This is a genomic window from Kribbella qitaiheensis, from assembly GCF_042657745.1.
Classification (GTDB): domain Bacteria; phylum Actinomycetota; class Actinomycetes; order Propionibacteriales; family Kribbellaceae; genus Kribbella; species Kribbella qitaiheensis.
This window is the reverse complement of the sequence record NZ_JBHSKE010000010.1, coordinates 1-55809: the sequence shown is the minus strand read 5'-3', so window position 1 is coordinate 55809 and position 55809 is coordinate 1. Positions and strand designations below refer to the sequence as shown.

At 68.6% G+C, this 55809-nt stretch carries 54 protein-coding genes and 1 pseudogene (1 of these 55 only partly in view); 34 read left to right on the top strand and 21 right to left on the bottom strand.

Annotated features, from left to right (window positions below; genetic code table 11):
• Window positions 1–584, top strand: the 3' portion of a protein-coding gene (locus ACFPJ1_RS11325; protein ID WP_380103492.1) for a DUF2252 domain-containing protein. It extends 916 nt beyond the left edge of the window; the window shows 584 of its 1500 coding nt (coding positions 917–1500); the start codon falls outside the window, past its left edge; the stop codon is at window positions 582–584.
• Between the two features lie 52 nt (window positions 585–636).
• On the opposite strand, the gene ACFPJ1_RS11320 is transcribed toward ACFPJ1_RS11325, so the two are convergent.
• From ACFPJ1_RS11320 to ACFPJ1_RS11300, 5 genes are all read right to left on the bottom strand, one after another.
• Window positions 637–1992 carry a hypothetical protein gene (locus tag ACFPJ1_RS11320; protein ID WP_380103490.1) on the bottom strand — a complete coding sequence of 452 codons (1356 nt, stop codon included), beginning with the start codon at window positions 1990–1992 and terminating at the stop codon, window positions 637–639.
• 27 nt (window positions 1993–2019) lie between these two features.
• Complete coding sequence (locus ACFPJ1_RS11315; RefSeq protein ID WP_380103489.1) at window positions 2020–2400, bottom strand: SHOCT domain-containing protein; 381 nt, start codon at window positions 2398–2400, stop codon at window positions 2020–2022.
• 96 nt (window positions 2401–2496) lie between these two features.
• The gene (locus ACFPJ1_RS11310; protein WP_380103488.1) at window positions 2497–3060 is read right to left on the bottom strand and encodes an HdeD family acid-resistance protein; all 564 of its coding nucleotides are present in this window, start codon (window positions 3058–3060) and stop codon (window positions 2497–2499) included.
• A gap of 184 nt (window positions 3061–3244) precedes the next feature.
• Window positions 3245–4522: a vanadium-dependent haloperoxidase gene (locus ACFPJ1_RS11305; protein WP_380103487.1), complete on the bottom strand. Its 1278-nt coding sequence runs from the start codon at window positions 4520–4522 to the stop codon at window positions 3245–3247.
• A gap of 225 nt (window positions 4523–4747) precedes the next feature.
• The gene (locus ACFPJ1_RS11300; RefSeq protein ID WP_380103486.1) at window positions 4748–5425 is read right to left on the bottom strand and encodes a TetR/AcrR family transcriptional regulator; all 678 of its coding nucleotides are present in this window, start codon (window positions 5423–5425) and stop codon (window positions 4748–4750) included.
• A 108-nt stretch (window positions 5426–5533) separates the two neighbouring features.
• On the opposite strand from ACFPJ1_RS11300, the gene ACFPJ1_RS11295 reads away from it, so the two are divergent.
• Complete coding sequence (locus ACFPJ1_RS11295; RefSeq protein ID WP_380103484.1) at window positions 5534–6304, top strand: DUF4386 domain-containing protein; 771 nt, start codon at window positions 5534–5536, stop codon at window positions 6302–6304.
• On the opposite strand, the gene ACFPJ1_RS11290 is transcribed toward ACFPJ1_RS11295, so the two are convergent.
• Entirely contained in the window at window positions 6272–6958 is a 687-nt protein-coding gene (locus ACFPJ1_RS11290) for a methyltransferase domain-containing protein (RefSeq protein WP_380103483.1), read from the bottom strand. The two genes, ACFPJ1_RS11295 and ACFPJ1_RS11290, sit on opposite strands and share 33 nt — an antisense overlap.
• 328 nt (window positions 6959–7286) lie before the next feature.
• Here ACFPJ1_RS11290 and ACFPJ1_RS11285 point away from each other — a divergent pair, with 328 nt between their 5' ends.
• From ACFPJ1_RS11285 to ACFPJ1_RS11275, 3 genes are read left to right on the top strand one after another with little or no spacing between them, the layout of a single operon-like run.
• Complete coding sequence (locus ACFPJ1_RS11285; RefSeq protein ID WP_380103482.1) at window positions 7287–8426, top strand: helix-turn-helix domain-containing protein; 1140 nt, start codon at window positions 7287–7289, stop codon at window positions 8424–8426.
• A gap of 54 nt (window positions 8427–8480) precedes the next feature.
• Entirely contained in the window at window positions 8481–8648 is a 168-nt protein-coding gene (locus tag ACFPJ1_RS11280; protein ID WP_380103481.1) for a hypothetical protein, read from the top strand.
• A 21-nt stretch (window positions 8649–8669) separates the two neighbouring features.
• Window positions 8670–9452, top strand: a complete 783-nt coding sequence (locus tag ACFPJ1_RS11275) for an aminoglycoside 6-adenylyltransferase (protein ID WP_380103480.1) — start codon at window positions 8670–8672, stop codon at window positions 9450–9452.
• On the opposite strand, the gene ACFPJ1_RS11270 is transcribed toward ACFPJ1_RS11275, so the two are convergent.
• Together ACFPJ1_RS11270 and ACFPJ1_RS11265 are read right to left on the bottom strand one after the other, a co-directional pair.
• A complete protein-coding gene (locus tag ACFPJ1_RS11270) occupies window positions 9431–9577 on the bottom strand; it encodes a hypothetical protein (RefSeq protein ID WP_380103571.1) in 147 nt (48 codons plus the stop codon). The genes ACFPJ1_RS11275 and ACFPJ1_RS11270 overlap by 22 nt on opposite strands.
• Window positions 9578–9651: 74 nt before the next feature.
• A pseudogene (locus tag ACFPJ1_RS11265) lies at window positions 9652–9786 on the bottom strand (cupin domain-containing protein); the annotation flags it as partial.
• 231 nt (window positions 9787–10017) lie between these two features.
• On the opposite strand from ACFPJ1_RS11265, the gene ACFPJ1_RS11260 reads away from it, so the two are divergent.
• From ACFPJ1_RS11260 to ACFPJ1_RS11230, 7 genes are all read left to right on the top strand, one after another.
• Window positions 10018–10461, top strand: a complete 444-nt coding sequence (locus ACFPJ1_RS11260) for a VOC family protein (protein ID WP_380103478.1) — start codon at window positions 10018–10020, stop codon at window positions 10459–10461.
• Between the two features lie 46 nt (window positions 10462–10507).
• The gene (locus ACFPJ1_RS11255; RefSeq protein WP_380103477.1) at window positions 10508–11926 is read left to right on the top strand and encodes a dihydrolipoyl dehydrogenase family protein; all 1419 of its coding nucleotides are present in this window, start codon (window positions 10508–10510) and stop codon (window positions 11924–11926) included.
• A gap of 198 nt (window positions 11927–12124) precedes the next feature.
• Window positions 12125–13075 carry a universal stress protein gene (locus tag ACFPJ1_RS11250; RefSeq protein WP_380103476.1) on the top strand — a complete coding sequence of 317 codons (951 nt, stop codon included), beginning with the start codon at window positions 12125–12127 and terminating at the stop codon, window positions 13073–13075.
• Window positions 13072–13908: a universal stress protein gene (locus ACFPJ1_RS11245; RefSeq protein ID WP_380103475.1), complete on the top strand. Its 837-nt coding sequence runs from the start codon at window positions 13072–13074 to the stop codon at window positions 13906–13908. Before ACFPJ1_RS11250 ends, ACFPJ1_RS11245 begins: the two co-directional genes overlap by 4 nt.
• A gap of 53 nt (window positions 13909–13961) precedes the next feature.
• On the top strand, window positions 13962–14276 hold the full coding sequence (locus ACFPJ1_RS11240; protein WP_380103473.1) for a hypothetical protein: 315 nt from the start codon (window positions 13962–13964) through the stop codon (window positions 14274–14276).
• Window positions 14277–14386: 110 nt separating this feature from the next.
• Window positions 14387–14527 (top strand): hypothetical protein, encoded by a 141-nt coding sequence (locus tag ACFPJ1_RS11235; protein WP_380103472.1) that lies wholly within the window; start codon window positions 14387–14389, stop codon window positions 14525–14527.
• 154 nt (window positions 14528–14681) lie between these two features.
• Entirely contained in the window at window positions 14682–15242 is a 561-nt protein-coding gene (locus tag ACFPJ1_RS11230) for a hypothetical protein (protein WP_380103471.1), read from the top strand.
• Window positions 15243–15339: 97 nt separating this feature from the next.
• Here the strand turns inward: ACFPJ1_RS11230 and ACFPJ1_RS11225 are convergent, their stop codons facing one another.
• Window positions 15340–15777, bottom strand: a complete 438-nt coding sequence (locus ACFPJ1_RS11225) for an SRPBCC family protein (RefSeq protein WP_380103470.1) — start codon at window positions 15775–15777, stop codon at window positions 15340–15342.
• Window positions 15778–15917: 140 nt separating this feature from the next.
• On the bottom strand, window positions 15918–16403 hold the full coding sequence (locus tag ACFPJ1_RS11220; RefSeq protein WP_380103469.1) for a carboxymuconolactone decarboxylase family protein: 486 nt from the start codon (window positions 16401–16403) through the stop codon (window positions 15918–15920).
• Between the two features lie 227 nt (window positions 16404–16630).
• On the opposite strand from ACFPJ1_RS11220, the gene ACFPJ1_RS11215 reads away from it, so the two are divergent.
• A complete protein-coding gene (locus ACFPJ1_RS11215; protein ID WP_380103468.1) occupies window positions 16631–17524 on the top strand; it encodes an RNA polymerase sigma-70 factor in 894 nt (297 codons plus the stop codon).
• Between the two features lie 10 nt (window positions 17525–17534).
• Here the strand turns inward: ACFPJ1_RS11215 and ACFPJ1_RS11210 are convergent, their stop codons facing one another.
• The 3 genes from ACFPJ1_RS11210 to ACFPJ1_RS11200 all read right to left on the bottom strand — a co-directional run bounded on the left by ACFPJ1_RS11210 (window position 17535) and on the right by ACFPJ1_RS11200 (window position 23720).
• On the bottom strand, window positions 17535–18845 hold the full coding sequence (locus ACFPJ1_RS11210; RefSeq protein ID WP_380103467.1) for an SWIM zinc finger family protein: 1311 nt from the start codon (window positions 18843–18845) through the stop codon (window positions 17535–17537).
• The gene (locus ACFPJ1_RS11205) at window positions 18842–21676 is read right to left on the bottom strand and encodes a DEAD/DEAH box helicase (protein WP_380103466.1); all 2835 of its coding nucleotides are present in this window, start codon (window positions 21674–21676) and stop codon (window positions 18842–18844) included. Before ACFPJ1_RS11205 ends, ACFPJ1_RS11210 begins: the two co-directional genes overlap by 4 nt.
• A 163-nt stretch (window positions 21677–21839) precedes the next feature.
• The gene (locus ACFPJ1_RS11200) at window positions 21840–23720 is read right to left on the bottom strand and encodes an ABC transporter ATP-binding protein (RefSeq protein WP_380103570.1); all 1881 of its coding nucleotides are present in this window, start codon (window positions 23718–23720) and stop codon (window positions 21840–21842) included.
• 178 nt (window positions 23721–23898) lie between these two features.
• Here ACFPJ1_RS11200 and ACFPJ1_RS11195 point away from each other — a divergent pair, with 178 nt between their 5' ends.
• Genes ACFPJ1_RS11195 through ACFPJ1_RS11180 form a run of 4 tightly spaced genes read left to right on the top strand, consistent with a single transcriptional unit; the run spans window position 23899 to window position 29089 of the window.
• Window positions 23899–24654 (top strand): TetR/AcrR family transcriptional regulator, encoded by a 756-nt coding sequence (locus tag ACFPJ1_RS11195; protein ID WP_380103465.1) that lies wholly within the window; start codon window positions 23899–23901, stop codon window positions 24652–24654.
• A 42-nt stretch (window positions 24655–24696) separates the two neighbouring features.
• Complete coding sequence (locus ACFPJ1_RS11190; RefSeq protein WP_380103464.1) at window positions 24697–25299, top strand: TetR/AcrR family transcriptional regulator; 603 nt, start codon at window positions 24697–24699, stop codon at window positions 25297–25299.
• Window positions 25299–27032: an ABC transporter ATP-binding protein gene (locus ACFPJ1_RS11185; protein WP_380103463.1), complete on the top strand. Its 1734-nt coding sequence runs from the start codon at window positions 25299–25301 to the stop codon at window positions 27030–27032. The genes ACFPJ1_RS11190 and ACFPJ1_RS11185 overlap by 1 nt, the downstream gene beginning before the upstream one ends.
• Window positions 27029–29089 carry an ABC transporter ATP-binding protein gene (locus ACFPJ1_RS11180; protein ID WP_380103462.1) on the top strand — a complete coding sequence of 687 codons (2061 nt, stop codon included), beginning with the start codon at window positions 27029–27031 and terminating at the stop codon, window positions 29087–29089. The genes ACFPJ1_RS11185 and ACFPJ1_RS11180 overlap by 4 nt, the downstream gene beginning before the upstream one ends.
• 78 nt (window positions 29090–29167) lie before the next feature.
• On the opposite strand, the gene ACFPJ1_RS11175 is transcribed toward ACFPJ1_RS11180, so the two are convergent.
• Entirely contained in the window at window positions 29168–29866 is a 699-nt protein-coding gene (locus ACFPJ1_RS11175; RefSeq protein WP_380103461.1) for a hypothetical protein, read from the bottom strand.
• Window positions 29867–30040: 174 nt separating this feature from the next.
• Here ACFPJ1_RS11175 and ACFPJ1_RS11170 point away from each other — a divergent pair, with 174 nt between their 5' ends.
• The 4 genes from ACFPJ1_RS11170 to ACFPJ1_RS11155 all read left to right on the top strand — a co-directional run bounded on the left by ACFPJ1_RS11170 (window position 30041) and on the right by ACFPJ1_RS11155 (window position 33999).
• A complete protein-coding gene (locus ACFPJ1_RS11170; protein ID WP_380103460.1) occupies window positions 30041–32113 on the top strand; it encodes a sensor histidine kinase in 2073 nt (690 codons plus the stop codon).
• On the top strand, window positions 32106–32756 hold the full coding sequence (locus tag ACFPJ1_RS11165) for a response regulator transcription factor (RefSeq protein WP_380103459.1): 651 nt from the start codon (window positions 32106–32108) through the stop codon (window positions 32754–32756). Before ACFPJ1_RS11170 ends, ACFPJ1_RS11165 begins: the two co-directional genes overlap by 8 nt.
• Entirely contained in the window at window positions 32698–33192 is a 495-nt protein-coding gene (locus ACFPJ1_RS11160) for a TetR family transcriptional regulator C-terminal domain-containing protein (RefSeq protein ID WP_380103457.1), read from the top strand. Before ACFPJ1_RS11165 ends, ACFPJ1_RS11160 begins: the two co-directional genes overlap by 59 nt.
• Before the next feature lie 75 nt (window positions 33193–33267).
• A complete protein-coding gene (locus ACFPJ1_RS11155) occupies window positions 33268–33999 on the top strand; it encodes an MFS transporter (protein ID WP_380103456.1) in 732 nt (243 codons plus the stop codon).
• 13 nt (window positions 34000–34012) lie between these two features.
• Here ACFPJ1_RS11155 and ACFPJ1_RS11150 read toward each other — a convergent pair whose 3' ends face one another.
• The 3 genes from ACFPJ1_RS11150 to ACFPJ1_RS11140 all read right to left on the bottom strand — a co-directional run bounded on the left by ACFPJ1_RS11150 (window position 34013) and on the right by ACFPJ1_RS11140 (window position 38196).
• Complete coding sequence (locus ACFPJ1_RS11150; protein WP_380103455.1) at window positions 34013–35995, bottom strand: hypothetical protein; 1983 nt, start codon at window positions 35993–35995, stop codon at window positions 34013–34015.
• Between the two features lie 72 nt (window positions 35996–36067).
• Window positions 36068–37264: a M20 metallopeptidase family protein gene (locus ACFPJ1_RS11145; protein WP_380103453.1), complete on the bottom strand. Its 1197-nt coding sequence runs from the start codon at window positions 37262–37264 to the stop codon at window positions 36068–36070.
• Window positions 37261–38196 (bottom strand): 5'-3' exonuclease, encoded by a 936-nt coding sequence (locus ACFPJ1_RS11140; RefSeq protein WP_380103569.1) that lies wholly within the window; start codon window positions 38194–38196, stop codon window positions 37261–37263. The genes ACFPJ1_RS11145 and ACFPJ1_RS11140 overlap by 4 nt, the downstream gene beginning before the upstream one ends.
• Before the next feature lie 173 nt (window positions 38197–38369).
• Here ACFPJ1_RS11140 and ACFPJ1_RS11135 point away from each other — a divergent pair, with 173 nt between their 5' ends.
• Entirely contained in the window at window positions 38370–38810 is a 441-nt protein-coding gene (locus ACFPJ1_RS11135; protein WP_132192114.1) for an Lrp/AsnC family transcriptional regulator, read from the top strand.
• Between the two features lie 130 nt (window positions 38811–38940).
• Here ACFPJ1_RS11135 and ACFPJ1_RS11130 read toward each other — a convergent pair whose 3' ends face one another.
• From ACFPJ1_RS11130 to ACFPJ1_RS11120, 3 genes are all read right to left on the bottom strand, one after another.
• Window positions 38941–39129 (bottom strand): hypothetical protein, encoded by a 189-nt coding sequence (locus tag ACFPJ1_RS11130; protein WP_380103452.1) that lies wholly within the window; start codon window positions 39127–39129, stop codon window positions 38941–38943.
• A 10-nt stretch (window positions 39130–39139) separates the two neighbouring features.
• Window positions 39140–39475 (bottom strand): DUF4288 domain-containing protein, encoded by a 336-nt coding sequence (locus tag ACFPJ1_RS11125; RefSeq protein ID WP_380103451.1) that lies wholly within the window; start codon window positions 39473–39475, stop codon window positions 39140–39142.
• A gap of 260 nt (window positions 39476–39735) precedes the next feature.
• A complete protein-coding gene (locus ACFPJ1_RS11120; RefSeq protein ID WP_380103450.1) occupies window positions 39736–41202 on the bottom strand; it encodes a KamA family radical SAM protein in 1467 nt (488 codons plus the stop codon).
• Between the two features lie 165 nt (window positions 41203–41367).
• On the opposite strand from ACFPJ1_RS11120, the gene kdd reads away from it, so the two are divergent.
• The 8 genes from kdd to ACFPJ1_RS11080 all read left to right on the top strand — a co-directional run bounded on the left by kdd (window position 41368) and on the right by ACFPJ1_RS11080 (window position 50391).
• Window positions 41368–42429, top strand: a complete 1062-nt coding sequence (kdd, locus tag ACFPJ1_RS11115) for an L-erythro-3,5-diaminohexanoate dehydrogenase (protein WP_380103449.1) — start codon at window positions 41368–41370, stop codon at window positions 42427–42429.
• Between the two features lie 4 nt (window positions 42430–42433).
• Window positions 42434–44035 carry an amidohydrolase gene (locus ACFPJ1_RS11110; protein ID WP_380103448.1) on the top strand — a complete coding sequence of 534 codons (1602 nt, stop codon included), beginning with the start codon at window positions 42434–42436 and terminating at the stop codon, window positions 44033–44035.
• On the top strand, window positions 44032–45663 hold the full coding sequence (gene kamD, locus ACFPJ1_RS11105; protein WP_380103447.1) for a lysine 5,6-aminomutase subunit alpha: 1632 nt from the start codon (window positions 44032–44034) through the stop codon (window positions 45661–45663). Before ACFPJ1_RS11110 ends, kamD begins: the two co-directional genes overlap by 4 nt.
• Window positions 45660–46418, top strand: coding sequence for a lysine 5,6-aminomutase subunit beta (gene kamE, locus ACFPJ1_RS11100; protein ID WP_380103446.1), 759 nt, complete (start codon window positions 45660–45662; stop codon window positions 46416–46418). The genes kamD and kamE overlap by 4 nt, the downstream gene beginning before the upstream one ends.
• Window positions 46415–46816 (top strand): 3-aminobutyryl-CoA ammonia lyase, encoded by a 402-nt coding sequence (gene kal, locus ACFPJ1_RS11095; RefSeq protein WP_241998938.1) that lies wholly within the window; start codon window positions 46415–46417, stop codon window positions 46814–46816. The genes kamE and kal overlap by 4 nt, the downstream gene beginning before the upstream one ends.
• 603 nt (window positions 46817–47419) lie before the next feature.
• Complete coding sequence (gene lnt / locus ACFPJ1_RS11090; protein ID WP_380103445.1) at window positions 47420–48982, top strand: apolipoprotein N-acyltransferase; 1563 nt, start codon at window positions 47420–47422, stop codon at window positions 48980–48982.
• A gap of 73 nt (window positions 48983–49055) precedes the next feature.
• Complete coding sequence (locus ACFPJ1_RS11085) at window positions 49056–49856, top strand: polyprenol monophosphomannose synthase (protein ID WP_380103444.1); 801 nt, start codon at window positions 49056–49058, stop codon at window positions 49854–49856.
• Between the two features lies 1 nt (window position 49857).
• Entirely contained in the window at window positions 49858–50391 is a 534-nt protein-coding gene (locus ACFPJ1_RS11080; RefSeq protein WP_380103443.1) for an FxsA family protein, read from the top strand.
• A 75-nt stretch (window positions 50392–50466) separates the two neighbouring features.
• Here ACFPJ1_RS11080 and ACFPJ1_RS11075 read toward each other — a convergent pair whose 3' ends face one another.
• Window positions 50467–50850: an RNA polymerase-binding protein RbpA gene (locus tag ACFPJ1_RS11075; protein WP_132192104.1), complete on the bottom strand. Its 384-nt coding sequence runs from the start codon at window positions 50848–50850 to the stop codon at window positions 50467–50469.
• Window positions 50851–51140: 290 nt separating this feature from the next.
• Here ACFPJ1_RS11075 and ACFPJ1_RS11070 point away from each other — a divergent pair, with 290 nt between their 5' ends.
• From ACFPJ1_RS11070 to ACFPJ1_RS11055, 4 genes are read left to right on the top strand one after another with little or no spacing between them, the layout of a single operon-like run.
• Window positions 51141–52451 carry an efflux RND transporter periplasmic adaptor subunit gene (locus ACFPJ1_RS11070; RefSeq protein WP_380103442.1) on the top strand — a complete coding sequence of 437 codons (1311 nt, stop codon included), beginning with the start codon at window positions 51141–51143 and terminating at the stop codon, window positions 52449–52451.
• Window positions 52441–53133 (top strand): ABC transporter ATP-binding protein, encoded by a 693-nt coding sequence (locus ACFPJ1_RS11065; protein WP_380103441.1) that lies wholly within the window; start codon window positions 52441–52443, stop codon window positions 53131–53133. Before ACFPJ1_RS11070 ends, ACFPJ1_RS11065 begins: the two co-directional genes overlap by 11 nt.
• Window positions 53133–54362 carry an ABC transporter permease gene (locus ACFPJ1_RS11060; protein ID WP_380103440.1) on the top strand — a complete coding sequence of 410 codons (1230 nt, stop codon included), beginning with the start codon at window positions 53133–53135 and terminating at the stop codon, window positions 54360–54362. The genes ACFPJ1_RS11065 and ACFPJ1_RS11060 overlap by 1 nt, the downstream gene beginning before the upstream one ends.
• Before the next feature lie 25 nt (window positions 54363–54387).
• A complete protein-coding gene (locus tag ACFPJ1_RS11055) occupies window positions 54388–54975 on the top strand; it encodes a DUF5666 domain-containing protein (protein WP_380103439.1) in 588 nt (195 codons plus the stop codon).
• Window positions 54976–55809 lie beyond the last annotated feature (834 nt).

The window sequence follows — 55809 nt, the reverse complement described above, 5'->3', positions numbered from 1 at the left end:
TCGATCAGTTCGAGTTCGTCGACATGGCTCGCAAGGTAGTGGGAGTGGGAAGTGTCGGCACGCGCTGCTGGATCGTGCTCCTGCGCGGGAGGGACGACGGCGACCCGCTGTTCCTGCAGGTCAAGGAGGCCGGCCCCTCGGTGCTCAAGACGAAGGTGCCTGTCGCCCTGCGACAGCGCTCCGCGCCGAGGAACGAGGGGGAGCGGGTGGTGGTCGGCCAACGGCTGATGCAGGCCTCCAGTGACATCTTCCTCGGCTGGCAGCGCGTCGACGGGATCGACGGACAGGTCCGCGACTTCTACGTGCGGCAGTTGCGCGACATGAAGGGCTCCGCCGTGGTCGAGCGGCAGGACCCGCGCACCATGATGATGTACGGCCAGCTCTGCGGCTGGACCCTGGCCAGGGCGCACGCCCGCTCCGGGGACCGGATCGCATTGGCGACCTACCTCAACAGCGACGACGCTTTCCCCGAGGCCATGGTCGAGTACGCCGAGGCGTACGCCGACCTGAACGAGCGCGACTACCAGGCCTTCCTCGATGCCATCAAGAGCGGCCGTCTCGAAGCCGAGACCGTACAGCAGTAAGCACCAGTCACCCTGGCCTGGGATCAGCAGGCCAGGGTGACTTGTGTCCGGTTCAGGCAGGAGCGCTGGGACCCGGTCCGCCGGCCGCGTGGGCGTGGGCTGCCGCGGGCGGACGCCCCAGGAACTCGATCACGGCGACCAGGAACAGCACGATCACGGCGATGACTATGACGACGGAGACCGTGGGCTGTGACCAGAAGGTCAGCACCAGGGCCCCGCCGATGACGCTGGCGATCAGCAGCAGGCGCTTGTGGGCGAAGGTCCAGGCGCCGAATCGGCCGGTGTTCAGCCCAGCCGACTCGGATTTGCCGCGCAGGGCCCCGATGCCCCTCGTGAGCCCTGCGCGAGTCTTGACGGCGGAGACGGACGGCCCGGTGAAGAAGGCCGCGAAGGCGACGATCAGCGCGAGCACCCCGACAGCTCGCAGGCTGTACCGCAGGTAGCGCACGATGGTGTCGAAGATGACACCGCCGGCGTCGCGTGAGATCACCTCGGACGGCAACGCGTTCAGGTAGAGCGCCCGGCCGACGGCCAGGCCGACCCCCAGCGCAAGCATCGCGCCGGCGAATCCCAGTGCGCCGATCAACAGGGCGCGACGGTGGTCGCGGGCGACGTACACGCCCGCGGCGAACAGGAACAAGGCGATGAACGGCAGCCAGGCGCCGAGCGTGTTGAGCAGCCGGTAGAACCCTTGTGCCTTCGTGACGCCTTCTGACTGCACCAGGACGATCGACTTGTTCACGACCGGGATGTTCTGCGCCACGCCGAAGCCGCGCGCCACCAGCCGTTCCTTCACCTGGGCGATGATCGGGGCCAGGTTGAGCGTCACCGTGTCGTTCTGAGCGCTGAGCGCGCCGCCCTGGTTGCCTTCCAGCAGGTTGACCAGTTCCGAGTGCGCGGTCTCGTTCGCCTGTCTCCAGACGGCGGCGAACTCGGGGCTCGCGACGAAGTTGGCGACCTGGTCGCGGATGAAGCTCTGCACTCCGCTGACGAGCGGTCCGCTCAGCGCCTGCAGGTTGGCCGCGACTCTCGGTGGCAGACCCTGCTGGGAGATCGCGTTGAGGGTCTCGTCGGTGATGCCCTGGATGTCGATGGCGGCGAGGATCTCGTTGGTGACCGCGTCGGAGATGGTGGTCTGAACGGCGGGGTCGTCCGCCAGCGGGGCGACGGTCTTGAGGTACTGCTCGGTGTCGCTGACCTGCCTGCTGGCCCAGAGAGCCGTCGCCGACAGGGGCGCGAGCAGACAGGCCAGCGTGATCAGGATCGCGGACGCGACAGTACGCCAGATCACCCGGCGGTGCGGAGGAATGTCCGGCGCCGGCGGCCGAGGACCGGCCGCCAGTTCGAGCTCGAGCTGCGCCACCCGCTCGCGCAGTCGCCGTACCTCGTCGGCCTCGATCTCGCTCATCGCCGGATCTCCTCTCGGGTGGACAGGTCAGACCGCGAGCGCCTTCGCTTTGAGCGTGTCGAACTCCGACTGCGAGATCGTGCCCTTGTCGAGCATCACGCTGGCCTGCGCGATCTGGTCGGTGGGACTGGCCGCGCCGGCCACCTGCTTGATGTACTTCTCCTGCTGCTGCTGGGCGGCGAAGTGACTGGTCGCGGTCCTGCGTGCCATGTCGTTGCCGTTGACGATGACGTAGATGAGCGCGACGAGCAGCGGCACGAAGAGCAGGCCGACGAGCCAGAGCGCCTTCTTCACGCCTGAGGTCTCAGAGTCGCGGAAAATGTCCGCGATGATCGAGAACAGCATCATCAGGTAGGCGGTGAAGGCGAAGGCGATGATGATGAACCAAACGACATCCCAGAATGACATTGCAACGTCCTCTCTCCGAGCGCTGAAGGCGCGTGCCCAACACTGGCGCTTCGGACGGCGGACGGCCTCACCTCTACCGGATGATATTGGCTGGATTCAGGCGGTCGCCGGGGTCGCCGGAGCGGGGTTGTCGTGTCCGCGCCGCACGATCAGGCCCATCGCGACGAAGACGAGGCCCCAGCACAGCGCGATCAGGCCGAGCCAGACCGCGATACCGACGGTGCCGCGGCCGGGGTTGGCGACGAAGAAGATGCCCAGCAGGAGCGAGAGCGCGGCGCCGAGCAGGAGCAGCCAACGGGGTGTGAGCCGGTAGCTACTGAAGGCGGCGAACACCTCGAAGACGCCGCGGATGATCAACCAGATGCCGAAGATCAAGGTCAGGGTGTTGGCCGCCACCGAGGGGCTGAAGATCGCGAAGAGCCCCACGAGGATCGCGATGACACCCATCACAGCCAGTCCGAGCCGGCTTCCCTGCGTCTCCGACCGGAACGCCTCGACCAGCGAGCTGATCCCGTCGATCAGGGCCCAGAACCCGAACAGCACCATCAGTGCGATCGCGGTCTCGATCGGCCAGATGATCGCCAGCAGCCCGAAGACGATCCCGATCATCCCGCGAACCACCAGCATTTTCCAGCTCTCGGCAAACACTTCCCGATCCATGGCACGCCCCTCCCCAGCCTTCACGCAGCAAGCTGCCCGTCGACACTCATAGTTCTCCGAATCAGAGCCGCAGGCAACGGCCAGCCGCATTTCCCCCGCGGCCGACCCGGCAGCTACACCTGCCGGGTCAGCCGCCGGTCGGCAATCTCGTTGCTCCGGGCAAGATCGATGGGGGAGCGACGAGTCAGTGGCGAGGTTGGAGGTAGCTGTGGACTGTCAGTTGGCCGATCTTGATGCCGTGCTTCACGCCTTCGGTGGTGGCGTGCTTGAAGTGGAAGCCGACCAGGACCCGGGAGCGTGCGTTCTCGTTGGAGGCCTGGGAGAAGCTGGTGTAGTGGCGGATCGCCGGGTTGGCGTCCGTGCAGGTACTGCCGGGCAAGGCGGTGAAGCTGCACAGAGAGAAGCTCATCCGGTCTGTCTTGAAGAAGCCACGGAGTACCGCGGCCGCGGCGCCGCCTTCGACGCTGTGGCCCGAGTCGTGGTCCGGGATCGGTGGGGTGGGCACCAGCGGGGTCCAGGTCGGGTCGGCCGCGGTGTTGGGGTTGCCGTCCGTCGCGGCCAGCTGGATCGCGGTGACGGGGCGCCAGAACAGCAGCTTGTACTTCACGTCGAAGGTCGAGATGTAGCCGTCTGTCAGGGCTATGTCGAGCAGGCCGAACAGACGGGCGCTCTGCCAGAGATCCAAGTGCCGGGTCGTGGCCAACTGGCGGGCGAGGCGGTTCCACAGCAGAGGTGAACTCTCCACCCAGAAGCGGGCGATCCGCGTCTCGTCAGCGGTGCGGGCGCTTGGCGTAGTGATGCCGTCGCCACCGAGTCGCTTCACCTCGTTGAAGTCGGCGGTGTACCGCTTCGAGCCGAGCGCGAAGGGCGGCTCCACCGGGAACTGTCCGGCGGACCGGAGTGCGAACGGCTTCACCTCTCCCCAGGTGGGTGCGAAGGCGAACGTGAAACCGGGAGTGAACCGGTACTCGCCGGGCCTGACGCCCTGCGGGAAGCCGGAGTCGATCAGCAGGATCGTCGAGGCGCGGTCGTCAGCCCGCTTGGCCAGGATCGTGTACGCCGACTTCTTTCCCAGTTCGATGCCTTGCTGCTTTGCCAAGCTGTCGGGAATGGCAGCCAGTGCCGCGGTGTAGGCGGTCTCGACGCCTGCGATAGCGGCTTGGGTGTCAGTGAACGGTGGTGTCAGGTCTGTCAGGGCAGCGACCAACGAGGTTCGCGCGGCAGCAGCGATCGCGGCCTCAGGGGATGCGTGCCGTGCGCGGCCTTGGAAGGCATAGGGACGTGAGCGAGGAGAGATGGCGTTCAGCGCGTCATGAATCGCGATGTGCATGATCGCGTACATCCGGGATTCGTGCAGTGGGTTGAGGGTCGGTGCGAGTGTGGCCGTGAGCGCGGCGGTCGCGGCGGTCTCGTTCCACCGGACCACCGCGTTGCCACTCGTCGCCGCGTTGCCGCTCGTCACCGCGGGACTTTGCGGTACCGCAGAGACGGCGGCTCCGGTGATCGGCGTGAGCAGAGCGACTACCAGAACCGCTCCGATGGCGAGTTTGGTGCGGGACAGGGCAGTGCGAATTCCGGCCACAATGGGCCCCCCTTGAGATGTGCCCGGAGCATCGGACCACGGGCATCGTTTCGAACGCTACGAGTGACCGATGGACGGGTCAACGCGCCGCGACCGGGCAATCATTCACGACTTCCGGCCGCGTTTCGGAGGCAGCCAGGCCGCCAGGCCGTCGAGGATCAGGTCGAGGCCGAGCTCGAACTCGTCGCCGAAGTCGTAGCCGGGCTGGAGGTAGTACTTCGCCGACATCTCGGTGAGGTGCGGGTACTCGCCGGCTGCGATCTGGTCCATGATCGGACCGGCGACCTCGGCACCTGACTCCGGATCCTGGAAGGGGAGCGCGGCCTCCTGCAGCGCGAACCCGTAGGTGTAGCTGTCGATCAGGGCGCAGGCGTGGGCGGTCATCGCGAGTGAGAAGCCGCCGTGGAGAAGCGTGCCGAGAACCGCGTCGTGGTGTCTCAGCGTGGCCGGTCCGGGCGTCGTACGGGTCTCGAGCAACCCGATCGCCCAGGGGTGCTTCCTCAGCACCTCACGGGCCGAGACCGCCCGCCGGTGGATCTCCGCGCGCCACTCGCCGCCGACCGACGGCAGGTCGATGTCGGTGAAGACGAGGTCGACGATGCCGTCGAGGATCTCGTCCTTGGTGGCCACGTAGTGGTAGACCGACATCGGCTTCGCGCCGAGGGCCTCGGCGAGTGAGCGCATCGTCAGTGACGCGATCCCGCCTCTGTCGGCGACCTCGAGGGCGGCACGCAGTACCCGCTCGCGGTTCAGGCGAGGACGGCGGCCGGCTGGTTCGGACATGTGACTCCTGACCGCTAGTGCTTTCGTACTTAGTACTATACCTTGGCCGTACTAAGTACGAAATCCGGCGCGCGGCTGCGGCCACAGCGTCTTACGGAGGGGATCCCGATGACGAATGACACCGTTCCACCGCCGACGCAGCCGACGACTCCCGTCAAGCCACCCGCGGCGGGCGGCCGATCGCTTCGCGGCGCATCCATCACAGCGGGCGTGGGGATTCTGGTGATGGCCGCGCTGGCACCATTCGGCGTCTTCTTCGCCGTCGACGGACTCGTGACACAGGGAGATGCGGCACGGACAGCCGCCGACATCACGGCGTCCGAAGGCTTGTTCCGAGCAGGCATCGCCAGCCTGCTTCTGGTGATCGCACTCGACGTGGTGATCGCCTGCGCGCTCTACCGGGTGTTCAGCCCGGTGAACAAGGGCGTCTCCCTGCTGGCAATGGCGTTCAGGCTGGTGTACTCGGGTATCTACCTGGTTGCCGTCGGCCACCTTCTCGCCGTACCCCGGCTACTCGACGGCGATGCTGGTCCGTCGGCGTTCAGCCCGGATCAGCTACACGCGCAGGCGCTCTCGGAGATCAACGCCTTCAACGATGTCTGGGCGCTGGCGCTGGGACTGTTCGGCCTTCACTTGTTGACCATCGGTTATCTGGCCTTCCGCTCCGGGTATGCCCCCAGAGTTCTGGGCGTCCTGCTCGCCATCGCCGGTCTCGGCTACGTCATCGACACCTTCGGGGCCATCGCGGTCCAGGACTCCTGGACCGACGTCTCGTCGTTCACTTTCCTCGGCGAGCTCCTGCTGGCGTTGTGGCTGGTGATCCGCGGCCGGCTGGTGCGCGTTCCGTCAGCTCGAGGGTTCCTTGCGGAAGACGAGTAGTTCGGTTCTGCCACCGCTCAGGGGTTCGAAGTGCTGGCCGAGGAGGGTCAGACCTCGGTCGGCGAGCAGGTCGATGGTCCAGGCGCGGGGCGTGACCATGTAGATGGCGGCGTTCTCGCTGACCCAGGTCCGCGTCGCCTGCTCGTCCATGCAGTCCTCGGTGATGATGTCGAAGGCGACGATGCCACCGGGGCGGACGACTCTCGCCATCTCTTCGAGATAACCGACGGTCGTCACGAAGGGCACATAGGTGAACAGTTTGTGCGAATGCACCAGGTCGATGGTCTCCGAGCCGGTGGCCGCCAGCGTGTGCCCGTCGGCTGGCCGCGTGACCAGATTCGGCAGCGACTGGAGGTAGCGGATCCAGTCGGGCGCGGTCTCGTAGATCTCGTAGGCGTCAGGACGCAGCGCGGCGATGACAGGCTCGGCGTACCGTCCCGATCCGGGACCGATCTCGCAGATCCGGCTGACATGATCACCGAGGTCGCACAGCCGCAGCATGGCCTCCACCGCCACCGCCGTCGACCCGGGCTCGGCGCTGTAGCGATCGATGTACTCGCCGAGCGGAAGGCCGGCCCGGTTGGCGCCTGCGATCGTCCGCCGCGCCGACAGGAACGGCTGGATCGCCGGGTCCGTGCTCCTGCCGTGGGTCACCTGCACCCCGAGTGGTCGCAGTGCTCGGTTGACTCCATTGCGTGCATGTGTCGCCAAAGACATCTCATCGCCCCCACAAGCCCCTCGTGCGATCTGCAGGCAGCAGATCGGCGGTTCGCGCAAGCCCCTTCGCGCGTACCGCCACCCACAGTACGGCGCACGCAAGGCGTCTGGCGATGTAGTCGCTGTCTGACACCGGCTGTTCGCATTCGGTTCAGCACAACGACAAAATTGGTTGCTGTCGGCAAGCAGCCTGGCACCCGCAGTGGACGCACGATGATCGGACATGTCGGTTGCGGGCGGTTGGAGGCTTTCGGAGACTAGGCGGATGCGGACAGTGTTCACGGCTGTGGTCGAGCCGGTCGGGACGCGGACGGCGTACTGGAACGAGGTGGTGGCGGACCGACTGGCCGGTCTCGATATTCGGCTGGACGACGTGCCTGACGCGCGGGATGAACTCGTGGTGGGGGACGTCGGCCCGCTGCAGGTGGTGGTTTCCAGGTCCGGACCGGGGGAGGCTCGGCGTACTGCGGGGCACATCCGCCGGCATGATCCCGAGCGGTACCTGCTGTTCGTGCAGGCCGAGGGAGTCGCGCTAGGGGAGCAGGACGGGCGGTGCGCCCGGTTCGCGGCGGGTGACGTCGGGATCGCCGATCTCTCGCGGCCGTTGAGGTGTGCCTACAGCGAGCGTCGCGCGGTGATGGTGTCGTATCCGAAGGCGCTGAGTCCGCTCCGGGATGACGAGGTGGCCACGCTCACCGGCATACGGATTCCGGGATCGGACAGTATGACGGCGCTGGTGGCCGGGCTCGTCCGGCAACTCCCCGAGCACCTGGATGCGAACGACGGCGCGAGCGGCGCGCGGATCGGGTCCGCGTTGCTGGACCTGGTCAACGTCAGTCTCGCCGCGCACATCGATCGGGAGAACCTGCTGCCGGCAGAGACCCGGACGAGGGCGCTGGTGCAGCGGTGCCGCGGGTACATCGAGGAGCATCTCGCCGACGCCGAACTGACGCCGGGCAGGATCGCGGCCGCGCACCACATCTCGTTGCGCTATCTGCACCGGTTGTTCGAGCCGACCGGAGACGGCGTCGCCGGGCTGATCCGGCGCCGGCGGCTGGATCGTTGCCGTCGCGACCTGCTGGATCCGGCGCTGATCGAGCGTCCGGTCGCGGCGATCGGGGCACGCTGGGGCCTGGCCGATCCGGCGCACTTCAACCGGGCCTTCAAGAGCGCCTACGGACTGCCGCCCGCGGAGTACCGCCGGGCGTGCATGGTCGAGCGATCCTTGCCAAGGGCAAGATTTCGGCCCTGGTACGGCGAACCACGGCCGACGAGCGCCGGGTCAACGGGTCCATCGTCGAGGCGACCCTGGAGACCGCGCGAGAGGCCGATGTGGTGGTGGCGACGCTGGGCATGGCGCTGCGCGGCGCGGCCTTGCACGAGGCGACCGGGATTCCGGCGATGAACTTGTTCTGCGCACCGCTGACGACGACTCCGCGAGAGTGGCCTCGGTACGACGATGCCGTTCCGCAGCCTGACCCGCGATCGCCTGACGAGAGCGCTGTCCCAGGTCCTGGACGAGGAGCATGCCGCCCAGGCCCGCGCCTTCGGCGCAGTACTGCGAGCCGAGGACGGCGCGGAACACGCGGCCGACCTCCTCGAACAACACGTCGACCAAGGGGTGTGAGGATTGAGTTCGGACAACCAGATGGAGGGCTCCTTGATACCAGAGCAGTTCAGTGATCTCGCGCCCGCGATCCTTGCCGCGGCGGAGCAGGATCCGCGGCTCGTCGGGGTGATCGCCGGCGGGTCGGTGGTGACCGGTACCGCGGACAAGTACTCCGACCTCGATCTGGTCCTGGTGTCGCCGACGGAGGCCGATCACCGGGCAGTGCTCGCCGAGGCGCCGGACTTCGCCGCGAAGGTGGGACCGTTGCTCGCGGCCTTCACCGGGGAGCATGTCGGTGAGCCGCGGCTGCTGATCACGCTCTACGGCCCGGCGCCGCGGCACGTCGACTTCAAGTTCGTCACGCTGGCCGACCTCGACCACCGGGTCGAGGACGGTCTGGTGCTCTGGGACCGCGATAGCAGCGTCCAAGCACGCCTTAAGCAACGATCGGCGACCTGGCCGCGTACGGATCCGCAGTGGATCGAGGACCGGTTCTGGGTCTGGGTCCACTACGTCACGGTCAAGATCGGGCGGGGCGAGCTCTTCGAGGCCGTGGACGCGCTGGCAGACATGCGCGGCTCGGCGCTGGCCCCGTTGGTGATCGGCGACAGGGTGGCGAAGCCGTCGGGCGTCCGGAGGATCGAGCAGATCGCTCCCGAGCACGTCCCGGCGCTGCGCGAGACCGTGGCCATGCCGGACCGCGCCGACTGCCTGCGGGCGTTGTGGGCAACGGTCCGGCTGTACCAGGAACTGCGCGGGGACGTCGAGCGGCGTACCGATGCCGAGGAAACAGCTCTCGCCTACTTGCGCGAGTTCTCGTAGTCGGCCGGGAGCGTCCCGGGCGGGCCGAGCACGACATCGCCGAGTTCGGTGGTCACCGCCATGAAGAGTTCCAGGTCGAGCTCGGTCTCCGGCGTCGCCAGATGCGCCGGAGTCCCGGTGCGCATGACCAGCTCGGCGAAGCCGGCCGGTGACGAGATGTGCAGGGCATGAAACCCTCCGGCCCGCTTCTGACCGCGTGTGGCACGTTGATCGGGATCGCGTGGAAATCGCCGGACCGCAGCTTCACCACTTGGTCCCCGGCCCACACGGTCAGGGCGCCCGAGACGACCCAGAACCGTTCCTCGTACCGGGTATGCAGGTGGAGTGGTGTCATCTCGCCGGCCGGCGCACCGTGCACGCAGGATCAATCGGTGTGCGTTCGAGAACACCTCGCGCGGCGCCACCCGTCAGCAGACTCGACCTGGCCGTCCGGTGAGCCGGCGGCGGGGTGAGCGACCTACAGGGGGTGAGTGACGTACAGGGATGGCGTCATGTGACGGGCGCGGGGGTGGTGCCGAAGTTCCTACGGTGGCTGGACCACCGAGGGAACAAGGAGAACCACATCATGGATCTGAAGCTCGAAGTACTGGTCATCCCGGTCAGCGACGTCGACAAGGCCAAGGCCTTCTACGAGCAGCTCGGCTTCCGCCTGGACGCCGACTACCCGGTCGGCGACAGCTTCCGGGTCGTGCAGGTCACGCCGCCGGGGTCGGAGGCCTCGATCATCTTCGGCAACGGCGTGTCGGCGGCCGAGCCCGGCTCGGCTCAGGGCCTGCACCTCGTCGTCACCGATATCGAAGCAGCCCGGGAAGAGTTGCTGGCCCGCGGCGCGGAGGTCAGCGAGATCTGGCACGACGCCGATGGCGTCTTCCACCACTCCGGCGAGGCGAACCGCGTTTCCGGCCTGCACCCCGAGCACGCCAGCTACGGTTCTTTCGCGTCCTTCAGCGACCCGGACGGCAACGGCTGGACCCTCCAGGAAGTCGTCACCCGGGCTCCCGGTCGCTGACCGGACAAGGATGAGCACTGAGACAAGAGGGAACGAGGAGTCGGGCATGGAGAACGAGTACGACGTCATCGTGCTGGGTGCCGGTGCGGTCGGCGAGAACGTCGCCGACCGTGCCGTCCGAGGCGGGCTGACAGTCGTCATCGTGGAGAGCGAACTCGTCGGCGGGGAGTGCTCCTACTGGGCCTGCATGCCGTCGAAGGCCCTGCTTCGCTCTGCCCAGGTACTCCGCGCCGCGCGCGCAGTCCCGGGCGCCGCCGAGGCGGTGACCGGTGAGCTCGACGTCCAGGCCGTGCTTGCCCGGCGGAACTCTTTCACCAGCAACTGGAAGGACGACGGCCAGGTCCAGTGGCTCGACAGCGCCGGTATCTCGCTGGTCCGCGGCCACGGCCGGATCACCGCTGCGAAGCAGGTCACCGTGACCGCCGGGGACGGCAGCGCGACCGTGCTCACCGCTCGCCAGGCTGTCGTCGTCTCGACCGGTTCCGACGCGTTCGTCCCGGATATCCCGGGCCTGCGAGAGGCCGGCCCGTGGACGAGTCGGGACGCGACGAGTACTCAGTCCGTGCCGGACAGCCTCGCGATCATCGGCGGTGGCGTCGTCGCCGTGGAGATGGCGACCGCGTTCGCCGGCTTCGGTACGGCGGTCACGGTGATCTCGCGGAGCGGGTTGCTCACGACCATGGAGCCCTTTGCCGGTGAACGAGTGGCCGAGGCGCTCCGGGAGCAGGGTGCCACTGTCTTGCTCGACACCAAGACGAACCAGGTCACCCGTACCGCGGACGGTGTCGTCCTCGAACTCGGCAACGGAGCCACCGTCGAGGCCGAGCAGGTACTGGTGGCGACCGGCCGCACGCCGCGGACCGGTGACGTCGGCCTGGAAATGATCGGACTCGAGCCCGGCTCCTGGCTGGAGACCGACGACACCATGCTCGTCCGCGGCTTCGACTGGTTGTACGCGACGGGCGACGTCAACCATCGCGCGCTGCTCACCCACCAGGGCAAGTACCAGGCACGCGCCGCCGGTGACGTCATCGCGGCCCGCGCGAACGGTGCACCCGTCTCGGATGCTCCGTGGGGCACCCACGTGGCGACCGCCGACCACCAGGCCGTTCCGCAGGTCACATTCACCGAGCCCGAGATCGCATCGGTCGGCCTCACCTCGGAGGCCGCCCGCGAAGCCGGCTACGACATCCGGGTCGTCGACTACGAGATCGGCCAGGTCTCCGGTGCGAAGGTTCGCGCCGACGGCTACCGCGGTACTGCGCGCATGGTGGTCGACGAGCGGCGCAAGGTCATCCTCGGCGTCACCTTCGTCGGTCCCGACGTCAGCGAGTTGCTCCAGGCCGCCACCTTCGCCGTCGTCGCCGAGATCCCGCTCGACCGCCTCTGGCACGCCGTACCCGCCTATCCCACGGTCAACGAGATCTGGCTCCGTCTCCTGGAGACCTACGGCCGCCCAGCCTGAGGCCGGACCTCAGCCGTCACTGGGTGTCGGCGGCGGTCACGGTGCGTTGCAGCATTCCTCATCGCAGCTGGTATCGGTCGCGAGTTGGGGTCTTTCGGCACCCGGGTAGGTGACCACGTCCTCTGCCTGGGTGGCGTGGTGGCGGGACACGTTGGGGGGTAGTCCACTCTCGCAGCGGAAGGAACCACCGTGGCCCCGATGACCCAGCGGCCGGATGTCGCCGCAACCACCAGGGAGCGACCTGCCGGCGGGGCGGCAAGGGCTTCCGTTCGACCCGTGATCCACGTCGGCATCGATGGCTCCTGGCGTGCCGCGGGCGCGCTCGAGTGGGCGCTGCAGGAGTCCCTGCTGCGGAATGAACCGCTCCGCGCCGTGCACATCATCGAGCAGACGCACCACACCCGGTACTACGAGCCGGCCGAGATCGCGCAGACAGAACTGGATCTGGTGGATGACGTCCGGCAGCGGATGCGGAGTACCGGGGACGACCTCGACCACCGCGCCGATCTGGTGGCTGGTTCACCGGCGGTGAGTCTGACCCGGCTGGCCTCGGGGAGCCGGATGCTCGTGGTCGGGCGACGTGGCACCGGGACGTTCAAGCGACTGCTGCTCGGATCCACCTCGGAGGCGGCCGCTAACCTCGGCGACGCGCCGGTGGTCGTAGTCCCGTCCGGCTGGCCGCCTGCACCGAGTCGCAGCCCGGTGATGGTCGCTCTGGACGACTCCAGCGAGAACGATCCGGCGATCGAGTTCGCGGCGGAGGCCGCCGTCGAACGCAACGTGCCGCTGCGGCTCGTACACGTCTGGGACATACCCGCCGTCTACGGCTGGGACCCTGCCACCGACGCCACGACCCAAGAAGATGATTGGGCGGATGCTGTGCAGCGGCACTTCGAGCTGGTGGTCGATCGGTGGCGCCGCAAGTACCCCGAGCTCGACCTCCACCTCGACATCCGGCGTGCTCACCCGGTGGATGGTGTGCTGGAAGCGGCTCAGGAGGTTCAGGCCCAGATCGTCGTACTCGGCGGACGTCATCGTCCCCGGCTGTCCGTCGTGGTGCTCGGTTCGGTCGCCCGGGGCGTTCTGCAGCATGCGGTCTGCCCGGTCGCGGTTGTGCACCATCCTGAGTCCCATGAGCAGATCTTGTGACGAGCACGCGGGGCGGGGCGGTGGTCGTCGAGGTCGACGGATCCGCTGAAGGACTGCGAGTGCTCGACTATGCGTGCACGGAGGCGATCCGGGGTGGCGCGGAGCTGGTGCTGGTGGCATCGCGTCCGGCCCACGATCCGGACCTCCCGGCTGACTCGGCACGGCAACCTTGGCCGCCGGCGGAGCGGTCTGGGGAGTTCCTCCGGATCGCAGTTGCCCACGTACGCCGACAGGTCGGCCGTGCCCTGAAGCCGGCGGTGGTCTGCAGAGAGGGGACCCGGGCGAAGGTGCTGTCCGAGGCGGCCCGCGATGCCCGCCTGCTGGTGGTCAGACGCCCCCGGCGCCGCGGACCGGAGCGCCTACTCATTGCCAAGTGCAACATTCTCCTCGCTCGGCGGAGCAGTTGCCCGGTGGTCGTCGTACCAGGCTCGTGGAAGCTGGCCCCCGCCGTACGGGACGTCGCTGTCGGGATCGACGGTACGGCGCTGTCCTCGGCCGCGGTCGAGTACGCCTTCCGGGCGGCCGCCGACCGCGGCGGCAACCTGGTTGCGGTCCATGCGGCTCCACGGCACTCGTCTCCAGCTGGGGCTCGCGCGCGACGGGCGGAGTTCGACGCCGCCGTGCTCGATCCCTCGACGGACTATCCCCAGGTGCTGGTGACCCGGTATCTCACCTGTCGCCCGGTGCTGGCGGCCTTGGTCCACAAGGCTCGCGAAGTCGGTCTGCTGGTGGTCGGCGCACACGCGGGGACGCCGTCGGCCGACGACCAGGTCGCGGACCGGGTGGTCGCGGTGGCGGACTGCCCGGTCGCGATCGTGCGACGACGCCGATGACGGTCACCAGGGGCCGAGTTGGGGTCGCTAGCGGGCTGGCGGTGGGTGCCGCGGTGTTCAGCCGGCTGTACCGGCCATGGCATCTGCGCTGGGGATCCACGGACGCCGAGGTCGACGCCACGCTGCCGGGGGACGAGATCGTGGACGAGCCCACCTTCGCGGCGACGCGAGCGGTGACGATCGACGCACCACCGGCGGACGTGTGGCCGTGGATCGTCCAGCTCGGCTTCAACAGGGCCGGCTGGTACAGCTACGACCTGCTCGACACCGTCGGCCGCAAGGGCGCGGTGAGATCCTGTCGTCGTTGCAGCATCTCCGTCTCGGCGATCTGGTGCCCCTGGGGCCCGGCGGGGGAGGCCTGTACGTAACAGGTCTCGTCCCAGGCCGGTGGTTGCTGTGGGGAGACAAGGGCGGCTACACGACCTGGCTGTGGGCCCTCGAGCCTGTGGGTCCGTCCTCCAGCAGACTGCTGACAAGGGTGCGCAGTCACTATCGCTGGACGCATCCGGAGATCCTGTTCAGCCTGCTTCTCGCGGAGCCGTTCGACTTCCCGATGATGCGCAAGTGCCTGCTCGGCATCAAACACCGAGCCGAATCCCCCAACCCGCCAACCGGCTGATTCGCGTTCATCCGGGCGTCCAGGGTCTCCGCAGTAGGCGTCGGTCCCGAGCAGGCAGGGCTTTTGGCACCCTCGCCGGTGACTACGGGCCCTGCTGCCAGGGCGCTGCCGGCCGCAGGATTCGAGGTGTCCCAGCGAATCTGAAGGAGCGATCATGACTCTCACCCCCAACCGCCACGACAGCCCGGTCTCCACCGGGATGTCGGCAGCTACCGGCACCGCGCCGAACCTCGGCGTCGCCGCCGGCCGTGCGGTCGCCGTACTACGGATCGCGTACGGATTCACCTTCCTGTGGGCCTTCGTCGACAAGGTCTTTGGACTCGGCTTCGCCACCAAGTCCGGCAAGGGCTGGCTCGACGGCGGCAACCCGACCGCCGGATTCCTCAAGGGGGCCGAAGGTCCGTTCGCCGGGTTCTACCACTCGTTGGCCGGTGACTTCTGGGTCTCTCCGCTGTTCATGATCGGACTGGCCGGGATCGGTCTCGCCCTGATCCTCGGTGTCGCGCTGCGGCTCACGGCTGTCGCGGGAACCGTTCTGTACCTGATGATGTGGAGCGCCGCTCTGCCGCCGACGACCAACCCGCTGATCGACGACCACATCATCGGCGCCATCACCCTGGTGACTCTCGCCCTGCTCGCCGCGGGCCGCACGTGGGGCCTGGCGGACCGCTGGAACAACCTCGACATCGTCCGCCGCTACCCGTGGCTGCGATAACAGCCGCGAGCACGACAGCAATGAGCACCGACAGCGGCCGGATATCCGGCCGCTGTCGGTGGTTTCGACCGACTTGGTCTCAGGCTCGCGCGGGAGATCAGCGCCTACGGCCCTCGGCCAGTAGAGCCAGCCGCCGGAGGGTCTCGTCGTTGCGGGCGTGCAGGATCGGGTCGGCGACGGCCTCGGGGATCAGCGCGGCCGGTCCGTTGAGGGCCTTCTCCCGCATCACCAGGTGACATTGGCCGGCCTGATCCGTCGCCTCGAACTCCACCTGCCCCTCGCCGGTCGGCCAGGCGCGCACCTTCAGCCGAAGGAACCGCAGCGGCTCGTACTCCTCGGCGGTCGTCCTGTCGTCGAGCAGCAGCGGCCAAGCCCCGACAGAATGGTGAATGCGACGCCCAGCCTCCGGCCACCCCGCCTCCACCTCCCGGATCCGCGAGGCCCCCACCACCCAGGCCGCGTAACTCCACCCATCACCCAGTACCGCGAACACGTCCGCCACCGAAGCCCGCACCAAACAGTCGTTCTCGCTCATCCCCAGCCAGTACCCAATCCCCAGCCCAGTACCGGCCGCGCCACGCAGTACGGACGGCTGGTTGCCGTGGTCGCGCCTTGAGTCCCACGGCCCTCGCCCGGATCGGGTGATCCTGGGCCGAGCCGGGTGTCGCCTGACGATCAGCTCGTCAGGGCGGCGAACATACCGGGCTCGTAGGAGCCCGCCGGGTTGCGGACGATCACGTTCATCCGGTTGGCGGCGTTGATCAGGGCGACCAGCGCGACCAGGGCGACGATCTGGTCGTCGTCGTAGTGCTTGCGCACGTGGGCCCAGGTCTCGTCGGACACGCCTTGGTGGGTGTCGGCGAGCCGCGTGCCCTCCTCGGCGAGCGCCAGCGCGGCCCGCTCCGCGTCGGTGAACACGGTGGCCTCGCGCCACGCGGCGACCATGTTGATCCGGACCGGGGGTTCACCGGCGGCCGCGGCCTCCTTGGTGTGCATGTCGACGCAGAAACCGCAGCCGTTGATCTGGCTGGCGCGCAGACTCACCAGTTCCTGCGTGGCCTTGGGCAGCGACGACTGATCGATCACCAGGCTGGTGTTGGCCAACCGCTTGCCGATCTTGGCGGCGAGCTCGTTGTCGAACATGTTGAATCGAGCGCTCATGACTTCGTCCTCATTCGTGGTGTCGGGTGGCATTGAACGAACACGAGATGCCGGCGACCCGATCCTTGTGACACCACGGTCCACGTGACGTGCGCCATAAGAGGTGTCTGCCTCGAGGTGTCACAAAACGACCGGGACCGGTGTCTGATGGATGCCACAGTCGAGAGTGAAGTGGAGGACCCCTTGCCGGCACGTCGCAGACCGCGCCCGAGGATCGGGGGACAAGCATGAGCCAGGACAACCGCCCGGACCCCGCGACTGAGGCGTTCCTTGCCCACCGCAACCTCCTGTTCACCGTCGCCTACGAGATGCTCGGGTCCGCGGTCGACGCGGAGGACGTCCTGCAGGAGACCTGGCTGCGGTGGGCGGGCGTTGATCTCGACACCGTGCAGGCTCAGCGTGCCTACCTGGTCCAGATCACCACCCGCCAGGCGCTCCTCCGGCTGCGAACGCTCGGCCGCCGCAAGGAGTCGTACGTCGGCCCCTGGTTGCCCGAGCCGCTGCTCACCACGCCCGACGTGGCCGAGGACGTCGAGCTGGCCGACAGCGTCTCGATGGCGATGCTGCTGGTGCTGGAGACACTCGCGCCGACCGAGCGGGCGGTGTTCGTACTCCGCGAGGTGTTCGCGCTGGCCTACGATGAGATCGCGGAAGCCGTCGACAAGACCCCGGCCGCGGTCCGCCAGATCGCACACCGGGCCAGGGCACACGTAGCGGAGCGCCGACCCCGCGGAGCCGTTTCCGCGGCCGAGACCCGGAAAGCGCTCGCGGCGTTCCAGTGGGCGGTCGAAACGGGTGACATGCAACGCCTGTTCGACATCCTCGCGCCGGATGTCGTGCTGCTGGGCGATGGAGGCGGAGTCGTTCAGGCCGCCGTGTCGCCCATTGTGGGAGCCGACAAGGTGGCCCGCGTGATGGCCGTCGGGCTGCCCAGGATGGCCGAGGCGTCACTAGAGCTTGCGCAAGTCAACGGCTACCCCGCGCTGATCCTCCGGTTCAATGGCGAGATCGATACGGTCACAGCCTTGCGCATGGACGACGGCCTGATCACCGGGCTCTACGCCGTGCGAAATCCCGAGAAGCTGTCGCACATGGAGAAGGAGACCTCCCTGCGCCGCTGAGCGCGTCCTGTCACTTGTCGCTCGCGTTGTCAGGGATGTCTTCGGCGAGCGGTTCCGGTACTGCGAGGGCGGTGGTCGGGTCTCGGTCCGCGGGAGCCGCCGGAATCCAGGTGTTGTCGACCAGGCGGTACGGGTGCCAGCGGCCCATCCGGTCAAGGCGCACCTGGCAGACGACAGCGCCTGAGGTCGTCAGCCGGTTGTGCTCGGTGGTGATCTCGAGGTCCTCCTCCGCGGCCGCCTGGAGTTCGGTACGGGCTCTCGCCAGGTCGCCCGGGTCCGGGTTCCACGTGTGTTCGAGTACGTCGAGCCCCGGCGCCCCGCCGTACGACCACGCCTGTACGCCGCGCGCGAGGTCCGCGGCCTTCCCAGTCGCTGCGGCAAGGCGATCCAAAAGCAAGGGGTAGTCGGTGGCAAGACGGACGGCGTCCTGCCACTCGTCGAGCACCCACGGATCAGGAGCACCGGACAGCAAAGCACGGAGCTGAGCGCGTGCTCGCCGAGCCGCATCGAGCACCAGGAGCGGCAAAAGCGACGCCTGCAGCCCAGGCACCGGCTCTGTCCCGCTGACGACCAGATCATCCAGCGCGACCTTCCCTGGCACTACCGGCACCTCAGGCAACGCACCAGGCACCTGCTCGAACACCGCAGCAGCCAACACCCCCGCACCCCGAGAGCCCGACCCGCCGACGCCGGAGCTCGACCCGCTGGCGCTCGACGCCCTCCCGCCGACCGAGGCAGATCCGCCGCCCGCAGCAGCGCGGTGCTGGAGGTCTTCGAGCAGGGCTTCTCGCGACCGGCCGCGGATCAGCAGCAGCACGAACGGGTCTTCGTCCAGAAGCCAGCCGGTTTGATAGCTGAGGCCGGCTGCGTGCTGGCAGGGGAGTTCCCAGCTGTCGCAGGTGCACGAGGGATCGAGCTCCCCGATGCCCGGCAGCAACGGCACTCCGGCATCGGCGGCCGCCTCCACCAGCTCGTGCGGCATCTCGCCGTCGAGCAGAGCTGCGATGTGACCGGCGCGGGCGGCCACCTGGTCGAGGAACAGCCGCCAGTCGTCGTCGCTCAGCTGATCGACCAGCACCACCGCGTCGTACGTGTCGTCCGGTGAGTAGACCGTCGCGGCGATCCGTCCGGGGCTGATGGTGATGGTGCCGACCTGGCCCGAGTTCGCGGTACGGCGGCCCTTCCGCAGTTGGTCGGAGTCGAGCGACGTGTCTTCCAGCGCCTGCACCCACGCGCGTCCCCACCACGACTTCCCACGAGTACTGCGGCGGCCGGCCGACGCAGGGAACGCCGGGAACCCGCGAGCCTCCTCGCCACTCATCGGGCACCCCGCAGCTCGACCAGATCGGCCAGCTCGCTGTCGGTGAGTTCGGTGAGGGCGGCTTCTCCCGCGGTCAGGACGGCGTCGGCGAGTTCGCGTTTGCTGCTGAGCATCGCGGCGATCCGGTCCTCGATGGTGCCCTCGGCAATCAACCGGTGCACCTGCACCGGCCGGGTCTGGCCGATCCGATACGCCCGGTCCGTCGCCTGGTCCTCGACGGCCGGGTTCCACCAGCGGTCGTAGTGCACGACGTGGTCCGCGCGGGTCAGGTTGAGCCCGGTCCCGGCCGCCTTCAGCGAGAGCAGGAACACCGGTACCTCCCCGGCCTGGAACCGCTCCACCATCTCCTCCCGCTTGCGGACCGGTGTCCCGCCGTGCAGCAACTGGGTGCCGATGCCGCGGTCGGCGAGATGCCGCTCGAGCAGCCGCGCCATCGCGACGTACTGCGTGAAGACGAGCACCGCACCGTCCTCGGCGACGATCGTGGCGAGTAGTTCGTCGAGGAGTTCGAGCTTGCCGGACCGCCCGGCGAGGCGCGCGCCCTCGGGCTCCTTGAGGTACTGCACCGGGTGGTTGCAGATCTGCTTCAGCCCGGTCAGCAGTTTCACGATCAGCCCGCGACGCGCCATCTGATCGCTCGCCGCCACCGCGTCGAGCAGTTCCCGGACAGTCGCCTCGTAGAGCACGGCCTGCTCGCGGGTCAGTGACACCGCTTGATCGGTCTCGGTCTTGGGTGGAAGCTCCGGCGCGATGCCCGGATCGGACTTCTTGCGGCGCAGCAGGAACGGCCGGACCAGCTTCGCGAGCCGCTCGGCGACCTCCTCGTCCTTGTCCGCCTCGATCGGTGTGGCCCAGCGGCTGCGGAACGTCCCGAGCCGCCCGAGCAGCCCCGGCGTCGTCCAGTCGAGGATCGCCCAGAGCTCGGACAGGTTGTTCTCGACGGGTGTGCCGGTCAACGCGACCCGCGCCTGCGCCGGCACCGCACGAAGCGCCTTCGCCGTGCCAGACGTCGGGTTCTTCACGTGCTGCGCCTCATCGGCAACCAGCAGCGCCCAACGGTGTTCGGCAAGCGTGGCCGCGTCCCTCCGCAGAGTCCCGTACGTCGTGAGGACGAACCCGGTGTCGGCCCCGTCGAGGGAGCGCCCGGAACCGTGGAACCGGCTTACCGCAGTGCCGGGGGCGAACCGCTGGACCTCGCGCTCCCAGTTCCCCAGCAGGGAAGCGGGACAGACGACCAAGGTCGGTCCGGAGGTCTCGGCAGCCTGCTGGCGATGAAGGTGCAACGAGATGAGCGTGATCGTCTTGCCGAGGCCCATGTCGTCGGCCAGGCAACCGCCGAGCCCGAGCGAGGTCATCCGGACCAACCACTGGAGACCGCGCATCTGGTAGTCGCGCAGGGTGCCGTGCAAGGCGGCAGGTGCCTCGACCAGTTCGTCCGAACGGTCCGGGTCCGCGATCTTCGCGCGGAGGTCGTCGAGCCAGCGGGTCGGCGTGACCGTGATCTGCCGGCCGTCCAGCTCGGCCGTGCCGGTCAGCGCTGCGCTCAGGGCATCGATCGCCGTCACCGGTTTGAGCACCCGCTCGCGGGCCTTGCGGGCCAGCTCGGGATCGATCAGCATCCACTGGTCCCGCAGCCGAACCACCGGTCTGGTCGCCTCGGCCAGCTTGTCCATCTCGGCCTCGGTCAGCGGGTCATTGCCCAGGGCAACCTGCCAGCTGAAGTCCAGGGTCGCACCGCCGCCGAAGAACTTCGGCATGTCTGACGGTGGTCCGTCGGCGGAGGTGATCGCGGCCCGCGCGGTCAGTTCGCGACCGAGGCTCCGCGGCCAGTGCAGGTCGACTCCGGCGGAAGTCAACCGTTGCGCACCGGTCACCAACAGCCCGGCGACCTCCTCGTCGGACAGCTCCATCCCGTCCGGTACTGCGGAGTCGAGCAGGCGGGCCAACGGCGACCAGACCCGGGCGGCTCGACGGATCGCCAAGGTCGCGTCGATACGGGCCCTCGGACCGAAGCCGCTGACGTCCTCCGCCCAGACATCGGCGGCGTCACGCACCAGCGTCGGGTCGTTCAGGCTGTGCAACTGCACGGCAACGCGGAAGCCGAGCGACTCGGCCGCCTCGAACGACTCGACCCGCAGCGAGATCCGTACGCCGGTGTCGAGTCCGGCAGAGACCTCGTCGGCCCACGACCGCAACCGCGAGGCCTGCTGAGGAGCTTTCGCTGTGAACAGCGGTGTCCCATGAGCCTTGGCGGCCGCCGGCGACCGAGGCATCCCATCAGCCACCGCATCCAGAAACCCCCGCACCAACTCCTCACCCACCGGCAACCACACGCTGTCGGTCGAGGTCGCCGAGCTGTTGGTTGGTGGGTGGGGGAGTGGGAGGGCTCGGGCTTCTGGGGGGATGGATTCGGCGAGGGTAAGGATTCTCTCGATGTCCGGGGTATCCAGCGGACCGATTCGCCAAGCGTCGTGGCCGGCGGGGGAGACGCCGGGTAGCAGCCGACCTCGGGCCACCAACTGGAGGGCGATGAGAGAAGCTGCGCCCCAGAACGCTGCGGCGGGGTGGGACTGCGGTGCTGTCCGGGCTCGGCCGAGAATCGGGACAGCCTCGTCGACGGGCAACTCGATCATCCGGACCGATCGGAGGTCCACACCGCCGGGGCCGTTGACGACCAGGTCGCGGGACGTCTGCTCGCCGACCCCGAGCGGTAGCTCACCCCCAACCGGATCCCAGAAAGCGATCCGACCATCCCGCGGAGGATCCGCCGGAACGAACACCGCTGCCAGACCGGCCAGCGCCCCCGTGTGCACCGTCGCTACCAACTCCACACCCTCCGTGATTCAACCCGCACCAACGACCCCAGCACCAGCACCGACCCCGGCACCTGCACGGACCCCGGCACCTGCACCGACCCGAGCACCTGCACGGATCCGAGCACCTGCACCAACGACCCTCAGGCCTGCTCGAACGACTCCTACCTAGTCGTACTCATCAGGGCGCCCCGACCGTGACCTCGCCTTTGTCCTTCTGCTCGAACTGGGTCCGGTGGAGCTCCTCGTAGCGACCCGCGGCGGCGAGGAGCTCGGTGTGGGTGCCTTGCTCGACGATGCGGCCGTCCTCGATCACGAGGATCTGGTCGGCGGCGCGGATCGTGGAGAGCCGGTGCGCGATCACCACGGCCGTCCGCCCCACTAGCGCCTCACCCAGAGCAGCCTGCACTGCCGCCTCCGACGTCGAGTCGAGCGAGGCGGTCGCCTCGTCCAGGATCACCACGCGCGGCTGAGCCAGCAGCAGCCGCGCGATCGTCAGCCGCTGCCGCTCACCACCCGACAGCCGGTACCCGCGCTCACCCACGACCGTCTCCAGCTGATCGGGCAACGACCGGATCAGGTCACCGAGCCGCGCCCGAGTGAGTGCTTCCCACAGATCCTGCTCACTGGCCTCCGGCCGAGCGAGCAGCAGGTTCTCGCGGATCGAGTCGTGGAAGAGATGCCCGTCCTGAGTGACCATGCCGAGCGTGTCCCGCAACGACTCCGCCGACAGGTCCCGCACGTCGACCCCCGCGAGCCGCACCGCGCCCGAGTCCACGTCGTACAGGCGGGGGATCAACTGCGCGATGGTCGACTTCCCGGCCCCGGATGAACCGACGAGCGCGACCATCTGCCCGGCCTCCGCACGGAACGAGACGTCGTGCAGCACCTCGACGCCGCCACGCGTGTCGAGCTTCGCGACCTCTTCCAGCGAGGCCAGCGACACCTTGTCCGCCGACGGGTAGGCGAACCTGACGTTCGAAAACTCGACCGACACCGGACCGGCCGGCACCGTCTCCGCGTCCGGCTTGTCCTTGATCAGCGGTTCCAGATCGAGCACCTCGAAGACGCGCTCGAAGCTGACCAGCGCGGTCATCACCTCGAGCCGCGCACTCGCCAGCGCGGTCAAGGGGGAGTACAGCCGGGTCAGCAGCAAGGCCATCGACACCACGGCACCCGCGTCCAGCTGGTCGCGCAGCGCGTAGAAGCCACCGAGGCCGTAGACGACGGCGAGAGCCAGGGCCGAAACCAGGGTCAGCGAGGTGACGAACACCCACTGCACCATCGCGGTCCGTACGCCGATGTCGCGCACCCGGCGAGCCCGGACGGCGAACTCGTTCGACTCACGCACGGGCCGCCCGAACAGCTTCACCAGCGTCGCGCCGGGCGCCGAGAACCGCTCGGTCATCTGCGTGCTCATGGTGGCGTTGTAGTCGGCGGCCTCCCGCTGCAGGCCGGCCAGCCGGTTGCCGATCCGCCGCGCGGGGATCACGAACACCGGCAGGAGGACCAGCGCCAGCAAGGTGATCTGCCAGGACACGCCCAGCATCACGACCAGAGTCAGCACCAGCATGACCAGGTTGCTGACGACGCCGGACAGCGTGTCACTGAAGGCCCGCTGGGCGCCGATCACGTCGTTGTTCAGCCGGGAGACCAGCGCGCCGGTCCGGGTCCGGGTGAAGAAGGCGATCGGCATCTTCTGGATGTGGTCGAACACGGCCGTGCGCAGATCGAGGATCAGCCCTTCGCCGATGCTCGACGACAGCCAGCGAGTGATCAGCCCGAGCCCCGCCTCCGCGACCGCGATCAGCGCGATCAGGATCGCCAACCGCAGCACCAGGCTGAAGTCGTCACCCGCGACGATCGCGTTCACCACCTGCCCGGCCAGCACCGGCGTAGCCACCGCCAGCGCGGCGCCGACGACGCTGAGCACCAGGAACGCGATCAGGTAGCGCTTGTGCGGCCGGGCGAAGGCGAGGATGCGTTTCAGCGTCGCGCGGGAGAACGGACGCTTCTCGTCCTGGGCGTGCATCGCGTGGTACATCGACGTCCACGCGGTCATTTCCATACTCACGGCGACACTCCAGCTAGGTTGGCCAACGTAGAGCGATGGTCCCGCGGACCACCGACACTTTCCGAACGTAGAACCTCAACGTTGCTAGAGGTCAAGCTCACGCCTTTACTGAGTACGCTGTACGGGATAAGCCGTCGAGTGTAGCCAATCCGGGAGAATCGCGCACATGAATCAGGAGTACAGCGGCAGCGGTGACCCCGCCAAGAGCCTGGAACTGCTCTGGGGACTGCAGTCGCGGCCCACGCGCGGACCGAAACCGGCGCTCACCGTCGACGCGATCGTCGAGGCGGGGCTGAAGATCGCCGATGCTGAAGGACTCGCGGCGATGTCGATGCGCCGGGTCGCCGACGAGCTCGGCGTCGGCGCGATGACCCTCTACCGCTACGTCCCCGGCAAGGGCGAACTGATCGACGTCATGCTCGACACCGTGTACGGCGAACTGCCCCGGCGCGAGGTGGACGGCGATTGGCGGGCCAAGCTGGACGAGGTCGCCCGGGAGAACCGCCGGCTCTACCTGAACCACCCGTGGCTGCTCCAGGTCGCCACCAGCCGGCCGCCGCTCGGCCCGAACCTGATGGCGAAGTACGAGTACGAGCTCAGGTCCGTCGAGGGGATCGGCCTGACCGATGTGGAGATGGACGCCGCCATCGCCCTGGTGAACGGCTACGTCCACGGCGCGGTGCGCAGCGCGATCGAGGCCGCTCAGGTGATCCAGCGCTCCGGGATCACCGACAAGCAGTGGTGGCTGGCGCACGAGCCGCTGCTGGAGAAGATCGGCGACGCCGCGAAGTTCCCGCTCGCCGCCCGGGTCGGATCCACCGTCGGCCAGGAGTTCGACGCGCCGTACGACTCCGAACACAGCTTCGAGTTCGGCCTCGCCCGGGTGCTCGACGGAATCGCCGCGCTGCTGCGGAGCCGGTGAATGCAGTTGTGAGTGAGTACTCACTCAGTTAACCTCGATCAAGTGAGCCCACGAGCGACACCGCTACCCCCCGACGAACGGCGCGCCGCGCTGGTCGCCGCGACGCTGCCGTTGCTGGAGCGGTACGGCCGGGACGTGAGCACCCGGCAGATCGCCGAGGCGGCGGGGGTGGCCGAAGGCACGATCTTCCGCGCGTTCGGCAACAAGGAGGCCCTGATCGATGCCGCGATCAGGACCGCGTTCGAGCCCAGCCCGCTGATCAAGGAGCTCGAGGCGATCGACACCACCCTGCCGCTGCGGGAGCGGCTGATCGCCGCCATCGACGTGAGCCAGGTCCGGTTGGCCCGGGTCTTCAAGCTCTTCATCGCGCTGCGGATGCAGCGTCCGCCGGACTGGAAGTCCGATCCGGAGGACGAAGCTCGCCGCAAGGCCGACGAGCAGCGCAGTACCGAGGCCTTCGTCGCCCTGATCAGACCCGACGAGCACCTGCTGCGCCACTCCGCGGAGGAGGTCGCCCGCCGGCTGCGGCTGATCACCTTCTCCGCTACCCACCCAATGATCTCGGACGGTCGGCCGCTGACCGCCGAGGAGATCGTCGACTTCGCGCTCGACGGTGTCCGCAAACACGAACCTGGGGACCACTGATGCTGCTTCGCCTGTTGCGTACGCACCTGCGTCCGTACGCCGGCAACCTGTCCATGGTCGTCGTCCTGCAACTGATCGGGACGATCGCCTCCCTCTACCTGCCCAGCCTGAACGCGGACATCATCGACAACGGTGTGGCCCAGGGCGACACCGCCTACATCGTCCGCACCGGCGGCTGGATGCTCGGCGTCAGCGTGGTGCAGATCGTCTGCACCATCGCCGCGGTGTACTTCGGCGCCAAGACGGCAGCGCTGTTCGGCCGCGACGTCCGGGCCGCGGTCTTCCACCGGGTCGGCGAGTTCTCCGCCCGCGAGGTGAACCAGTTCGGCGCGCCGACGCTGATCTCGCGCAGCACCAACGACGTGACCCAGGTGCAGATGCTGGTGGTGACGACCTGCACGATGCTGGTCGCCGCCCCGATCACCATGGTCGGCGGCATCTTCATGGCGGTCCGCGAGGACGTCGGGCTGTCCTGGTTGGTGGCGGTCGCCGTACCGTTACTGGCGGCGTCGATCGGCCTGATCGCCAGCCGGATGGTGCCGCAGTTCCGCAAGATGCAGGTGAACATCGACTCGGTCAACCGGGTCCTGCGCGAGCAGATCACCGGTATCCGGGTGGTCCGCGCCTTCGTCCGCGAGCCGCACGAGGTGGAGCGGTTCGCCGAAGCGAACACCAACGTCACCGACACCGCGATCCGGGCCGGCCGGCTGATGGCGCTGGTGTTCCCGGTGGTGATGCTGATCCTGAACATGTCCACCGTGGCGGTGCTCTGGTTCGGCGCCTCCCGGGTGGAGAGCGGGGCGATGGAGGTCGGCGCGCTGACCGCCTTCATCAGCTACCTGATCCAGATCCTGTTCTCGGTGATGATGGCGACCTTCGTGATGATCATGGTGCCGCGGGCCACGGTCTGCGCGGACCGGATCACCGAGGTGCTCGGCACCGAGTCCTCGGTGCGGCCGCCGGTCACCCCGATCAAGGACTTCGTCGGCCGCGGCGAACTCGCCTTTGAACACGCCGGCTTCCAGTACCCCGGGGCTGCCGAGCCCGTACTGCGGGACATCACCTTCACCGCGTCCCCAGGCAGGACGACCGCCATCATCGGCAGCACCGGCGCGGGTAAGACCACGCTGCTGTCGCTGGTGCCGAGGTTGTTCGACGCCACCGAGGGCCGAGTGCTCGTGGACGGTATCGACGTGCGCGACATCGAGCCGGACGCCCTTTGGGAGCGGATCGGCCTGGTGCCGCAGCGGCCGTACCTGTTCTCCGGGACGGTCGCGAGCAACCTGCGCTACGGCAACCCCGACGCCACCGACGAGGAGTTGTGGGAGGCGCTGGAGATCGCGCAGGGCCGCGGCTTCGTCCAGGCGATGGCCGAAGGGCTGGACGCGCCGATCTCCCAAGGCGGCACGAACGTGTCCGGCGGTCAGCGGCAGCGACTGGCGATCGCCCGGGCACTGGTGCGCAAGCCGGAGATCTACCTGTTCGACGACTCGTTCTCGGCGCTCGACCTGTCCACCGACGCCAGGCTGCGGGCCGCGCTCGCACCGGTGACGGCCGACGCGTGTGTGGTCATCGTGGCGCAACGGGTGTCGACGATCATCGACGCCGACCAGATCGTGGTGGTCGAGGACGGCGCGGTCGTCGGCAAGGGTACCCATGACGAACTACTCGAGACCTGTCCGACGTACGTCGAGATCGTCGAGTCCCAGCGGTCCGCGGAGGAAGCAGCATGAGCGACGAGAAGCAGACGCCGCCCGCCGCGGCCTCGGTCAACGGCCAGGCCGCCGCGCCCGCCGAAGGTGGTGAGGCAGCGGCGACGGTGAAGGCCACCGAGCGGCCGACGACCGGGCGTGCGTTCGGCCCGCCCGGCGGCATCCCCGGCGACAAATCGATGAACTTCGGGCCGTCGGCGAAGCGACTGCTGCGCCGGTTGCGCCCGCACCGGGTACAGGTCGGCGCGGTGGTCCTGCTGGCGATCGGCAGCGTCTCGCTGGCCGTGCTCGGCCCGAAGATCCTCGGCCGTGCCACCGACATCATCTTCGCCGGCGCGATCGGCAAGCGGCTGCCGAGCGGGGTGAGCAAGGAGCAGGTGATCGAGCAGACCCGCGCGGCCGGCAACGGCCGGCTCGCCGACCTGCTCGGCGGGATCGATCTGATCCCGGGCGTCGGCATCGACTTCGATGCCCTGCGCAACGTCCTGATGCTGGTGCTGGCCCTCTACGTCGGGTCGTTCTTCCTGTCCTGGATGCAGGGTTACATTCTCAACGGCATCGTCCAGCGGACCGTCTACGAGCTGCGCTCCGAGGTCGAGGACAAGCTCAACCGGCTCCCGCTGAGCTACTTCGACGGCGCGCCGCGCGGTGAGCTGCTCAGCCGGGTCACCAACGACATCGACAACATCTCGACCAGCCTGCAGCAGACGCTGAGCCAGCTGCTCACCTCCCTGCTGACGGTGATCGGCGTGGTCACGTTGATGTTCGTGATCTCGCCGGAGCTCGCGCTGATCGCCCTCGTCACGATCCCGGTCTCGATGGTGCTGACGGCGGCGATCGCCAAGCGCTCGCAGACCCGGTTCGTCGCCCAGTGGCGGCACACCGGAGCGCTGAACGGCCAGATCGAGGAGGCCTTCACCGGCCACGAGCTGGTCAAGGTGTTCGGCCGGCAGAAGGAGATCGAGGAGAGCTTCGCGAAGAAGAACGAGGAGCTCTACCAGGCCTCCTTCGGCGCGCAGTTCATCTCCGGCCTGATCATGCCGTCGATGATGTTCATCGGGAACCTGAACTACGTGGTGATCGCGGTGATCGGCGGTCTGCGGGTCGCCTCCGGCACGATGTCGCTGGGTGACGTCCAGGCCTTCATCCAGTACTCCCGCCAGTTCACCCAGCCGCTCACCCAGGTGGCCTCGATGGCGAACCTGCTGCAGTCGGGGGTCGCCTCGGCTGAGCGGGTGTTCGAGGTACTGGACGCGACCGAGCAGGTGCCGGACGATGCGACGCCGGCGAAGGTGCTGGAGTCGCGCGGCCGGGTGGAGTTCGAGCACGTGTCGTTCTCCTACACCGAGGACAAGCCGCTGATCACCGACCTGAGCCTGGTCGCCGAACCAGGTCAGACGGTCGCGATCGTCGGCCCGACCGGGGCCGGCAAGACCACCCTGGTCAACCTGATCATGCGGTTCTACGAGCTGAAGGGCGGCCGGATCACGCTCGACGGCGTGGACATCACCGAGCTGACCCGGCACGACCTGCGCGCCCGGATCGGCATGGTGCTGCAGGACACCTGGCTGTTCGGCGGCACGATCCGCGACAACCTCATGTACGGGAACCTGAAGGCGACCGAGGAGGACATGCTCGCGGCGGCGAAGGCGACGTACGTGGACCGGTTCGTGCATAGCCTGCCGGACGGGTACGACACGGTGATCGACGAGGAGGGCAGCAACGTCAGCGCTGGTGAGAAGCAGCTGCTCACCATCGCCCGGGCGTTCCTGGCCGATCCGCAACTGCTGATCCTCGACGAGGCGACCAGCTCCGTCGACACCCGGACCGAGGTCCTGGTGCAGCGGGCGATGGCGGCACTGCGGTCGGACCGGACCAGCTTCGTGATCGCGCACCGGCTGTCCACCATCCGCGACGCGGACCTGATCCTGGTGATGGAGAACGGCTCGATCGTCGAGCAGGGCAACCACCAGCAGCTGCTGGCGGTCGACGGCGCCTACGCGCGCCTCTACAACGCCCAGTTCAGCGGCGCCCTCACCGGCGTCGACGAGGAGGAAGGCGTCACGGCCCCGGCCTGACCCGACGGAGAGGGGGCGCCACCAGGTCTGGTGGCGCCCCCTCTTTCATCCCCTGTACTCCGAGCCCGGTCTTGTCTCTCAGTCCTTCGGCGTGACGAGCTCCGGCTTGAGGGCGAGCAGAACGCCGAGCGTGGCGTACCCGATCAGCAGGTGGCCACCGCCGACCCACCGGCTCGCGGCGTCGCCGAAGACGACCATCGCGGGAATCGTGACGAAAGCCCAGCTCTCGGCGACCAGCGGCCACCAGCGCAGCACGCCCCGCCAGCGTCCGGTGATCGCGAGCTTGATGCCGATCACCATCATCCCGATCATCGACAGTGGCCAGCAGAAGTCGAGCACGAGCAGCCAGGTGGCGTCCTGCAGGCTCCCGGGCAGCACTCCGTGCAGCAGCGACCAGATGCTCGCCAGTCCGAGGATCACGGCCTCGACCTTCAGCATCGCGACCGCCGGCCGCGACAACCCGGTGGCCCTAGTCCGGAACTGGATCGCCAGCAGGCAGAACAGCCCGAGCTGGAACGCGAGCCCGGTCAGGTCGCCGATCCGCTCCTGCACGCCTTCGTTCACGGTGGCGAACGCGAAGATGCTCGCCGCCCAGGTCAGCGTGCCGGCAGTCAGCCCGAGTCCGAGCCGGCGGATCCTCGTGAGCTCGGCCGCTCCGGAGCGCAGTACTCCGGACCCCGGCAGCCCTGCGCTCTGGAGCCCTGCGCTCGGGAACGCTGCCTCCGATCCGGCGGTCAGGTCGACGTCGGTCCTGGCCCGCGCCGGTGTTTCGGTCATGACGGTTCCTTCCTCCCCTGGAGCACAGGCTGTGCCCCCTGACCAGAACTCTCGGCGCCGATGCGACCCGGGCGGCAGGGCCGCTGGTCCTCCGTGTACGCCCGAAGTTGTCCCGTCCGGATCCGGGACAACTGACCCGCGACGACGGGACAGGAACTGGGTGACAATGCAACGGTGACCGAGGTGGGGGAGCCGCGCTGGTCCACACGCGCGGGTTGGGTACCGGTGGCGCTGGCGACGGCCGCGCTGCTGATCTCTGCTGCGACCGTGGTGCTCGACCTGCTCAACCGTGGCGGTGTGCCGGCAGCCGCCGAGCTGGACTCAGGCTGGGCCGCGGTGCTCTCGGGACTCGCCCAGACGATCCCAGGCCTGCTACTTCTCAACAGACTGCCCCGACATCCAGTGGCCTGGATTCTGACGATCTCGGGCCTGCTGTGGATCGTGGACGGCTTTGCGTCCAGCTGGGCGGCGTACGCGATCTATACGAACCCCGGGCTGCCCGGTGCCGCAGCGGCGTACTGGTTCTACTCCCGGTTCGGCGCCGTGTTGCTGCTCGGTCTGCCGCTGCTCATCCTGCTCTTCCCCGACGGCCGGCTGGTGACCGCGCGGTTCTGGCGCTGGCTGTCGATCACGAGCCTGGCGCTGACGGCTCTGCTTCCGCTGGTCCTGATCGTGGTGCCGATGGAGGTCATGATCCGGTACCACGACGCGACGCTGCCGCCGGAGATCACCAGCCTCGCGCTGGACCCGTTCAGCATCAACCTCCCGTACGAGGTGTGGCAGCCGGTGCTGGCCGTCGCCTATGCGGCGGTGCTCGTGAGCCTCGTCGTCCCGTTCGCGGTCACCGTCCACCGGTACCGCGCGGCGTCGGCCGATCGCCGCGCGCAGATCCGCTGGCTGATGTGGGCCGCCCTGGTGGACATGTTCGTGCTCCTCATCCCGTTCGAGAACCCGCCCGTCGTCTCGAGCCTGCTCTTCGGCCTCGCCATCGCTCTCACCTCGGCGGCGATCGTCGTCGCCGTCACCAAACACCGCCTGTACGCCGTCGACCGGTTGCTCTCAGCAACTTTCCTGTACGGCGTGCTGGCGCTTCTCGTGGTGGCGGTGGATCTCGCCGTATTCGCGGTGGCGGGTGGCGTCCTCGGGGAGCGGGACGCGGCGCTGGCGGCGATCGCCGTCGTGGCTGTGATCTATGCGCCGCTGCGGAGTCGTTTGTGGCGGGCGGTGCGACGGCTGGTTCGCGGATCCCGGGACGATCCCTACGCAACTGTGTCGGCGCTGGCCGAGAGGCTCGAGTCCGCGGCCGATCCCGACGAGCAACTGCGCGCGGTGGCTCGGACGTTGGCCGAGGCGTTCCGGCAGCCCTATGTGCGGGTCGAGATCGAGCGGTCGAGCGGGCAGTTGGCGATCGTCGAGCACGGCCGCCAGTCCGGCCAGACGATTGCCCTACCGGTCGGCTATCGGGGTTCGTCCGTCGGCAGGCTCGTGATCTGCCCGGGCGATGGAACGGCCCTGTCCGAGCGGGACCAGCGGCTGCTGGGCGACCTGGTCAGGCAGGCAGCCGCTGCGGCTCATGCCAGTGAGCTGAGTACCGAACTACAGCGCGGCCGGAGTCGCCTGGTGGCGGCTCGCGAGGAGGAGCGCCGCCGGATCAGGCGAGACCTGCACGACAGCCTCGGACCGAGTCTCGGTGCGGTGGCGCTGCGGATTGAGACCGCACGCAACTTGGCCGGGTCTGCTCCTGAGAAGGCCGACGCGATGCTGGAACAGGCGACCACTGAGGTGGCTGCCGCCTTGGCCGATGTCCGGCGGCTCGTGCACGACCTGCGGCCGCCCGCGCTGGACGAACTCGGTCTGGTCCGGGCGATCGAGCAGCAGGCCGAGCGCTTCCGCCTCGGCGGTCTCCAGGTCTCCGTGGATGGCTCGCCGGGAGCACTACCCGCAGGCGTGGAAGTCGCCGCGTACAGGATCGCGTCGGAGGCGCTGACCAACGTGGCTCGGCATGCCGCCGCCTCGCGGTGCGACATCACCGTGCGGCTGGCGGACGGTCCGGCGCTGGAGGTGACCGTGGCGGACGACGGCGTCGGGATCGGTGCGGACGTGGTGGCCGGTGTGGGGATGCTGTCGTTGCGGGAGCGGGCCGCGGAGCTCGGGGGAGTCTGTAGTGTCACCTGTCCGGCGGAGGGCGGCACCGTCGTACGGGTCCGGTTGCCGCTCGACGCGGTACCGGAGGTCGCGCATGTCTGAGGCGGTGCGGGTCATGCTGGTCGACGACCACCCGGTCTATCGGGACGGTCTGGCCGCGCTGTTGGGATCGCTCGACGGCGTCGAGGTGGTCGGGACAGCCGCTGATGGGCTCGAAGCTGTCCGCCGGGCCGCGGAGTTGCAGCCGGATGTCGTGGTGATGGACGTGCAGATGCCGGAGCTGGACGGGATCGAGGCGACCCGGCGGATCACGGCCGACAGCCCGCACGTCGGTGTCGTCGTGCTGACGATGGCCGAGGAGGATCAGACGCTGTTCGCCGCGATGCGGGCCGGGGCTCGCGGTTATCTGCTGAAGGGTGCGAACCAGGCGGAGATCGTGCGCGCGATCACCGCGGTCGCCCAGGGCGAGGCGATCTTCGGGCCTGCCGTGGCGCGCCGGGTGGCGGAGTTCTTCGCCGGTGCGCCGGTGGCGACCGAGCAGAGCGTGTTTCCGCAGCTCACCAGCCGGGAGCGGGAGGTGCTCGCACTGGTCGCGGCCGGCAGTTCGAACGCCCAGATCGCCGCCGAACTTTTCCTCTCACCCAAGACCGTCCGCAACAACGTCTCGAACATCTTCGCCAAACTCCATGTTGCCGACCGTGCCGAAGCCATCATCCGGGCCCGCGACGCCGGCCTCGGCCGTTAGGTCATCTGTTTTTGACTGGCCGATACAGGCGATTCGGCGCTACGCCGAGACGAAGGCGACCAGACAACTCGAGGTACTGGCCGAGGGTGGTTCGGTTCGCGAGCGGCTCCGCGACTTGATGCTTGGCGTGATCGAGACCGATCTAGCCGATCCGGGCCGGCGGGGTTGCCTGGCCCTGAACGCCGCGACGGAGACGAGTGGACGCACGGGCGAGGTAGCGGGACTGGTACATCAACAGTTCGCGGACCTCGAGGAAGCGCTGGCTCAACTGATCGCCATCGGCCAGCGGACCGGGGAGTTGTCCACGGACCGCCCACCGCTCCAGGTCGCCCGCGCGTTCCAGAGCGCGTACTACGGGCTCCGTGTCCTCGCGAAGGTCACGTCCGACAAGCGGGCACTGGTCGATGTCGTGGACGGATCGATCGCGGCTCTCTGACGCTTCCTTCCTGCTGGAGGCGTTTCCGTCTGCCGTGGTTTTGTACTGGACGATCAAATATGAGTGAGGGAACGGATGAGCTCGAGGGAACCTGTCCTGCCCGTCAGCGTGCTGTCCCTGATGGTGTGCGTCTTCGGCGTCACCACCGGCGAGATGGTGATCGCCGGGATCCTGCCCGCGGTCGGGGGCGATCTGGGGGTCTCGATCCCGGCCGCGGGGCTGCTGGTCACCGCCTACGCGCTCGGCATGATCGTCGGCGGACCGTTGCTCACGGCAATGACCGCGGGCGTCGCCCGGAAACTGTTGCTCACCGTGCTGCTGGCCGTCACGATCGCGGGTAACCTCGCCTCCGCGGCGGCCCCGATGTACGGCGTCCTGTTCGGCGCCCGGGTGGTCACCGCGCTGGTGACCTCGACCTTCTTCGCCAACGCGATCGTGATCGCGGCGTCGGCGGCCGCGCCGGGCAAGCAGGCCTCGACCGTGTCCAAGCTCGCCCTCGGGATGAACCTGTCGATGATTGTCGGCGCGCCGCTGGGCACCCTGATCGGCACCACCTTCGGCTGGCGATCCACCTTCCTGTCCATCGCGGGTGTCTGCGTGGTTGGCCTGCTACTGGTCCTGCGACTGGTTCCCGCCGGTCAGTCGACGGGGAGGACGTCCGCCCTGGCCGAGCTCAGAGCCTTCCGCGATCGCGAGGTACAACTCGCGATCGCCATCACCGCGGTGGCCAACATCGGTCTGTCACTCTGGCCGGCCTCGGGCTCACCGCCTACGCAAGCTCCAGTGCCCGCCAGAGAAGGGCCATGAGCTTGATCGACGGCTAGGCGGGAGTCGTCGGGAGGGAGCGGAGCCGGAGCGCGAGAGCCCAGTCCTGGTCGTTCGAGAGTGGGTCAGGGCGATCCGCTGGTCGGCCGTCGATACAACTGGGGAACACATAGGCGCAGGTCGGGAAGTCTGCTGCGGCGAAGTCGGCGAGCGAGGCGTCCCAGATTCGTCGTACCTGCTCGGCGGAGGCCTCGCTGGTCGCCCAGTCGGGCAGGGCCGACAAGGCCGTCGCGGTCACGACGCTCCAGTAGTGCGGGAAGACATCGCCCCAGAGCTTCTCCCGGCCGAACCAGTAGCCGTCCCAGTGGCGGATCGGGACCGAGTTGAGCCGGATGTGCGGTTGTGGTCCACCGAAGGCCATCAACCAGCGGACGGCGTTCGCCAGTGCCGCGCGGTGCTCCTCATCGTCTGGCCGACCGTAGAGGGCGAGCAGGGTGACGAGCGGGGACACGATGGTCTGCTCGTAGTTCACCTCGTGCGCTACCAACTCCATGCCCTGGCTGACGAACCAGTCGGTGGAATCGCGCAACAGCTGCTCCACCTCGTCGGCCAAGGCGTCGTTCCCGGCTTGCCTGCAGAGGCCGGCGACACGGCGCGCGGCCTCGGCCCAGCCGATCGCGAGGAAGTGAGTGCCGCCTCGCTCGGCCAGACGATGCAGGATCCGTACGGCGAGGTCGAGGTCTTCGGACCGGCCGAACATCACCGCGTGATCGGCGAAGAAGTGCGCCAGCCACGGGTAGTTGTAGAGCCGGGATCCGTCATGAGCGCCGACGCTGCCACGGAGGACCGTGCCGTCCGCCTCGATCAGATGAATCCGCGCGAAGCGCGCGTAGCCGTCCAGCGCGGCCGCGGACTCCTCGGCGTCAACCCAGCCGAGGCGCCGGGCCTGCTGGAGCAGGACTGCCATACCGACTCGCTCGGCTCCGTCGGTCCAGTCCGGCCAGTCGGGTGAGTGCATGGTCAGCCCGGTACTGCTGTCGACCGGCAGGAACGCGAATCGCCGCAGCCCGTCGGCCCGCTGATCGCGATGCGCGGCCAGCAGCACGCGGACCCGACGACGGACGATCGCCTCGAGACCGTCGATGAAGAGCACCATCGTCCGCGCCGCACGACCACTCTCCTCGACCACATCGACGATGGCCGTCCCCGCATGCGATCGCTCGAGTCGTACTGCGCTCCCGTCCGTAGCGACCGGCACTCCGTCCATGGCGACCGTGGCGGGTCGTTGGAGGACGCCGGTGATTGCCTCGTCGGGGCCGGCACTGTAGCTGTTGAAGGAGATCGGGGGATCGGTCGTGGCGAGGAAGGCCGCGCGGTTCTCGTGGAAGCCGACGGTCCAGCTCCAGGACAGCGCCTCGCCTGGCGGAACGGTGTAGACGGGTTGGCCGCCGTTGGCTGTCGGGTTCCTCGCATGGTCGGTTGGCTGGAGCATGAGGTGGCCGCGGATGTTCGAGCCGGTATCGGGATTGCGCGACTCGACCGAGTACGACCACAGGGCACCCTCGCGCAGCGTCAACCCGAGCACAGGTCCGAGGCCGTCCATCGGCTCGGCCAGCACCCAGGCCCAGGATCCGCCGGTCCAGACCTGGGCGTGGCAGGCACGTTCGAGACTGTCCTGCGCCGAGTCGTAGACGTCGCGCCACGGAGTGGAGATCGCCAGGCTCCGTACTTCGACCGGTGCCGCCCCGCGATTCCACAGCTCGTAGGTCTCGGCCAACTCCGCACCACCGCGTCGGGTGACCACCAGTTCGAGACTGTCTCCGAGCTTCGTGTGCGTCGTCAGCTCACCACGGCCTTCAATGACGGAGTCCGGTGCACCCCACCGGAACGTGCCGTGATCCGTGATGACGAAACCGCGACCCCAGCGATGCAGCACGGTGTGCCAGCGATCGGCGCCCTCCTGCAGCAGCCAGGGCGTGGTCGGCCGTCGCGGATGCCGGAACGCGAAGGGCGCTCCGTCCAGCCGATCCAGCTCCACCTGGCCGACCCCGACATTCAGACGATCGGCCCTGCCTCGTTCTTGTCGTCCACGGTCAGCTTGCAGCGGAGATCAGCCGCGCGCCAGACGGCGTATGGCGAGCTCGGCGAGCAGGGCGGACGCGTCGGGGAGGACGGAGTCGTCGAAGTCGGCGAGCGGGGAGTGGTTGTCGGCCGCGTTCTCCGGGTCGGCGGCACCGCAGGCGCTGAGGTTCACGTAGGCGCCCGGGACCTCGTTCAGCACGTACGACATGTCCTCCGCACCGCACTCGGCGTGCGCGCGCTCACGGAACCGCTCGGCGCCGAACAGGTCGACGATTGCCTGCTGGGCGAACAGGTACTCGGTCTCGTCGTTGACCGTCACCGGATAGCCGACCCGGTAGTCGGCCTCGGCGGTCAGCCCGTGCGCGGCGGCCAGGTTCTCGATCAGCCGGACGCTCGCCTCCTGCATCCTGGCGCGGGACTCGGCGGAGAACATCCGCACGGTCGCGTCGAAGAACGCGTCGTCCGGGATGATGTTCTCCTTCGTGCCGCCGGAGATCCGGCCGACCGTGAGCACCACCGGGTCGAAGACGTCGAACTGCCGGGTCACCATCGTCTGCAGCGCGACCACCATCTCGCAGAGGACGGGGATCGGGTCCTTTCCGCGGTACGGCTCGGAGCCGTGCGCCCCGGCGCCGACGACCCGGACGCTCAACTGGTCCGCGGCGGCCATCAGCGGTCCGGCCTTGCTGCTCCAGACACCGAGCGGATCGCCCGCCGACTGGACATGCAGGCAGTACGCCGAGTCGACCCGGCGACCCGCGGACTCCAGCAGACCCTCGCGGATCATGATCGGCGCGCCACCGGTGGTCTCCTCGCCCGGCTGGAACATGAAGACCACGTCACCGGCGAGCTGGTCGCGCAGGTCGTGCAAAATCTTCACCGCGCCGACGAGTCCCGCGACGTGCAGATCGTGGCCGCAGGCATGCATCAGCCCCGGATGCGTCGAGGCGAACGGCACGTCGACCCGCTCGGTCACCGGCAACGCGTCCATGTCGCCACGCAGCAGCACGACCGGACCGGGGCCGCCACCGCCTCGCAGTACGGCGGTCACCGAGGAGAGCTCCTTGCCCAGCGTGATCTCGAGGTCGAGTCCCTCGAGGGCTTCGAGGATCAGTCCCTGGGTCTTCGGCAGATCGAGGTCGAACTCGGGCACCTGGTGCAGGGCCCGGCGCAGTTGGACGATCTCGGTGCCGTAGCGCTGGGCGAGTTCGAGGGTGCTGATCACGCGTTTCCTTCCGGGTTCTTCGGGCCGAGGTCGAGCGCGGCCATCACTCGCTGGGCGCTGCCGCCGAGCTCGAGCAGCTCGACCAGGTCGAGCCACCGCTCCGGGTCCGCCACCTCGGTCGGCAGGGTCGCGTCGAAGGTGCCGACCGGCGCATCCGTCGCCACGGCGACCACCTTGGGGGCCACGTCGAGGTAGTCGCTCGCCTCGATGATCTTGCGTTTCACCGCCGGCGACATCGGCGTACCGGGGTCGGCCGCGGCGGCACGGATCGCGTCGAGGTCGCCGTACGTCGTGATCAGCGAGGCGGCGGTCTTCTCCCCGATGCCCTTCACCCCGGGCAGCCCGTCGGAGGCGTCCCCGCGCAGGGTGGCGTAGTCGGCGTACCGGCTGGCGGGGATCTCGTACTTCGCCAGCAGCGCCTTCTCGTCGAGCACATCGGCCCGGCCGACGCCCTTGGCCGCGGTGTAGACGATGCGGATGCCGCGGGAATCGTCGATCAACTGGAACAGGTCGCGGTCGCCGGTGACCACGTCGACCGGCATCTTCGAGCGGTGCGACAGCGTGCCGATCACGTCGTCGGCCTCGTGGTCGGCCGCACCCACGATCGCGATGCCGAGCGCCTCCAGCGCGGCCCGGATGTAGGGCACCTGGACCTCGAGGCGGTCCGGCACGTCCTCTACCTGGTCGCCGCCCGAGGTGACGAACTCCACCCGCTGCGCCTTGTACGACGGGATCAGCGCAACCCGCCACGAAGGCCGCCAGTTGTCGTCCCAGCAGGCCACCAGATGTGTCGGCCGGTGGTTCTCCACCAGCCGTGCGATGAAGTCGAGCAGCCCCCGGATCGCGTTCGTCGGCGTCCCGTCGGCAGCCTTCATCGTGTCCGGCACCCCGAAGAACGCCCGGAAGTACAGCGAAGCCGTATCCAGCAACATCAACCGCTGTCCGGCAGCGGACCTCGTCTCACCCATGCCGCGATGCTTTCACAACCCGCGGACACTTGCCGATCACCATCGCCGGGGGATACCTGCCGGACCGGGCGATCGGCGCTGTCCACGGGCGGATCGGCGGATGCCCGGCAAGGGTTTCCCAGAGTAGGGTCTGCGGAATGGAGGATCTGGATCGCAGGATCGTGGCGTTGCTGGCGTCCGACGGGCGGATGAGCTTCACCGACCTGGGCAAGGCGACCGGGCTGTCCACGTCGGCGGTACACCAGCGGGTCAAGCGGCTGGAGCAGCGCGGCGTCATCCTGGGGTACGCGGCAACCATCGACCACACCGCGCTCGACCTGCCGCTGACCGCGCTGATCTCGATCCGCCCGATCGACCCGTCCCAGCCGGACGACTCACCCGAGCGGCTGCGGGACGTCCCGGAGATCGAGTCCTGCTACTCCGTGGCCGGCGACTCCAGCTACATCCTCATCGTCCGGGTCGCCACCCCCGCGGCCCTGGAGAACCTGCTCGCCGTGATCCGCGCCCGCGCGAACGTTTCCACCACTACCACGATCGTCCTCAGCACGCCGTACGAACGCCGCCCACCGGCCCTCTAGTTGGTGATCCGGCGGACCGCCACCACTCAGCAACCTCCCCGCTAGTACACGGACGCGGCGTCGCCAGGCGGCGCGCCCGGGATTTGTGTGTGGTTGGTGAGTGCTGGCGGTCCGGGCTACCCACTAACCGTCACGCCCGTCCAGGCGGCTGCTCCGCGGAACGCCGGTGGCGGGTCCGAACACCCGGCCCGCAGCCGAGGTCTGCCGCCCGAAGGTTGCCGTCGGCACGCACCAGGTCGGCGAACAAGGTGACCATCGCCTTCTCCCACGGATGCCCCGGCAACTGGTCCTTGAACAGTGCGGCAAGGTGGTCGGTCACCGGCCAGACTCTAGTCAGTCGGGGAGCTGTGGCGCTGGTGCTCGGTCCCGGTGTCGAAGTACTCGTCGAGGTAATCCTCAGGCGGGAGATCGCTGTCGCGGATCAGCGAGAACACCTCGACGCCCGGCACGATCTTGTCCACGTCGTCGCCGAGGAAGAAGCACTGCGCCAGGCCGAGATACGCCCAGTCGGTGTCCTCGATGTACTCGAGTGCCTCTCGCTCGGCCAGCTCGATCGCGGAGTCGAAGTCGTCGGCCCGCCACAACGTGACCCGCTCCTCGTACGCCGAATCAGCGTCCCGCCCCTCATCGAGCCGGAACACACACCTGACGCTGTACCACCCCATTGAACCCACTCCCCGCCAGCGCCGTCCACTGTCCGACGACACCCACTCCCCGCCAGCGCCGCCGTCCCCTGTCCGACGACACTAGTGCCCCTCACCCGCAATCCGCACGTTATCTCCGGCGCCCAGGCACGCACCTCGCGGCGTTGGAGCAAAGAACGAGATGGAAAAGCATCGAGTCCTTCGCTCCGCCTTGCGATGCACGCACCTGGACACCGGAGCTAACGCACGGATTCCGGGTGAGGGGCACTAGCGGGAAACCATCAGCTGATGTGCAGCAGTTTCTGGGACTCGGCGGCGTTGCGGGAGGCGGCGGCGCGCTTCTCGGCTTCGGCTAGGGAGTCGCCGGCGTGCTGCTTCCACCAGTTCTGACCCTCGGTCGGGAGGGTGTCGATCGGGTCGTAGTACTCGTAGGTGCGGTTCAGGGCCTCGGGGTCCTGCCGCTCGATGCCGGTGCGGTAGTTCTTCTTCCAGTAGGAGACACCGCGGACCTCGTCGTACTCCGACAGTTGGTGCACCCAGCGCTTCCCGACGTACGGGACGTCGCAGACGATCCGGGGGGTCGCGAAGCCGGGGAGGTAGCCGAGGATGCCGTGCTGCAGGTGCTGCGCCTCCTTGACCGACACCCGCCAGTGCTCGGAGAACGGGATCATGTCGCACATGTAGAAGTAGTACGGCGTGATGGTGGCGCCGTCGAGCAGCGCGAAGCACAGGTCCAGCAACTGCGGCACGGAGTCGTTGACGCCGCGCATCAGCACCCCCTGGTTGCGCACGTCGCGCAGGCCGGCCTCGAACATCGCCTTGGTCGCTTCGGCCACCAGCGGCGTGACCGACTGGGCCGCGTTCACGTGGGTGTGCATCGCGATCATCACGCCGCGCTGCCGGCCGAGCTGGGCGACTCGCTCGACACCCGCGCGGACGTCGTCGGCGAGCCAGTGCTGCGGCATCCCCATCAGGGCCTTGGTGGCCAGCCGGATGTCGCGGATGTTCTCGATCTCCAGCAGGCTGGTGAGGAACGACTCCAGTCGCGGCCAGGGCATGTTCGCCACGTCGCCACCGGACACCACCACGTCACGGACGCCCGGCGTACGGCGCAGGTAGTCGAGCATGTCGTCGAGGCGCTGCTGCGGCTTGATCGTGAACTTCAGCTTGTCGATCACCGGCGTCGAGTTCCCGACCAGGTCCATCCGCGTGCAGTGCCCGCAGTACTGCGGGCACGTCGGCAGGATCTCCGCCAAGACCTTGGTCGGGTACCGGTGGGTCAACCCCTCCGTGGCCCACATCTCGTGCTCATGCAGGGAGTCCCTCGTCGCGTGGGGATGCGACGGCCAGTCAGCGCGGCGGTCACTGAACATCGGCAGCATGTAGCGGCGAACCGGATCGGCGTAGAACGCCTCTGTGAAGGTCCCGGCGTAGTCATCGTCGGGGACGATCGTGTTGAGCATCTGGGGCGGCAGGAGCATCGACATGGTGGCGCGCTCGGCCTGGTCGCGGGCCAGGTCCTCGTAGACGCGCTCCTCGAGCAGGTGGCCCATCACCTCGCGCAACTGCTTGACGTTCTTCACGCAGTGCGAGCGCTGCCACTGGGCGGACCGCCATTCCTCGGCGGTCACGTCTTTGAAGCCGGGGATCCGGGTCCAGTCAGGCTCGACCAGTTCGGCCCGGGTATAGGCGTACGGCTGCCCGTTCAGTTCGGCAGCAGCAAGCTCCGGGCTGATCAGATCGGTCACGAGTCCTCCTGGGGGCTCCACGATGGCGTCTGTGTCATGTGAGGATAGCGATAGAACTTATGGTAGATCCATTAGAACACCGCAAGATTTCCTCCCTGTATCAGCCACAGTAGTATTTTGCCCGGCTCAACCGAAGTCTGGCCACATTTGCCCCAAGGAGGCCCCGTGTCGGACACTCCCGGTTCGCCGGTAGGACTGCACCGTGTGATCGAGCCCGCCGGCGTGTTGCCGCAGGCGGCCCAGCGGCTGGACGCGCGGGCCGAGCTGTGGCCGGACGAGGTGCGGATCTCGGTCGAGCGGCTCAACCTGGACGCGGCGTCGTACCGGCAGTTGGCCGAGGCTCACGGGGGAGACGGTGATGCGGTGCGAGCGGCCGTGCTGGAGATCGTCCGGATGCGCGGCAAGATGCAGAACCCCGTCACCGGCTCGGGCGGGATGCTCGTCGGCGTCGTTGACGAGGTCGGCCCCGAGTCGCCCCTCGGAGTACAGAAGGGTGACCGGGTGGCGACGCTGGTGTCGCTGACGTTGACGCCGCTCCAGATCACCGACGGCCTGGCCGACTGGGACGGGCGCGGCGAGCAGGTCCCGGCCGCCGGACACGCGATCCTCTTCGCGCGATCGATCGTTGCCAAGCTCCCGGACGACCTGGTTCCCGAGCTCTCGCTCGCGGTGATGGACGTGTGCGGAGCGCCCGCGCTGACCGCTCGCGTAGTACAACAGTATGTCGACAAAGACATAAAGCCTGTCGTGTCAGTTATTGGCGGCGCAGGTAAAAGCGGGTCGTTGTCGCTCGCGGCGGCGCGTCGTGCGGGGGCCGCCCGGACGATCGGCATCGTGCCGATCCAGGCCGAGGCGGATCGCCTCACTGCCGCGGGTCTGGCCGACGTCGTCGCGCTCGCTGATGCTCGTGATCCGGTCGCGCTGGCGAAGGCCGTGGAGGAGGCCGGGGGACCGGCGGACATCACTGTCGTCTGCGTCGACGTGCCCGGCTGCGAGCATGGCGCAGTACTGTCGACGGCCGCCGGCGGCACGGTGATCTTCTTCTCGATGGCGACCTCGTTCTCGGCCGCCGCACTCGGTGCCGAGGGACTGGCCGCGGACGTCACGATGCTGGTGGGCAACGGATATGTGCCCGGTCACGCGGACTACGCGATCGACCTGTTGCGGTCCGAGCCGGGCGTGCGCAACCTCTTCGAGGGCAGGCTGAAGGCGGAGGGGCAGGATTAGCCCTGTGCGCACACTTCTGACGAACGGTTCCGTCTACTCACCCGCCGATCCGCACGCGACCGCGATCGCGTTCGACGACGGCGTGGTCACCTGGCTCGGCGACGACAGCAGCGCGGCCTCCTACGCGAACGGCGCGGACGAGGTGATCGACCTGCGCGGCAAACTCGTCACGCCCGCCTTCGTCGACGCCCACGTGCACACCGCGCAGACCGGCGCCCTCCTCACCGGCCTCGACCTCGCCGGCACGACCAGCCTGACGGAAGCGTTGGACCGACTGGCTGCCTTCGCGAAGACGCTCGGCCCGGACGAGATCATCGATGGCCAGGGCTGGGACGAGACCAGATGGCCCGAGGGCCGCCCGCCTACGAGTGAGGAACTGGACCGCGCTGCTGACGGCCGTCGCGTCTACCTCTCGCGCGTCGACGGCCACTCGGGCGTCATCTCCAGCTCCCTCGCCGCCGCGGTCGAGAGCCTCAGCGCGCAAGCCGGGTACGACGCCAGCGGCCGCGTCGAGCGGGCCGCCAACCACGCCGTACGGGATGCGCTCGGCGAACTCGTCGGACCGGATCAGCGGTTGCAGGACGCCCGCGCAGCGGTGAAGGCGATGGCCGAGCGCGGCATCGGCGCCTTCCACGAGATGGCCGCGCCGCACATCGGCCCGGTCTGGGAGCTGCCGCTGGTTCGCCAGGCCGCCGAGGACGCAGGTCTGGCCGCCACCCTGTACTGGGGTGAGCCTGGCATGTTCGACCGCATCGACGAGTTCGGCCTCGCCGGACTGGCCGGAGACCTCAACGCCGACGGCGCCCTCGGCTCACGCACCGCCGCGCTCCGCGACCCGTACGCCGACCGGGCGGCTCACCGCGGGCACGCGTACCTCACGGCGGAGCAGATCGCCGAGCACGTCGTCGCGTGTACCGAGCGAGGCGTCCAGGCGGGATTCCACTGCATCGGCGACGCCGCCCTCGACAACATCGCTCGCGGCTTCGAGCTCGCCGCCGAGAAGGTCGGCGTACAGGCTCTAGTCGCCGCGCGGCACCGGCTGGAGCACGTGGAGATGGTCGATGAGGCGGCGATAGCCACATTGGCCCGGTGCGGTGTCGTCGCGAGCGTCCAGCCGATGTTCGACCGGCTCTGGGGCGGCCCGAGCGACATGTACGCCAAGCGCGTGGGTGACCGCTGGGCGGGGATGAACCCGTTCGGCTCACTGGCTCGCGCCGGGGTTGTGCTGGCCTTCGGGTCGGACTCGCCGGTGACGGAGCTCGGTGGCTGGGAGGCCGTTCGCGCGGCCGCCTTCCACCACGAGGAGTCCCAGCGGATCACCGTGCGGGCAGCCTTCGCGGCGCACACCCGCGGTGGCTGGCGAGCCGCCGGAATCGACGACGCCGGAGTACTCGCACCCGGCACGGCAGCGACGTACGCGGTCTGGGAGAGCGACGCGGAACTCGTCGTGCAGACGCCCGACCAGCGCGTGGCGGCCTGGTCGACGGACCCGCGGGCCGGCGTCCCCGTACTGCCCGACCTGAGCGATGAGGCACCCGTGCCTGACTGTCGGCGGACCGTGGTCGGCGGCCGCATCGTGTACGACTCCGAAGGATGGTCCTCGTGACCCGTGCAGTGAAGAAGCTCGACCTCGACCCGGTCACCGTCCGCAAGGCCCGCAGCCTGGCGCGCAAGGCCGGGCGGCCGATCGTGAACATCGCCAAGCAGCACACCACTGTCTCGGTCGAACGCGCCGTACTGCGATTGGCCGGGCTCGCGGGCGCCGACACCGAGGGCATCCCCTGGGTGAACCGGCTCGCGGATACTGTGCGGGCCGACGTCGGTCTGGAGCATGGGCTGGCTCTGCCGGTATGGGACGCGCTGGTCCGCGGTGAGGCCGAGGACCTGTCGGTGCTCGCGCAGAAGGCGGCCACGGGCTCGGTGACGTTCCGCCTGCCGGAGGGGCGCGACGCGGTACGGGCTCGGGCGGCGGCTCGGAAGGCCGCGGCGGCCGGGCTCAGGAAGGTCGACGGGCGGCGGCGTGAACGCGACCGGATGATCAAGAAGCACGGCGATCCGGAGCAGCGGCCGTGGATCTACCTGATCGTTGCCACCGGCGACATCTACGAGGACATCCCGCAGGCGCAGGCGGCCGCGCGGGCGGGTGCCGACATCATCGCGGTCATCCGCTCGACAGGACAGTCGCTGCTCGACTACGTCCCCGAAGGGGCGACGCGGGAGGGCTTCGCGGGCACGTACGCGACGCAGGAGAACTTCCGGCTGATGCGAGCCGCGCTGGACGAGTCGTCCCGCGAGCTCGGCCGCTACATCCGGCTGACCAACTACGCCTCCGGGTTGTGCATGCCGGAGATCGCGACGCTGGCCGGGCTGCAGCGGCTGGACATGATGCTGAACGACTCGATGTACGGGATCCTGTTCCGCGACATCAACCCGATTCGGACCTTCGTGGACCAGCGGTTCAGCCGGCAGATCCACGCGCGCGCCGGGATCATCATCAACACCGGCGAGGACAACTACCTGACCACCGCCGACGCGGTCGAGGCCGCGCACACGGTGACGGTGTCGCAGTTGCTGAACGAGTACTTCGCCAAGGAGGCGGGACTCGAGGACTGGCAGCTCGGTCTGGGCCACGCCTTCGAGATCACCCCGGAGATCCCGGACTCGTTCCGGCTCGAACTGGCGCACGCGATGCTGGCCCGGCAGCTGTTCCCGGACGCTCCGCTGAAGTGGATGCCGCCGACGCGGCACATGACCGGCGACGTGTTCCGCGGCTATCTGCTGGACGGGTTCTTCAACCTGGTCGGGGCGATGACCGGTCAGGGCATCCTGCTGGTCGGCATGATGACCGAGGCCGTGGTGACGCCGTGGATCTCCGACCGCGATCTGGCGCTGCAGAACGTGCGCTACGTCTTGGGTGCCGCCGGCAACCTTCATGAGGACTTCCACCCGGCGCCGGACGGCTTCATCGCCAACCGGGCCCGGCAGGTGCTCGCGGAGTCGATCGACCTGCTGGACAGGATCGTCGACGACGGCCTGCTGAACGCCATCGGTGACGGCACCTTCGGCCTGATGAAGCGCCCGCAGGACGCCGGCCGCGGCCTCGACGGCGTCGCCCGCCGCTCCTCGGAGTACTACAACCCCGCGATCGAACTGCTCGAGGAACCAACGTCCGAACAACCGAGGGCTATAACCCACACTTCTTCGGACGCAACGAAGGGGAGGGGGCGGCGGTGAGCGTGATCAGGCCGTATGGGGATACCACTGGGGACGGGATGGTGCAGATGTCGTTCACGCTGCCGGTCCCGCACGACAAGCGAGCCGAGGGCGCGGCGATCCAGCTCGCGAACAAGATGGGGATGGACCCGGCGCTCGTCGTGCACGCCAAGCCGATGGGTCCGGACTTCACCTTCTTCGTCGTGTACGGACCGGTGAACCACCTGGTCGACACGAGCAAGGTGGAGGTGATCGAGCGGGACTACCCGTTGCTGTCGCCGAAGGACGCGAACCTTGCCATCCGCAAGGGACTGCGCCGCCGGCTGACCGTGGTGGGCGCCTGTATCGGGACCGACGCGCACACCGTCGGGATCGACGCGATCATGAACATCAAGGGATTCGCGGGGGAGAAGGGCCTGGAGTACTACCGGGAGCTCAAGGTGGTCAACCTCGGCGCCCAGGTCGCCGTACCGGAGCTGGTCCGGCGGGCCAAGGCGGAGAAGGCGGACGCGATCCTGGTCTCGCAGGTGGTCACCCAGCGGGAGGCGCACGTGCTGAACACCAAGGAGATGTCCGCTGCGTTCCGCGAGGCGTACTCCGAGGACACCAGGCCGGTACTGGTTGCCGGTGGCCCCCGTTTCACCGAGGCGATGGCCGGCGAGCTCGGGGTGGACCGGGTGTTCGGCCGCGGTACCACGCCCGGTGAGGTGGCCAGCTATCTGGTCGATGCCCTCGTCACCCGTCGCAAGCACACCCCGAGCCGGAGAACCGCATGACCATGTCCATGACCAAGGCAACGATCGGCCTGACCGTGACGCACCGCCGCTACGTGCCGTACAGCCACGCGCACTACGCGGGCAACCTGGTCGACGGGGCGTACGTGCTCGGCCTGTTCGGCGACGTCGCGACCGAGGTGTGCATCCAGGCCGATGGAGATGAAGGTCTTTTCGCCTCCTACTCCGACGTGCAGTTCCTGCAGCCGTTGCGGGCGGGCGACGTGGTGGAGACGAAGGCAACGATCACCCGCGTGGGCAACCGCAGCCGCGAGCTCGAGTTCGTCGCGACCGTCGTCTGCCGGGGCCGGACGGACCTGTCGGAGTCCGCGGCCGAGGTGCTGGCCGAGCCGCTGGAGATCACCCGGGCCACCGGCACCGTCGTCGTACCAGCTGGATGACGATTCGCTGTCAGTGACCTTTAGTTGCCCTGGGTAATGATCACACGGAGTGCCGAGACGGCTCTGTAACGCGACTCCGGTCACTGAGCGGCGTTGAGCCTGGTAGGCCAGGCAAAAGTGTTACAACGGCTTGAAGGAGCCCTCGGAGAGGTTGACACCACGCCTGCGAACGAGCATCGTTTTGGGAGTCGTCATATCCCGTTTCTCCAACGGATACAAGAAGTTCGGCCACCGGATGATCCCGCGACGCTGACCAAGCCAGTGCCAGGCTTGAGTCGACGGGGGCTGAGATCGCTGGTGGTAAGCCCCCCGCGGGGCAGAGGTGGAAGAGGCTCGGCGCCCAGTAGACAACAGCTGACGGGCTCGCAACCAGCGGGTCCCCGGTTGGTCCGAAGGAGCGCCGAGCCTCTTTCCTTGCCCTCCCACGCCGCACCTGACCGCCCGGCCCCAGCCGGAGCCCCCGCTACGCTTATGCGGGCCGTTCGGTCTCGTATCGCCTGTCGTGCACCTCACGGCTACTGACCGGATACATCCAGGCCTGTCGTACGTTGTACCGTCGTGCGACCGGTGTGCGCCGGGACGGTGAGGCGAAGGGGTACCTGCGTGGAGCAGCTCAAGGCGTTGGGGCGGATCCTGCCGAGGCTGATCGTGGCCGTCGGCGCCGGTGCTCTGCTCGGCCTGGCCTTCGAGCCCCACGACCACCCCTGGCTCGCCTTCCTCGCCGTACCGCTGCTGCTCGCCGCGCTGAACGGCGTCTCGATGAAGGCCGGCTTCCTGATCGGTTCCGGCTTCGGCATCACGTACTACGCGGTGCTGGTCCCGTGGCTGAGCATCATCGGCGGGGACGCGGCGATCGCGCTGGCGATCCTGGAGGGCCTCTTCTACGGCGTGTTCGGGATGTTCGCGAGCCAGACGCTGAAGCACAAGCTTTGGATCCTCTGGGTGCCCTGCCTGTGGGTGGCCACGGAGTTCGCCACCGCCTCGGTGCCGTTCGGGGGATTCCCGTGGGGCCGGCTCGCCTGGGCCTTCGCCGACTCGCCGCTCGGCAAGCTCGCCTCGCTGGTCGGCATCCCCGGCCTCAGCTTCGCCGTCGCCCTCATCGCCGTTCTCCTCTACGCCGTGCTGCGACGCAAGAGCGGGCTCGGCCTGCGGGTCGTCGCGCTGGCCGCCGGGATCGCGATCATCGGCGGTAGTTCGCTGATCTCGCTGTCCACCGAGGGCAACGGCAAGGACGTCACCGCGGCGATGGTGCAGGGCAACGTCCCGGGCAAGGGACTGGAGTTCCTCGGCCGCGCCCGCACGGTCACCCGCAACCACCTGACCGCGACGCTCGACCTGCAGAAGCAGGTGGAGGCCGGCACCCAGTTGCAGCCCGACGTCGTGATCTGGCCGGAGAACTCGACCGACATCGACCCGTACAAGGACGCCGAGACGCGGCAGGACATCGAGGAGGCCGTCAAGGCGGTCAAGGTGCCGATCCTGGTCGGCGCGGTGCTCGAGGGCCCCGGGCCGAACGAGCGCCAGACCACCGGCATCGTCTGGGATCCGGCCAAGGGTCCGGGCCAGGTCTACGCCAAGCGGCACCCGGTGCCCTTCGGCGAGTACATCCCGTTCCGCGACCAGTTGCTGCCCTACATCAAGCGGCTGGAGATGGTTGGCCGCCAGACGGCGCCCGGCAAGACCCCCGGCGTCCTGCCGATCAACGGCGTCACCTACGGCGACGTGATCTGCTTCGAGGTCGCGTACGACGGCGTGGTGGCGGACGTGATGAAGGGCGGCGCCCAGGTCCTGGTGGTGCAGACGAACAACGCGACGTACGGCGGCACCGGTCAGCCGGAGCAGCAGTTCGCGATCACCCGGATGCGCGCGATCGAGACCGGCCGGACCGTGCTGATCGCCTCGACCAGCGGCATCTCCGGCGTGATCCAGCCGGACGGCAAGGTGGAGCACAAGTCGTCGGAGTTCGTCCCCGACGTGTATGTCGCCCAGGTCCCGGTCCGCGATGCCAATACGCTGGCCACCACACTCGGCGGCTGGCCGCAGTGGATCTTGACCGGCCTGGGGATCATGGGGGCAGTGCTGGCGTTGTTCGCGCGACGCAAGCGCCGCGACGGCCCGGAGACCCCGCCGGCGTCGACACCCAGCCGCGAAAAGGTTCCGGCCTGACTTTCCCTGGCCGGGACACCGGACACCGGACCCCGGTGCCAGGATTGGCGCCGGAGCTAGGAGAGCCAGCAACGTGAGTACGCCCGAGGGATCCGCCGAACACAGCTTCGGCGAGCTGGGCCGGATCCTGGTCATCATCCCGACGTACAACGAGGCCGAGAACATCGAGCCGATCGTGGCGCGGGTTCGCGACGCGGTGCCCGAGGCGCACGTGCTGATCGCGGACGACAACTCGCCCGACGGCACCGGCGACCTGGCCGACAAACTGGCCGCGAACGACGACAACGTGCAGGTGCTGCACCGGCTCGGCAAGGAGGGCCTGGGCGCCGCCTACATCGCCGGCTTCCGCTGGGGCCTCGACAACGGGTACGGCGTACTCGTGGAGCACGACGCCGACGGCTCGCACCAGCCCGAGCAACTTCCCCGGCTGCTGGACGCGCTCCGCGATGCCGACCTGGTGCTCGGCTCGCGCTACGTGAAGGGCGGCGAGGTGCAGAACTGGCCGAGGTCGCGGGAGATCCTCAGCCGCGGCGGCAACATCTACACCCGCCTCGCGCTGGGCATCCCGCTGCAGGACGCCACCGGCGGGTACCGCGCGTTCCGGCGCGAGACCCTGGAAGGCATCGGGCTGGACGAGGTCGCCTCGGCCGGGTACTGCTTCCAGGTCGATCTCGCCTGGCGGGCGATCAAGGCCGGCTTCAAGGTGGTCGAAGTACCGATCACGTTCGTCGAGCGGGAGCGCGGTCAGTCGAAGATGTCGCAGTCGATCGTGATCGAAGCCATGGCGCGGGTCGGCCGCTGGGGCCTCGCGTACCGGGCCGGACAGGTCCGTGGCCTGTTCACCGGCAAGACTGCTGCCAACAAGGGAGGCTGAGATGCCCTGGTTCGTCGCGGTCCTACTGCTGGTCGTCCCGATCGTCGAGATCTACGTGATCATCCAGATCGGTCAGGTGATCGGCGGCTGGCCGACAGTCGGCTTGCTGCTGATCGAGAGCGCGCTCGGCGCCTGGCTGATCAAGCGCGAGGGCCGGCGGGCCTGGAACGCGCTCCGTACGTCGACGCAGACCGGGCGGATGCCGGGCAAGGAACTCGCCGACGCGGCGCTGATCCTGGTGGGCGGCACGCTGCTGCTGACGCCCGGGTTCGTCACCGACATCTTCGGGTTCTTCTTCGTGCTGCCGTTCACCCGGCCGCTGGCGCGCAAGGTGCTTTCCGCGTTCCTCGGCCGGCGGATCGTCAGCCAGCTCGGCGGCAACCCGATCACCGGCTTCATGCCGGGCACCTACCGCCCGCCGACGGCCGAGCAGGCCGAGAACGCCCGGCGGACGAACGACGACATCATCCAGGGCGAGGTCATCGACCCCGACGACCGCCCCAAGGACCAGCCGAAGGACCAACCCAAGCCGTAGCGCCGGCCGCTACTACCCGGACATGTTGAACGGGCCGTCACCGCTGGTGCGGTGACGGCCCGTTCGGGGTCTTGATCAGGCGCTGCGCTTGCCGGTCGAGCGGGTGCGGTGCAGGTGCGCCGGTCCGATCTCACCGGACCTCAGCAACTGGACTCGCTCCGCCAGCAACTCCTCCAACTCGGAGATGCTGCGACGCTCACGCAGCATGTCCCAGTGCGTGCGAGCCGGCTTCTCCTGCTTCGGCTCCGGCTTCTCACCGGTCGAACGGGCGGCCTCGCTGCCGCAGTGAGGGCATTCCCAGACCGCGGGCACCTCGGCGTCGTGCGCCATGGTGACCTCGACCACATGGCCGCGCGGGCAGTCGTAAGTGATCATCTGGCGCGGCGCGAACTCCACGCCGCGGTCATCCTCGAAGCTGACCCCACCCAGCCCCGAACCACGCAGAACGCGATTAGACATGTCAAACCTCCGAGATTAGTCATCCGTGCCAACGGTCGGCCGACCCGGATCATTCCCATTTTGGCATGCCCGAGCTCAAGGTACGCACCTGACAGCACCGTCGTCACCCGCTGTCATCAGGTGTTCACAAATCACTGTGTGTCGCAAACCACAGCGAAAGCGGTAGCCCGACTTCACAGCCAGTTGCCAGGAAGCCGGGACCCATTCCTCAGCAAAGGTCCCTAGCGTCTGCGGTCATGGTCCTCCCGCGCCACAGACTCCGTGGTCTCAGCTTGCTCAATGTGGCCCTGGTGGCCGTCTTGCTAGCTATTGCAACGACCGCCTACCTCCTTTTCTTCCGCACCGATTCGCAGGCCGCCGGTACGACGCGCCCGACCGTCGCGGTGGCTCGTGGGGAGGTGACCGCGAGCGTGAGTTCGAGCGGCACGCTGCAGAGTTCGCAGACCGCGTCCCCGCAGTTCGCGACCTCCGGCACCGTGACGGCGGTGCTGGTGAAGGTGGGCCAGGTCGTCGCCAAGGGCGCGGCGATCGCGAGGATCGACCCGGCCGCGGCGGAACGCGAAGTACGGATCGCCGAGCAGAACCAGATCGCGGCGGCGAACTCGGTCACGGCCGCCGATGAGACGCTCGACGACGCGGAGGAAGCGGCTGACGAGGCCGAGGCGGCCGCAGCCAGCCCCACACCGACGCCCTCCACAGGCCAACAGCCCCAGACACAGACACAGTCCCAAGGCCAGAGCCCCGAGGTCGCGGTGACGAACGCCAAGGCGAGCCTGGCCCGGGCGAAGGCGGACAAGGAGCAGGCCGACCAGAACCTCGAGGCCGCCCAGGCCGACGTCGCGGCGACCACCTTGAAGGCGCCCATCGCGGGGACGATCACCGCGATCAACGGCTCGGTCGGCTCCGTCACCGGCAGCGGTTCCAGCAGCGCGAGCACGACGTCCGGCTCGAGCGGCCAAGGCACCGGTACTGCGGGCGGTGGCTCGACTGGTTCGACCGGCTCGACGAGCACCGCCTCCAGCAGCGGTTTCGTCGACATCGCCGATCTCAAGACCCTGCAGGTGGTCGCGTCGTTCCCCGAGGCCGATGCGGTCAAGATCAAGGCCAAGCAGACAGCGACCGTCACCCTCAACGCCGAGCCGGGCACCAACCTCACCGCGACCCTCACCTCGGTGTCGCCGATTCCGACCACCACGAACGGTGTGGTCGCCTACTCGGCGACCTTCACCCTCGCGAAGGTCCCGGCCAACGCACGGATCGGGCAGACCGCCAACGTCGCGGTACAGACGGCGAAGGCGGCGAACGCGCTGTACGTGCCGAGCACCGCGATCGTGACGAGTGGGACCACCCACACCGTGACGATGGCCGACGGCGGCGGCACCCGCGAGGTCGAGATCGGAGTACGGGGCGACAGTTTCACCCAGATCACCTCGGGACTGAACGAAGGCGACCGGATCGAACTGCTCCAAGGCGTTATCGGCGCCGCGGGTGGAACGGGAGCAGGCACAGGCCAGGGGAGGGCCGGACAGTTCCAGCCCGGCCAGTTCCCGGGCGCCGGCACGGGTGCAGGGACGGGTGCGGGGGCCAACCGTGGCCGCTGACGCCCTGATCGAGATCCGGGATGTCACCAAGACGTACGGCGCGGGGGAGACCGCAGTACACGCCCTTCGTGGGGTGTCGCTGCGAGTGGACGCCGGCGAGTACGTCGCAGTGATGGGGTCGTCCGGCTCCGGCAAGTCGACCCTGATGAACATCCTCGGCTGTCTCGACGTGCCGAGCCGGGGTGAGTACTGGCTGGACGGCACCGACGTGGCCCGGCTGACGGAGGACCAGCAGGCGCTCGTCCGCGGCCGCAAGATCGGCTTCATCTTCCAGTCTTTCAACCTGATCCCGCGGACCAGCGCCCTGGCCAACGTCGAACTGCCGCTCACCTACGCGCACCTGCGCCGGTCCGACCGGCGCAGGCGGGCTCGTCGCGCGCTGGAACTGGTCGGGCTGGCGGATCGTGCGGACCATCGGCCGAACCAGTTGTCGGGCGGTCAGCAGCAGCGGGTGGCGATCGCCCGTGCGCTCGCCACCGGTCCGCGGATCCTGCTCGCGGACGAACCGACCGGCAACCTGGACGCGCACTCGACCGACGAGGTGCTCGGCATGTTCGACGAGTTGAACGCCGAAGGCCGCACGGTCGTGGTGATCACCCACGAGACCGAGGTGGCCCGGCGGGCCCGCCGGCTGATCCAGGTCTCCGACGGCCGGATCGTCGCCGACGAGGTGACCGGCTGATGTCACCCCGCGACCTGTTCGGGGCCGCCCTGCGCGGTCTCGGCGCCAACAAGCTGCGCTCGCTGCTCACCGTGCTCGGCGTCGCCATCGGGGTCGGCGCGGTCATCGTGCTCGTTGCTGTTGGCAACGGCTCGGGCAAGGCCGTGCAGGCCCGGCTGGAGGCGATGGGCACCAACCTGCTGACGGTCTCGACCACCGGCGGCGGTGGCGGCTTCGCCCGCGGCCAGGCAGGCCCGTCGGCGCAGCAGTACAGCCTGACGATGGCCGACGCCTCCGCCCTGGCCGACGACCGTCTAGCGCCCGACGTGGCCTCGGTCGCGCCGGTGATGACGAGTTCCGGTACGGCGACCAACGGCGACACCAGCTACACCATCAGCCAGGTGATCGGCACGACGCCGGAGTACATGCCCGCGACGAACACGCCGGTCGGCACCGGGCGTTCGTTCACCCAGCAGGACGTGGACACCTCGCAGCGAGTGGTCCTGCTCGGGCAGACCGCGGCCACCGAGCTGTTCGGGCGACCGGCGAGCGCGGTCGGCCAGACGATCAAGCTCGGCGCGGTCGACTTCGCAGTACTGGGGGTGCTCGCGAGCAAGGACAGCACCGGGTTCTCTGATCCGAACGCGACCGCGATCGTGCCGATCAGCACGCTCCGGGCGACCCAGGCCGGGTACGGCGCGCTGAACCAGATCGTGGTGCAGGCGGCCGACAAGGACAAGGTGGCCACCGCCCAGGCCGAGGTGACCCAACTCCTCGCCGCCAGGCACCAGGTGCCCGCCACCCAGACCTCGCCGTACCGGATCACGAACTCCGCGCAGATCCTGCAGACCAGCCAGGACACCGCCGCGACGTTCACCGCGCTGCTGGCGACCGTGGCCGCGATCAGCCTGATCGTCGGCGGCATCGGCGTCACCAACATCATGCTGGTCACCGTCACCGAGCGGACCCGGGAGATCGGCATCCGCAAGGCGCTGGGGGCCCGCCGTCGCGCGATCCTCGGCCAGTTCCTGATCGAGGCGACGCTGCTGAGCCTGCTCGGCGGCGCGGTCGGGGTCGCCGCGGCCTTGATCGTCAGCCGGTTCCAGCTGGCCGGCGTCCAGCCCGTCCTCGTCCCGTCGTCAATCGCGCTGGCCTTCGGCGTGTCCGCTGCGGTCGGGCTGTTCTTCGGCAGCATGCCCGCCCACCGCGCCGCCGGACTCCGTCCGATCGACGCCCTCCGCCACGAGTAAGACCCTTCCCAGAGAGGTTCCAGGCATGACCACGCCGCACCACGAGAACGCCGACCGGCAGACGCCCGACGAGTTCGCCCAGCTCGGCAACGACGAAGAGCTGGACACGGCACTGAAGCCGAAGAAGACCCTGAACTTGCCCGCGGCAACCGCCGTACTGGCCGGCATCGTCGTACTGGCCGTCGGCCTGGCCGGAGGCGCCGGCCTGCACGCAGCCTTCGCCTCGGACGGTACGACGACCACCCCGCAGGCGGGACGCGGCGCCGGCGGGTACGGCGGTTTCCGTGGCCAGGGGCAAGGGCAAGGTCAAGGACAGGGCCAGGGTCAGCCGGGTGGTGGGCAGGGGAGTGCCGCGATCGGCACGGTCGTCTCGGCGAACCAGTCGCAGCTCGTCGTGAAGACCCAGAACGGCGACGTCACGGTGAAGCTGACCGGCGACACCTCGATCGAGATCACCGACAAGGGCACCGCCGCCGACCTGAAGACGGGCCAGCAGGTGATCGTCAGCGGCGAGACCACCGACGGCTCCCTCACCGCCCGCACCGTCCGCCAAGGCAACCTCCCCACCGCCGGCTTCAACCGCAACCCCAGCACCACCCCATCCACCCGCTGACCACCCACCCTCAACCCCAACCGCCCGCAACCCCAACCGCCCACGCCACCCGCCTACCCACCTGGCCCCCGGGCCAACGGGCCAACGGGCCAACGGGCCAACGGGCCAACGGGCCAACGGGCCAACGGCACCACACCGCCACGCCCACCTGCCGACCACCCACGCCGTTCGGGGGTTAACCCCTCCGGTTGGGGTTGCCCCCCTGGACTGCAGGTGGGCGAACCCACAACCGAAGGGTTAGCCCCTCATGCGGCGCGGGTGCGTGGGCCTCGGCCACCCGGAGCGGCGTCGCTCCACCACGTCCCAGCCCGGTCCCTGTGCCCCCGCTACCTCCGCGCCCCCCCCGCTGACCCACCCCCACCTCCACGCCTTTCGGGGGTTAACCCCTCCGGTTGGGGTTACCCCCCTGGAATACAGGTGGGCGAACCCACAACCGAAGGGTTAGCCCCTCATGCGGCGCGGGTGCGTGGGCCTCGGCTACTCGAAGTGGCGTCGCTCCACCACGTCCCAGCCCGGTCCCTGTGCCCCCGCCACCACCTCCGCGCCCGCCCACCTCGCTGCCCCGTGAACCCAACCCACTCCACCGACTAGCCCGCTCACATGCCCACCACCCACGCCGTTCAGGGGTTAACCCTTCCGGTTGGGGTTACCCCCCTGGACTGCAGGTGGGCGAACCCACAACCGAAGGGTTAACCCCAAAGCCGGTTAGTTAGGCGGGTTGGGGTGCTGTCAAGGGCGTGTTGAACATGGAGCAGCGGAGCTCCGCGGGTAGACAGGTTTGTCCTCGCGAGACAACCAGCTACCAGAGGGGCTCCGCTGTCTGATCAGTCTGTC

Excerpts from the sequence above, each read along its gene's own strand:
- ACFPJ1_RS11320 (WP_380103490.1), bottom strand. The coding sequence starts at position 1,992 with ATGAGCGAGATCGAGGCCGACGAGGTACGGCGACTGCGCGAGCGGGTG.
- ACFPJ1_RS11315 (WP_380103489.1), bottom strand. The coding sequence starts at position 2,400 with ATGTCATTCTGGGATGTCGTTTGGTTCATCATCATCGCCTTCGCCTTC.
- ACFPJ1_RS11310 (WP_380103488.1), bottom strand. The coding sequence starts at position 3,060 with ATGGATCGGGAAGTGTTTGCCGAGAGCTGGAAAATGCTGGTGGTTCGC.
- ACFPJ1_RS11300 (WP_380103486.1), bottom strand. The coding sequence starts at position 5,425 with ATGTCCGAACCAGCCGGCCGCCGTCCTCGCCTGAACCGCGAGCGGGTA.
- ACFPJ1_RS11295 (WP_380103484.1), top strand. The coding sequence starts at position 5,534 with ATGACGAATGACACCGTTCCACCGCCGACGCAGCCGACGACTCCCGTC.
- ACFPJ1_RS11285 (WP_380103482.1), top strand. The coding sequence starts at position 7,287 with ATGCGGACAGTGTTCACGGCTGTGGTCGAGCCGGTCGGGACGCGGACG.
- ACFPJ1_RS11280 (WP_380103481.1), top strand. The coding sequence starts at position 8,481 with ATGCCGTTCCGCAGCCTGACCCGCGATCGCCTGACGAGAGCGCTGTCC.
- ACFPJ1_RS11275 (WP_380103480.1), top strand. The coding sequence starts at position 8,670 with ATGGAGGGCTCCTTGATACCAGAGCAGTTCAGTGATCTCGCGCCCGCG.
- ACFPJ1_RS11270 (WP_380103571.1), bottom strand. The coding sequence starts at position 9,577 with ATGCGCACCGGGACTCCGGCGCATCTGGCGACGCCGGAGACCGAGCTC.
- ACFPJ1_RS11260 (WP_380103478.1), top strand. The coding sequence starts at position 10,018 with ATGGATCTGAAGCTCGAAGTACTGGTCATCCCGGTCAGCGACGTCGAC.
- ACFPJ1_RS11255 (WP_380103477.1), top strand. The coding sequence starts at position 10,508 with ATGGAGAACGAGTACGACGTCATCGTGCTGGGTGCCGGTGCGGTCGGC.
- ACFPJ1_RS11250 (WP_380103476.1), top strand. The coding sequence starts at position 12,125 with ATGACCCAGCGGCCGGATGTCGCCGCAACCACCAGGGAGCGACCTGCC.
- ACFPJ1_RS11230 (WP_380103471.1), top strand. The coding sequence starts at position 14,682 with ATGACTCTCACCCCCAACCGCCACGACAGCCCGGTCTCCACCGGGATG.
- ACFPJ1_RS11225 (WP_380103470.1), bottom strand. The coding sequence starts at position 15,777 with ATGAGCGAGAACGACTGTTTGGTGCGGGCTTCGGTGGCGGACGTGTTC.
- ACFPJ1_RS11220 (WP_380103469.1), bottom strand. The coding sequence starts at position 16,403 with ATGAGCGCTCGATTCAACATGTTCGACAACGAGCTCGCCGCCAAGATC.
- ACFPJ1_RS11215 (WP_380103468.1), top strand. The coding sequence starts at position 16,631 with ATGAGCCAGGACAACCGCCCGGACCCCGCGACTGAGGCGTTCCTTGCC.
- ACFPJ1_RS11210 (WP_380103467.1), bottom strand. The coding sequence starts at position 18,845 with ATGAGTGGCGAGGAGGCTCGCGGGTTCCCGGCGTTCCCTGCGTCGGCC.
- ACFPJ1_RS11200 (WP_380103570.1), bottom strand. The coding sequence starts at position 23,720 with ATGACCGCGTGGACGTCGATGTACCACGCGATGCACGCCCAGGACGAG.
- ACFPJ1_RS11195 (WP_380103465.1), top strand. The coding sequence starts at position 23,899 with ATGAATCAGGAGTACAGCGGCAGCGGTGACCCCGCCAAGAGCCTGGAA.
- ACFPJ1_RS11185 (WP_380103463.1), top strand. The coding sequence starts at position 25,299 with ATGCTGCTTCGCCTGTTGCGTACGCACCTGCGTCCGTACGCCGGCAAC.
- ACFPJ1_RS11180 (WP_380103462.1), top strand. The coding sequence starts at position 27,029 with ATGAGCGACGAGAAGCAGACGCCGCCCGCCGCGGCCTCGGTCAACGGC.
- ACFPJ1_RS11175 (WP_380103461.1), bottom strand. The coding sequence starts at position 29,866 with ATGACCGAAACACCGGCGCGGGCCAGGACCGACGTCGACCTGACCGCC.
- ACFPJ1_RS11165 (WP_380103459.1), top strand. The coding sequence starts at position 32,106 with ATGTCTGAGGCGGTGCGGGTCATGCTGGTCGACGACCACCCGGTCTAT.
- ACFPJ1_RS11160 (WP_380103457.1), top strand. The coding sequence starts at position 32,698 with ATGTTGCCGACCGTGCCGAAGCCATCATCCGGGCCCGCGACGCCGGCC.
- ACFPJ1_RS11155 (WP_380103456.1), top strand. The coding sequence starts at position 33,268 with ATGAGCTCGAGGGAACCTGTCCTGCCCGTCAGCGTGCTGTCCCTGATG.
- ACFPJ1_RS11140 (WP_380103569.1), bottom strand. The coding sequence starts at position 38,196 with ATGTTGCTGGATACGGCTTCGCTGTACTTCCGGGCGTTCTTCGGGGTG.
- ACFPJ1_RS11135 (WP_132192114.1), top strand. The coding sequence starts at position 38,370 with ATGGAGGATCTGGATCGCAGGATCGTGGCGTTGCTGGCGTCCGACGGG.
- ACFPJ1_RS11125 (WP_380103451.1), bottom strand. The coding sequence starts at position 39,475 with ATGGGGTGGTACAGCGTCAGGTGTGTGTTCCGGCTCGATGAGGGGCGG.
- kal (WP_241998938.1), top strand. The coding sequence starts at position 46,415 with ATGACCATGTCCATGACCAAGGCAACGATCGGCCTGACCGTGACGCAC.
- ACFPJ1_RS11080 (WP_380103443.1), top strand. The coding sequence starts at position 49,858 with ATGCCCTGGTTCGTCGCGGTCCTACTGCTGGTCGTCCCGATCGTCGAG.
- ACFPJ1_RS11075 (WP_132192104.1), bottom strand. The coding sequence starts at position 50,850 with ATGTCTAATCGCGTTCTGCGTGGTTCGGGGCTGGGTGGGGTCAGCTTC.
- ACFPJ1_RS11060 (WP_380103440.1), top strand. The coding sequence starts at position 53,133 with ATGTCACCCCGCGACCTGTTCGGGGCCGCCCTGCGCGGTCTCGGCGCC.
- ACFPJ1_RS11055 (WP_380103439.1), top strand. The coding sequence starts at position 54,388 with ATGACCACGCCGCACCACGAGAACGCCGACCGGCAGACGCCCGACGAG.